General features: G+C 65.4%; 41 protein-coding genes, 1 tRNA gene and 4 pseudogenes. 23 read left to right on the top strand and 23 right to left on the bottom strand.

Features of this window, described 5'->3' with window-relative positions; translation table 11 throughout:
- On the top strand, nucleotides 1-300 hold a 300-nt coding region (locus BMW72_RS15825), incomplete at its 5' end, for an IS30 family transposase (RefSeq protein WP_139175920.1).
- 87 nt (nucleotides 301-387) lie between these two features.
- On the opposite strand, the gene BMW72_RS15820 is transcribed toward BMW72_RS15825, so the two are convergent.
- From BMW72_RS15820 to BMW72_RS15805, 4 genes are all read right to left on the bottom strand, one after another.
- On the bottom strand, nucleotides 388-1,983 hold the full coding sequence (locus BMW72_RS15820) for an ABC-F family ATP-binding cassette domain-containing protein (RefSeq protein WP_092112272.1): 1,596 nt from the start codon (nucleotides 1,981-1,983) through the stop codon (nucleotides 388-390).
- Nucleotides 1,984-2,139: 156 nt separating this feature from the next.
- Nucleotides 2,140-3,102 carry a hypothetical protein gene (locus tag BMW72_RS15815; RefSeq protein ID WP_092112270.1) on the bottom strand — a complete coding sequence of 321 codons (963 nt, stop codon included), beginning with the start codon at nucleotides 3,100-3,102 and terminating at the stop codon, nucleotides 2,140-2,142.
- Nucleotides 3,103-3,332: 230 nt separating this feature from the next.
- Nucleotides 3,333-3,408, bottom strand: a tRNA-Thr gene (locus BMW72_RS15810).
- A gap of 108 nt (nucleotides 3,409-3,516) precedes the next feature.
- On the bottom strand, nucleotides 3,517-4,425 hold the full coding sequence (locus BMW72_RS15805; RefSeq protein ID WP_092112268.1) for a DsbA family protein: 909 nt from the start codon (nucleotides 4,423-4,425) through the stop codon (nucleotides 3,517-3,519).
- A gap of 208 nt (nucleotides 4,426-4,633) precedes the next feature.
- On the opposite strand from BMW72_RS15805, the gene BMW72_RS15800 reads away from it, so the two are divergent.
- The gene (locus BMW72_RS15800; RefSeq protein WP_092112266.1) at nucleotides 4,634-5,731 is read left to right on the top strand and encodes an ABC transporter ATP-binding protein; all 1,098 of its coding nucleotides are present in this window, start codon (nucleotides 4,634-4,636) and stop codon (nucleotides 5,729-5,731) included.
- Nucleotides 5,732-5,793: 62 nt separating this feature from the next.
- Nucleotides 5,794-7,107, top strand: a complete 1,314-nt coding sequence (locus tag BMW72_RS15795; protein WP_092112265.1) for a DUF4032 domain-containing protein — start codon at nucleotides 5,794-5,796, stop codon at nucleotides 7,105-7,107.
- Between the two features lie 161 nt (nucleotides 7,108-7,268).
- Here BMW72_RS15795 and BMW72_RS15790 read toward each other — a convergent pair whose 3' ends face one another.
- From BMW72_RS15790 to BMW72_RS15770, 5 genes are all read right to left on the bottom strand, one after another.
- Nucleotides 7,269-8,255: a hypothetical protein gene (locus BMW72_RS15790; RefSeq protein ID WP_092112263.1), complete on the bottom strand. Its 987-nt coding sequence runs from the start codon at nucleotides 8,253-8,255 to the stop codon at nucleotides 7,269-7,271.
- 205 nt (nucleotides 8,256-8,460) lie between these two features.
- Nucleotides 8,461-9,603 (bottom strand): 23S rRNA (guanosine(2251)-2'-O)-methyltransferase RlmB, encoded by a 1,143-nt coding sequence (gene rlmB, locus BMW72_RS15785; RefSeq protein WP_092112262.1) that lies wholly within the window; start codon nucleotides 9,601-9,603, stop codon nucleotides 8,461-8,463.
- A complete protein-coding gene (gene cysS, locus BMW72_RS15780; protein ID WP_092112260.1) occupies nucleotides 9,603-11,018 on the bottom strand; it encodes a cysteine--tRNA ligase in 1,416 nt (471 codons plus the stop codon). Before cysS ends, rlmB begins: the two co-directional genes overlap by 1 nt.
- On the bottom strand, nucleotides 11,015-12,394 hold the full coding sequence (gene ispD, locus BMW72_RS15775) for a 2-C-methyl-D-erythritol 4-phosphate cytidylyltransferase (protein WP_092112257.1): 1,380 nt from the start codon (nucleotides 12,392-12,394) through the stop codon (nucleotides 11,015-11,017). Before ispD ends, cysS begins: the two co-directional genes overlap by 4 nt.
- A 92-nt stretch (nucleotides 12,395-12,486) precedes the next feature.
- A complete protein-coding gene (locus BMW72_RS15770) occupies nucleotides 12,487-12,969 on the bottom strand; it encodes a CarD family transcriptional regulator (protein WP_092112276.1) in 483 nt (160 codons plus the stop codon).
- 169 nt (nucleotides 12,970-13,138) lie between these two features.
- On the opposite strand from BMW72_RS15770, the gene BMW72_RS15765 reads away from it, so the two are divergent.
- The gene (locus BMW72_RS15765; protein WP_092112255.1) at nucleotides 13,139-13,666 is read left to right on the top strand and encodes a hypothetical protein; all 528 of its coding nucleotides are present in this window, start codon (nucleotides 13,139-13,141) and stop codon (nucleotides 13,664-13,666) included.
- A 110-nt stretch (nucleotides 13,667-13,776) separates the two neighbouring features.
- Here the strand turns inward: BMW72_RS15765 and BMW72_RS15760 are convergent, their stop codons facing one another.
- Both BMW72_RS15760 and BMW72_RS15755 read right to left on the bottom strand, forming a co-directional pair.
- Entirely contained in the window at nucleotides 13,777-14,460 is a 684-nt protein-coding gene (locus tag BMW72_RS15760) for a response regulator transcription factor (RefSeq protein WP_092112253.1), read from the bottom strand.
- Nucleotides 14,457-15,647, bottom strand: coding sequence for a sensor histidine kinase (locus BMW72_RS15755; RefSeq protein ID WP_092112251.1), 1,191 nt, complete (start codon nucleotides 15,645-15,647; stop codon nucleotides 14,457-14,459). The genes BMW72_RS15760 and BMW72_RS15755 overlap by 4 nt, the downstream gene beginning before the upstream one ends.
- 179 nt (nucleotides 15,648-15,826) lie before the next feature.
- Between BMW72_RS15755 and phoU the strand changes: the two genes are divergently transcribed.
- Nucleotides 15,827-16,483, top strand: coding sequence for a phosphate signaling complex protein PhoU (phoU, locus tag BMW72_RS15750; RefSeq protein WP_092112249.1), 657 nt, complete (start codon nucleotides 15,827-15,829; stop codon nucleotides 16,481-16,483).
- A gap of 630 nt (nucleotides 16,484-17,113) precedes the next feature.
- Here the strand turns inward: phoU and BMW72_RS15745 are convergent.
- The 5 genes and pseudogenes from BMW72_RS15745 to BMW72_RS15730 all read right to left on the bottom strand — a co-directional run bounded on the left by BMW72_RS15745 (nucleotide 17,114) and on the right by BMW72_RS15730 (nucleotide 21,239).
- Nucleotides 17,114-17,866 carry a phosphoglyceromutase gene (locus tag BMW72_RS15745; protein WP_092112247.1) on the bottom strand — a complete coding sequence of 251 codons (753 nt, stop codon included), beginning with the start codon at nucleotides 17,864-17,866 and terminating at the stop codon, nucleotides 17,114-17,116.
- A gap of 158 nt (nucleotides 17,867-18,024) precedes the next feature.
- Complete coding sequence (gene ygfZ, locus BMW72_RS15740) at nucleotides 18,025-19,530, bottom strand: CAF17-like 4Fe-4S cluster assembly/insertion protein YgfZ (RefSeq protein WP_092112245.1); 1,506 nt, start codon at nucleotides 19,528-19,530, stop codon at nucleotides 18,025-18,027.
- A 326-nt stretch (nucleotides 19,531-19,856) separates the two neighbouring features.
- Nucleotides 19,857-20,258 (bottom strand): annotated as a pseudogene (locus tag BMW72_RS19620) (heme-binding beta-barrel domain-containing protein); the annotation flags it as partial.
- 393 nt (nucleotides 20,259-20,651) lie between these two features.
- Nucleotides 20,652-20,843, bottom strand: a pseudogene (locus BMW72_RS19615) (heme-binding beta-barrel domain-containing protein); the annotation flags it as partial.
- A gap of 141 nt (nucleotides 20,844-20,984) precedes the next feature.
- Complete coding sequence (locus BMW72_RS15730; protein ID WP_092112241.1) at nucleotides 20,985-21,239, bottom strand: hypothetical protein; 255 nt, start codon at nucleotides 21,237-21,239, stop codon at nucleotides 20,985-20,987.
- Between the two features lie 72 nt (nucleotides 21,240-21,311).
- Between BMW72_RS15730 and BMW72_RS15725 the strand changes: the two genes are divergently transcribed.
- The 8 genes from BMW72_RS15725 to pstB all read left to right on the top strand — a co-directional run bounded on the left by BMW72_RS15725 (nucleotide 21,312) and on the right by pstB (nucleotide 30,849).
- Complete coding sequence (locus BMW72_RS15725) at nucleotides 21,312-22,004, top strand: response regulator transcription factor (protein ID WP_092112239.1); 693 nt, start codon at nucleotides 21,312-21,314, stop codon at nucleotides 22,002-22,004.
- Nucleotides 21,973-22,962, top strand: a complete 990-nt coding sequence (gene mshD / locus BMW72_RS15720) for a mycothiol synthase (protein ID WP_092112237.1) — start codon at nucleotides 21,973-21,975, stop codon at nucleotides 22,960-22,962. Before BMW72_RS15725 ends, mshD begins: the two co-directional genes overlap by 32 nt.
- A gap of 538 nt (nucleotides 22,963-23,500) precedes the next feature.
- The gene (locus BMW72_RS15715) at nucleotides 23,501-25,672 is read left to right on the top strand and encodes an RNA degradosome polyphosphate kinase (RefSeq protein ID WP_092112235.1); all 2,172 of its coding nucleotides are present in this window, start codon (nucleotides 23,501-23,503) and stop codon (nucleotides 25,670-25,672) included.
- A complete protein-coding gene (locus BMW72_RS15710; protein WP_092112233.1) occupies nucleotides 25,672-26,613 on the top strand; it encodes an NUDIX hydrolase in 942 nt (313 codons plus the stop codon). Before BMW72_RS15715 ends, BMW72_RS15710 begins: the two co-directional genes overlap by 1 nt.
- A gap of 148 nt (nucleotides 26,614-26,761) precedes the next feature.
- On the top strand, nucleotides 26,762-27,847 hold the full coding sequence (gene pstS, locus BMW72_RS15705) for a phosphate ABC transporter substrate-binding protein PstS (RefSeq protein ID WP_092112231.1): 1,086 nt from the start codon (nucleotides 26,762-26,764) through the stop codon (nucleotides 27,845-27,847).
- Between the two features lie 157 nt (nucleotides 27,848-28,004).
- Nucleotides 28,005-28,946, top strand: coding sequence for a phosphate ABC transporter permease subunit PstC (pstC, locus tag BMW72_RS15700; protein WP_092112229.1), 942 nt, complete (start codon nucleotides 28,005-28,007; stop codon nucleotides 28,944-28,946).
- Nucleotides 28,946-30,034 (top strand): phosphate ABC transporter permease PstA, encoded by a 1,089-nt coding sequence (gene pstA / locus BMW72_RS15695; protein ID WP_092112227.1) that lies wholly within the window; start codon nucleotides 28,946-28,948, stop codon nucleotides 30,032-30,034. Before pstC ends, pstA begins: the two co-directional genes overlap by 1 nt.
- A 35-nt stretch (nucleotides 30,035-30,069) precedes the next feature.
- Complete coding sequence (gene pstB, locus BMW72_RS15690) at nucleotides 30,070-30,849, top strand: phosphate ABC transporter ATP-binding protein PstB (RefSeq protein ID WP_092112225.1); 780 nt, start codon at nucleotides 30,070-30,072, stop codon at nucleotides 30,847-30,849.
- Nucleotides 30,850-30,856: 7 nt separating this feature from the next.
- Here pstB and BMW72_RS15685 read toward each other — a convergent pair whose 3' ends face one another.
- Nucleotides 30,857-32,308, bottom strand: a complete 1,452-nt coding sequence (locus BMW72_RS15685) for an amidohydrolase (protein ID WP_092112223.1) — start codon at nucleotides 32,306-32,308, stop codon at nucleotides 30,857-30,859.
- A gap of 445 nt (nucleotides 32,309-32,753) precedes the next feature.
- Here BMW72_RS15685 and BMW72_RS15680 point away from each other — a divergent pair, with 445 nt between their 5' ends.
- Entirely contained in the window at nucleotides 32,754-33,272 is a 519-nt protein-coding gene (locus tag BMW72_RS15680; protein WP_092112221.1) for a hypothetical protein, read from the top strand.
- Nucleotides 33,273-33,370: 98 nt separating this feature from the next.
- Here the strand turns inward: BMW72_RS15680 and BMW72_RS15675 are convergent, their stop codons facing one another.
- Together BMW72_RS15675 and BMW72_RS15670 are read right to left on the bottom strand one after the other, a co-directional pair.
- Nucleotides 33,371-34,432 (bottom strand): hypothetical protein, encoded by a 1,062-nt coding sequence (locus BMW72_RS15675; protein WP_092112220.1) that lies wholly within the window; start codon nucleotides 34,430-34,432, stop codon nucleotides 33,371-33,373.
- Between the two features lie 31 nt (nucleotides 34,433-34,463).
- Entirely contained in the window at nucleotides 34,464-35,921 is a 1,458-nt protein-coding gene (locus BMW72_RS15670) for a beta-propeller fold lactonase family protein (protein ID WP_166787809.1), read from the bottom strand.
- Nucleotides 35,922-36,144: 223 nt separating this feature from the next.
- Between BMW72_RS15670 and BMW72_RS15665 the strand changes: the two genes are divergently transcribed.
- A complete protein-coding gene (locus BMW72_RS15665) occupies nucleotides 36,145-37,428 on the top strand; it encodes a sensor histidine kinase (RefSeq protein WP_092112216.1) in 1,284 nt (427 codons plus the stop codon).
- Nucleotides 37,429-37,513: 85 nt separating this feature from the next.
- On the opposite strand, the gene BMW72_RS15660 is transcribed toward BMW72_RS15665, so the two are convergent.
- A complete protein-coding gene (locus BMW72_RS15660; RefSeq protein ID WP_092112214.1) occupies nucleotides 37,514-38,455 on the bottom strand; it encodes an HNH endonuclease signature motif containing protein in 942 nt (313 codons plus the stop codon).
- Nucleotides 38,456-38,521: 66 nt separating this feature from the next.
- Between BMW72_RS15660 and BMW72_RS15655 the strand changes: the two genes are divergently transcribed.
- The 5 genes from BMW72_RS15655 to BMW72_RS15635 all read left to right on the top strand — a co-directional run bounded on the left by BMW72_RS15655 (nucleotide 38,522) and on the right by BMW72_RS15635 (nucleotide 42,893).
- Nucleotides 38,522-39,289 carry a response regulator transcription factor gene (locus BMW72_RS15655; RefSeq protein WP_092112212.1) on the top strand — a complete coding sequence of 256 codons (768 nt, stop codon included), beginning with the start codon at nucleotides 38,522-38,524 and terminating at the stop codon, nucleotides 39,287-39,289.
- A gap of 317 nt (nucleotides 39,290-39,606) precedes the next feature.
- On the top strand, nucleotides 39,607-40,416 hold the full coding sequence (locus BMW72_RS15650) for an ABC transporter substrate-binding protein (protein WP_092112210.1): 810 nt from the start codon (nucleotides 39,607-39,609) through the stop codon (nucleotides 40,414-40,416).
- 91 nt (nucleotides 40,417-40,507) lie between these two features.
- On the top strand, nucleotides 40,508-41,161 hold the full coding sequence (locus tag BMW72_RS15645; protein ID WP_092112209.1) for an amino acid ABC transporter permease: 654 nt from the start codon (nucleotides 40,508-40,510) through the stop codon (nucleotides 41,159-41,161).
- Nucleotides 41,154-42,002: an amino acid ABC transporter ATP-binding protein gene (locus BMW72_RS15640; protein WP_277871567.1), complete on the top strand. Its 849-nt coding sequence runs from the start codon at nucleotides 41,154-41,156 to the stop codon at nucleotides 42,000-42,002. The genes BMW72_RS15645 and BMW72_RS15640 overlap by 8 nt, the downstream gene beginning before the upstream one ends.
- Nucleotides 42,003-42,005: 3 nt before the next feature.
- On the top strand, nucleotides 42,006-42,893 hold the full coding sequence (locus BMW72_RS15635) for an acetamidase/formamidase family protein (protein WP_092112207.1): 888 nt from the start codon (nucleotides 42,006-42,008) through the stop codon (nucleotides 42,891-42,893).
- 225 nt (nucleotides 42,894-43,118) lie between these two features.
- Here the strand turns inward: BMW72_RS15635 and BMW72_RS15630 are convergent, their stop codons facing one another.
- The 3 genes from BMW72_RS15630 to BMW72_RS15620 all read right to left on the bottom strand — a co-directional run bounded on the left by BMW72_RS15630 (nucleotide 43,119) and on the right by BMW72_RS15620 (nucleotide 46,710).
- A complete protein-coding gene (locus BMW72_RS15630) occupies nucleotides 43,119-43,829 on the bottom strand; it encodes a hypothetical protein (protein ID WP_092112205.1) in 711 nt (236 codons plus the stop codon).
- Nucleotides 43,830-44,067: 238 nt separating this feature from the next.
- The gene (locus tag BMW72_RS15625; RefSeq protein ID WP_092112203.1) at nucleotides 44,068-44,793 is read right to left on the bottom strand and encodes an HAD-IA family hydrolase; all 726 of its coding nucleotides are present in this window, start codon (nucleotides 44,791-44,793) and stop codon (nucleotides 44,068-44,070) included.
- 72 nt (nucleotides 44,794-44,865) lie between these two features.
- Nucleotides 44,866-46,710, bottom strand: a complete 1,845-nt coding sequence (locus BMW72_RS15620; protein WP_167361071.1) for a DUF4012 domain-containing protein — start codon at nucleotides 46,708-46,710, stop codon at nucleotides 44,866-44,868.
- A gap of 62 nt (nucleotides 46,711-46,772) precedes the next feature.
- On the opposite strand from BMW72_RS15620, the gene galE reads away from it, so the two are divergent.
- The 3 genes and pseudogenes from galE (at nucleotide 46,773) to BMW72_RS15605 (ending at nucleotide 50,973) form a co-directional block, all read left to right on the top strand.
- The gene (gene galE, locus BMW72_RS15615; protein WP_338419469.1) at nucleotides 46,773-47,861 is read left to right on the top strand and encodes a UDP-glucose 4-epimerase GalE; all 1,089 of its coding nucleotides are present in this window, start codon (nucleotides 46,773-46,775) and stop codon (nucleotides 47,859-47,861) included.
- 269 nt (nucleotides 47,862-48,130) lie between these two features.
- A pseudogene (gene istA / locus BMW72_RS15610) lies at nucleotides 48,131-49,369 on the top strand (IS21 family transposase); the annotation flags it as partial.
- A gap of 213 nt (nucleotides 49,370-49,582) precedes the next feature.
- Nucleotides 49,583-50,973 (top strand): annotated as a pseudogene (locus BMW72_RS15605) (integrase core domain-containing protein).
- Nucleotides 50,974-51,107: the final 134 nt, after the last annotated feature.

Raw genomic sequence — 51,107 nt, 5'->3', positions numbered from 1 at the left:
GCACATCTACGCGGCTCTCTGACCTGGGACCAAGGTGTCGAGATGGCGCATCACACTGCCATCCGCCTTGGCACAAACATGGACGTCTACTTCTGCGACGCAGCCAGCCCCTGGCAACGCGGATCCAACGAGAACACCAACGGCCTACTACGCCAGTACTTCCCCAAGGGCACCAACCTCTCCACCTACACCGCCGACGACTTACGCGCGGCAGCACACGAGCTCAACGAACGCCCACGGAAGACGCTCGACTGGGACACCCCCGCCGAGCGCTTCGCTAAACTGCTGACTACTGAATAGACCACCCGGTGTTGCAACGACCCCCAGAAACCGCCCTATCGTGGGCCCAGTTTCCGGGCCCGGGCCCGGTCGCTAGAGACAGGCGGGTCAGGCGGCGCGCACCTCGATCTCGCCGGGGGCGGCTCCGTCGCTGCCGAAGACGAGGCGGCGGTTGGCGATCTTGTCGGTGAAGAACCGGTCGTGGCTGACGACCACAACGGCACCGGGAAAGTGCACGAGGGCGCGTTCCATCACCTGGGTGCTCGACATGTCGAGGTGGTTGGTCGGTTCGTCGAGCAGCAGCACCGAGGCGCCGGAGAGCAGGCACTGGGCCATGGCAACGCGCGCGCGCTGACCGCCCGAGAGGTTGCCGATCTTCTGCTTGAGGTCGGCTTCGCTGAACTGGAACATGGTGAGAAAGCGGTTGACCGACTTCTTGGTGGCGGTCAGGGCGAGGCTGCCGGGCATGGCGTTGACGGCGTGACTGACCGTGTCGCTATCGTCGAGTTCGGCCAGGATCTGGTTGTACGAGACGACTCGGGCGCCGCTGGCCCAGGCGGCGTCACCACGGTCGGCGGTTTCCTCGCCGGTGAGAACCCGCAGCAGGGTGGTCTTGCCGCTGCCGTTGCTGCCGAGCACGACGATGCGGTTGCCGCGACGCACCTCGAAGCTGAGGTTCTCGAACAAGAGCTTGTCGCCGTAGCTCTTGGCCAGGCCGTCGACCCGGCAGAGCACGTCTTTCACGTGCAGGTTGCCGTAGATCTCAGTGATGATCTGGTCGACCGGGCGCGGCGTGCGCGACTTCTTGATGTGGGCGAGCTGGTTGCCGAGCTGGCGGCTCTCGGCTTTCGCGGCTTCGCGGCGGTCAGCGATGCCCTCGGCTTCGAAGGCGAGCAGCTCGGATTCGTGCACGAACTGGGCCTCGAGGCTCTTGAGCCGAAACTGCTTCTGCACGATGTATTCGCCGAAGTTGCCGGGGTACTCGTGCAGGTGAAAGTTCTCGACCTCGATGATGCGGGTGACGACGGCATCGAGAAATTTACGGTCGTGCGAGACCACGATGGCGGCGCCCTTGAAGCTCTTGAACCAGGCTTCGAGCCACTCCACGCCGGCCACGTCGAGGTAGTTGGTGGGCTCGTCGAGCAGCAGCACGTCGGGGGCTTCGAGCACGATCTTGGCCAGGGCGGCACGGTTGCGCCATCCGCCGGAGAGCTCGTCGATCGCGCAGACCCGGTGCGCCTCGTTGAATCCGAGGGTGGTGAGCGCGGTGTCGATGTGGCGTTTGTAGTCCCAGCCGTCCAGCCGGTCCATCTCTTCGAACAGTTCGCCCTGGCGGCTGATCAGCCGGTCGAGTTCGGCGCCGGCCGAGGAATCGAGGGCGATCGCCGCGTCGATCGCGGCGAGTTCGGTCTCGACGGCCTTCACAGCCACGAACAGCTCGTCGAGCACCTCGATGATGGTCTGCGCGCCGTTGAGCTCGGAGAACTGCGAGAAGTAGCCGACACGAATGCCGTCTTCGAGGGAGACCTCACCGGTATCGGGCGAAACCTGGTCGAGGATGAGCTTGAGAATGGTGGACTTGCCCGAGCCGTTCTTGCCGATCAGGCCGACCCGGTCGCCGGGTTCGAGGCGAAAGAACGCTTCGCGCAGAATCTGCGTGTTCTCAAAGCGGATGCTGACATCGTTCAGCCGAATCAGACTCATGCGTGTTTCCTCTCGGGGCGCGGGCATCCGCTCGTAAAAAACCCCAGCCCTCAGTGTACGTGGCGGGGCCTGCGCGGCCCGGTGGTGCAGCGCCCCGGGCACGCGATAAGCGGATGCCGCGGGCGCGCCGGCGGTCGCGCATCGCTGGGAGGATGTTTAGGGGCCAGTCTGTTCCGGGCCGGTGCCGCCGGATTGGAACGACCCGTCGGCTTTCCACACGGCGTCCCAGTTGATCGGGGTGGTGGAGGCGACGCCGGCGTCCGACCAGTAGTCAAGCGTGCTCAGCCAGTACAGGCGCAGGCCGGTCGTGGGAAAATTGCTGTCGGGAACGCAGGTGGCCAGGTGGCCGATCTCGCTGCCGAGCGCGACGAGACAGACCATGCCGGACGTGGTCCGGGCGGCGTAGATGGCGACCGATTCTGACGGGGCAAGGTAACCGGGCGGAGCGCCCAGCAGTCGAAAGGAGTCGACGACGAATCCCTCGGGCACCGGGTGGTTCGGCACGTCGGCCGTAGCCTGGGGCAGATCGAGGCGGGTGAGCGCGGGCGCGCGCGTTCCCGTCGTCGTCGGCTCGGCCGTGGCGGTCGGAATCGGGGCCGCGCTCGTGCCGGAATCCGTGACTTGCGCACCAGCCACCGCCCCGATCGCCACGGCCGCGATGAGACTGGCCGTGACGAGCAGGCGGCGGCGGTTGATCAACGGTTGCGGGTCGCCAACTTCGGCCTCCGCTTCGGTTGCGGTTGTGGTTTCGGTTTCGGTGTCGTCGAGCGTGACGCGTGGTTCGGCGCGTCTAGGCGCTGATTCGCCCCCGACGATCGCAAGCGCGCGCTCGAATGCCGCGCGCTCGAAGCGGATTTCGTCGTCCAGTTGCGCCAGCTGCTGCGCCGCCGCCGCATTGTTGACGGCGTCACCATCGACGGCGAAGATGCGGCGCTGAAGTTCGCGCCGGCGCGCGGCGGGAGCGGCTGTTCCGGAAGGCGATGCCTGGTCGGGGTGTGCCTGCCACCAGAGCACATCGAGCACATCATCGGTACCCGCATAGGCGGCGCGCACCGCCTCGAGGAATGACGGGTCGTTCGTTGCCCGCTCATAGTCACTGTCGAACTCCGCGTGCGCCACCGAATCCCCCGATCGTCGTGGGTGTCAGCTTGGCACAGACACTGCGGTTCGAGCCGATCGGCGTTCCCAGCGAAGTTGTCGCGCCGTCGAAAGCGGCTCGCTGCCGAATATCGCTCGCGCGCGCGACGACGCGGCCGCGTCAAAACGACGGGACACGGATGGGTCACGCGATCCAGGCAGCACCCCGGGCACAGAAAAGCCCCTGCGTCCCGGTGGGGAGTAGGGGCTCGTGGGGCCGGCCACGGGACTTGAACCCGTAACCCCCACTTTACAAGAGTGGTGCGCTACCAATTGCGCCAGGCCGGCATGAGACCGAGGGCCTCGAAAGACCATCCTAAATGATTTCGGAGCCACCTCGGGCAACGGCGAAGCGGATGCGCGCGACGCGAGCCGCCGCATCCGTTCTGCGGAGCCTTACCCGCCGGGGGTCGGGGTGGGCGTCGACGTGGAATAGGTCTCGCCGAGGGCCTGCTGCACGAAGGAAGCGAACTCCTTCGGGTCTTCAAGCGAACCGGTGTACGGCTTGCCGTTGACCAGAATGGTCGGGGTTCCGATGATGGACTTCATCGAGGAGTTGGGGATGGGGCCGTCGAGCGCGCGGTCGGTGGCGGCCTTGACCCACGATTCGTAGGTGCCGTCGTCGATGCAGGAATTGATGCTGGAGCGGGCCGTGCTGACGCCCGCTTCACTGACGACAGCTTTGATCTCGTCGTTACTGCGGCCGGGCGACGTCTCTTCCGGCTGGTCGACGAACAGGGCGGAGCTGAAGTCGAAGAAGTCGTCGGGCGAATAGTTGGCGACGCAGGCGGCCGCATTGGCTGCCCGCAGGGAGTATTTGGTGCCGGCGGACTTGCTCGTGAGGATGGCCACCGGGTGGATTTCTACCGTCGCCGCGCCGGAGTCGACCCATTGCGCGATCTGCTCGGTGTTGGCCTCTTCGAAGTCGCCGCAGAGGGGGCACAGGTAGTCGACATAGATGCGGATGTTCGCAACGGCACCGGTCGGATCGGGTTCGGATGGCCGCGGCTTGGCGTCGGGCTGCAGCGCCGGCGTGAGCACGGTGACCATGCCCTCACCGATCAGTGCGCCGTCGCTGGCCATGTTTTTTGGGCCCGGACCGGCCGGTTTGATTGAATTCACAATGATCACGGAGACCAGAACGATGATGGCGATGGCGGCGATGCCGATGCCGCCCTGCAGGAATACCTTGTTGCGGCGATCCTTCTTCTTCTGGCTGACTCGAAGCTGCTTCGCCTTGACCCGCGCGGCATCACGCCGGCGGTTCTTTGAGGGACTGCTGTCGCTTGGTCCGCCAATAGTCATGAAGAATCGCTTTCGAGAAGGAGGGGGGGGGTGCGTGAAGGCACCCTTGGAATAGTAGGTCCCCTGACTGGGAAACGACCAAACGGGGAGACCCACACCGGGGCATCCGTCATGCAATAATGGGAAGGTCGTGCGCTTACGCGCGCGACGCAAATCCTATTCACAACGGATCGTCCGGCACGTTCCTGCCGGTGAAGGAGAAATAATCATGGCTTCAGTGACCTTTGACAAAGCAACCCGGCTCTACCCCGGGTCCACTCGACCGGCTGTTGACAAGCTCGACCTGCAGGTCGCCGATGGCGAATTTCTGGTTCTGGTCGGCCCGTCCGGCTGCGGCAAGTCCACCTCGCTGCGAATGTTGGCCGGCCTCGAAGAGGTTAACGAGGGCGACATTTTCATTGGTGAGCGCAACGTCACCGACGTTCCGCCGAAGGACCGCGACATTGCGATGGTATTTCAGAACTACGCCCTGTACCCGCACATGACCGTGGCCGAGAACATGGGCTTCGCACTCAAGATCGCCGGCATCAACAAAGACGAGCGCGCCGCCCGCGTGCTCGAAGCCGCCAAGCTGCTCGACCTGGAACCCTACCTCAGCCGCAAGCCGAAGGCGCTCTCGGGTGGTCAGCGTCAGCGCGTGGCCATGGGTCGCGCCATCGTGCGCCAGCCGCAGGTGTTCCTGATGGACGAGCCGCTATCGAACCTCGACGCCAAGCTGCGCGTGCAGACGCGCACGCAGATCGCGTCGCTGCAGCGCCGCCTCGGCGTCACGACCGTCTATGTGACCCACGACCAGACCGAGGCACTCACCATGGGTGACCGGATTGCGGTACTGAAGGACGGCATCCTGCAGCAGGTCGGTTCGCCCCGCGACCTGTACGCGAAGCCGCAGAACGTGTTCGTGGCCGGTTTCATCGGTAGCCCCGCGATGAACCTGTTCCTCGCGGACACCGTCGATGGCGGCATCAAGTTCGGCACCGCGACCGTTCCCGTGCAGCGTGAGACCCTCGCCAGCTCGACCGGCAAGAAGGTCACCGTTGGTATTCGCCCGGAGGACATCCAGATGTCGTCCACCGCCGGCGATGGCCTGCAGATCGAGGTCGACCTGGTTGAAGAACTCGGCGCCGACGGCTACCTCTACGGTCACTCCACGATCGAGGGCAAGCGCACCGACATCGTCGCTCGCGTCGATGGCCGCTCGCACCCGAACGCCGGCGAGACGGTGTATCTCACGGCCACACCGAACCACCTGCACGTGTTCGACGCCGAAAGCGGACTGCGCCTCGGCGGCGCCGTCACCGACTAGCCTTCGACGCCTTTCGGCCGGCTGGATGGGGCTCACCTCCTCCAGCCGGTTAGGCTCACACCATGAGCGGTTCCCTCAACATCACGTCGGCCACGGCCGACCCTGCCCTCCTCGACCTGCCGTGGCAGCTGCCCCTCGACGCCTGGCCGAATGAGAACATCGCCTCGCTGCCCAAGGGTATCTCCCGCCACCTCGTGCGGTTCGCGCACCTGAGCGGGCGGGTGGTGGCCATTAAAGAAACCACGAGCGAGATGGCCAAGCGCGAGTACGACATGCTGCGCACCCTGGCTCACCTCGAGATTCCCTGCGTCGAGCCGGTTGCCGTCATCACGAACAGAACGGATGCCTCGGAGGAGCCGCTCAATTCGGTTCTGGTCACGCGTCACCTCAAGTTCTCCCTCCCCTACCGGGCCCTGTACTCGCACGCTTTGCGCCCGGATACCGCCACCCGGCTGGTCGACGCTCTCGCAGTGCTGCTCGTGCGGCTGCACATGATCGGCTTCTTCTGGGGCGATGTGTCGCTCTCGAACACCCTGTTCCGGCGCGATGCCGGGGCGTTTGCCGCCTACCTTGTCGATGCTGAGACCGGGCAGTTGTACTCGGGCGGGCTGTCGAACGGCCAGCGGGAGAACGACCTCGAAATTGCCCGGGTGAACATCGCCGGCGAGCTGATGGATCTCGAGGCCGGCGGCCGGGTTGCCGATGAGCTCGACCCGATTCGGGTCAGCAACGGGATCGTCGCCGCCTATCGCCTGCTCTGGAAGGAGCTCACCGGTTCGGAGTCGTTCTCCGCCTCCGAGCGTTGGCGCATCACCCAACGGGTGCAACGCCTCAACGACCTCGGTTTCGATATCGAGGAACTCGCCATCAAGACCGACAGCACCGGTTCGAGTGTGCGCATTCAGCCGAAGGTCGTCGACGCCGGGCACCATCAGCGCCGGTTGTTGCGCCTGACCGGCCTCGACGCCGAGGAGAACCAGGCCCGTCGCCTGCTGAACGACCTCGACTCCTATCGGGCCGCCTACGGCTCGCAGGGTGCCGATGAGGAAATGGTCGCGCACGAGTGGCTCGTGCGGGTATTCGAGCCGGTGGTGCGGGCCATTCCCGAGGAGCTGCGAGGCAAACTCGAGCGGGCCCAGGTATTCCACCAACTGCTCGATCACCGCTGGTATATGGCGCAGAACCAGTCGCGGGACATTCCGCTGGCCGAGGCCGTGACCTCGTACGTGCAGGATGTACTGCGGCACCGCCGCGACGAGGCCACCGTCATCGATCCGCTCACCGGAGCCATCACGCTGCCCATTCGCACGCAGCTCGAGGATGACACCACGTCCGCAGACCCGGACGACGCCGACGACTGGACGCTGAAGGTCTAAGTTCCGTTCAGTGCGCTTCCCGAGCGTCCGGAGGCGTCCATTTCGGACTGGGCCCGGGCCCCGTCCACGGGCCCAGTTAATAAACTGGGCCCCGGGTCACAAGGTGGGCCCAGACGGTGTGAGGCTCGCCCGGTCGGTGGGCGCGGGTATCCACTGCCAGTTCAGGCGCGAGGAACGTCGTGCTGAATCATGAATTCGTAGAAAAGTCGGGGAGAAAAGGCCGTGTCCCAGTCCCAGCGGTCAAAACTGAGCACTTCCGGACGCAGGAGATTTTCTCGATTTTTCTCGGCGATGACAACGTCGCCCGGGTGTCGGTCTCCCAATGTTGCGCCCCGGGTGTACTTGATCTTGCCGTCGAATTCACCGATTTTACGCACGCCGGGCCAGTAGAAGTCGACCCAGTAGTCCCGGCCCTGAACGACGAAGCGCACCTGGAGCTCGGGTATCTCGAAGCCCAACTCGTGCATGCGCACTCGGCTCATCGACTCGCCGGGATTGGCAGAAAGCAAAGTCGAGAAGTCTATGACCCGACGCACCTTCGGGCCTCCCCGTCTCGGATGCACAATCGCTAGTTCCGCGTAGAGGTCCTCCTTCGAGAGGGCCGGTGCACCGGCGACACCCTTCCGGCGTTCGTTCTCGGCGCGCTCCCCCTCGAGGCGCAGGGCGTGGTCCATCATGGTTACACCGACGAGAAAGCTCGAGGTTGCCGCCACATCGATGAGGGTGCGCGCGAGTGTGGTGGCGGCGCATCCGTTGATCGTGACCGGCTCCGGCTCGACCACGCTCCTATGGCTCGTGGTGAAGCGGGCGCTGCTGCCCCCGGCCGTGTCGTTATTGATCGCGTGGACGACTTTAGGCCACGGTCCGATGATGGGCAAATTGTGCAGCGCTGCCGCGGAGAGATGCGAAAGAAGAAGCGGCTGCTCGGCCGTGACCACGGTCGCCCGAACGAACAGCCGGTACTGATCGTCGCTATTGGCGCCACGCCAGGTCGCTCCGAGTGAGTACACCCCACGACGGATGCGCACCAGCTCACCATTTGCAAGCAACGCGCGCACGGCACGGGTATTCAGGCCCGCTGCCCACAGGGACTCAGCGAGAATCAGGCCGTCGTTGTGAGCGTTGGGAACATCCAGAATCTCAAGCATGGCCAATTGTCACCGTGCCCGAACAAGGGATGGCGTGACGTCTACTGATCTGTGGAAAGCGGGCCGGAGCATCCGCTGTGGAGGAGGGGAACCGGTTTGAACGTTCACGCAAACGCGATGGATACCGGGCTCACCTTATAGCCCCGGGCCCAGTTTATAAACTGGGCCCGTGGACGGGGCCCGGGCCCCGTCCGTAATGCGGGGGCTAGGAGAGCTTGGCGGCGGCCTTGGCCTGCTTGATCTGGGCTCGGAGACGGGCCACCTCGTAGAGAGTGACGCCGGCGGCGATTCCAGCGTTGAGCGACTCGGTCGCCGCGCTGATCGGAATCGAAACGATCGCGTCGCACGTCTCGGTAACGAGGCGGGACAGGCCCTTGCCCTCGCTGCCGACGACGATCACGATGGGGCGCTCGGCGAAGCCGATGCCGAGGTCGGGCAGCGACACGTCACCACCGCCGTCGAGACCGAGCACGAACACGCCCTGCGCTTTGAGCGCCTTCAAGGTCTGGGTGAGGTTGCTCGCCATGGCGACGGGTGTGCGAGCCGCGGCGCCGGCGCTGGTCTTCCAGGCCGAAGCTGTGACGCCGACCGAGCGACGCTGCGGCACGATGATTCCGTGGCCGCCGAACGCAGCGGTCGAGCGGATGATCGCGCCCAGGTTGCGCGGGTCGGTGATGCCGTCGAGGGCTACGAACAACGGCTTGTGGCCGCGGCTGATGGTGAGTTCGAGCAGCTCCATGGGGTGTGCGTACTCGTAGGCGGGAACCTTGAGCGCGAGACCCTGGTGCACGGCATCGCGACCGGCGAGACGGTCGAGTTCGGGGCGCATGACCTCGAGAATGGGGATGTTGCGGCTCGTCGCCATGAGCAACACCTCTTTAACGCGCTCATCCATTTCGATGCGCGCGGCAATGTAGAGGGTCAGCGCGGGAATCTTCGCGCGCAGCGCCTCGAGCACCGAGTTACGACCGGTGACGATCTCGTGCTCGTCGATCTGCTTGGCGCGACGCGTCGAGGATCCGCCGCCGCCGGTGTTGCCGGTGCCGCGCTGGGGGGCCTGCGAGGCTCCGCGGGCGCCACCGCGAGGCGTGCCGCCGCGACCGCCGGCCGAGCCGCCGCGGTTGGCGGAGGCATCCGCTGCCGGACGGGAGTTGAAGCCGCCGGCCGCGGTGAACCGTTCGGCCGCCGCCTTGCGCTTGCCGGCGGGGTGGTACGGACGGTCTTCAGCCTTGGGGGTGGGCTTTTTGCCCTCGAGTGCCTGACGGCCCTGGCCGCCGGAGCCGACCTGGGCTCCGCGGCTGCCCTTGCGCACCGCTCCGGTACGCGATTTGCGGTCTAGATTCTTCATCAGTCAAAGCTCCAATGGGCACCCGACGGGGTGTCTTCGATGGTGATTCCGGCGGCGACGAGTTCGTCCCGGATTCGGTCTGCGGCCGCATAGTCGCGGTTTTCCCTGGCGAGGGTGCGGTCGCCGAGCAGTCGCTCGACCAACGCGCTCAGGGCCACCATGGCCGGTTCGTCTGTTGCCACGGCCCAGCCGGGCGACAAAGGGTTGATTCCCAGCACTTCGCTCATCGCGAGTACTTCACTGCGAGCGGATGCCGCAGCGTGAAGGTCTTCGGCATCCAGCGCGGCGTTGCCGGCGCGCACGGTGTCGTGCAGCACGCCGAGCGCCTGCGGAACGGCAAGGTCGTCGTCCATGGCCGTGGCGAAATCTTCGGGCACGACCTCGACGCCGCTCCCGGCGAACCGGGTGCCGGCCAGCCGGCGGTCGGCGCGGTCGAGAAAACTCTCGACCCGCTCGAGGGCTGCTTCAGCCTCGGCGAGCGATCCGTCGTTGTAGTCGATGGTGGAGCGGTAGTGGGCGGCGCCGAGAAAATAGCGCACGACGATGGCGCGGGCCTGATCGAGCAGTTCGGCCGCGAAGACCGAGTTGCCGAGCGACTTGCTCATCTTCTGACCGTTCACGTTGACCAGCCCGTTGTGCACCCAGTAGTTCGCGAAGTCGCTGCCGGCCGCGTTCGACTGCGCCAGCTCGTTCTCGTGGTGCGGAAACCGCAGGTCGAGGCCGCCGCCGTGAATGTCGAAGTGGTCGCCGAGGTAGCGGGCGGCCATGGCTGAGCACTCGATGTGCCAGCCGGGGCGGCCTCGGCCCCACGGCGAGGTCCACGCGGCCGAGGCCGGCTCGCCCTTTTTCGAGCCCTTCCACAGGGCGAAGTCGCGGGGGTCGCGTTTGGCGCGGGGGGAGGAATCCGTTGCCGCCTCCATATTGCCGGGCGACTGGTGGGTGAGGGCGCCGTAGGCCGCCCAGCTGGCGCTGTCGAAGTAGACGTCACCGGACGCGTCGGGGGCGGCGTAGGCGTGGCCCCGCTCGATGAGGGTGGCGATGATGGCCTGCATCTCGGAGATGCTCGCCGTGGCGCGCGGCTCGTAGGTGGGCGCGAGAATGCCCAGGCGCTGGTAGCCCGCGGTGAATTCGAGCTCGTAGCGGTAGGCGAGGGCCCACCACTGCTCGCTCGAACCATTCGCGTTGATCAGGATCTTGTCGTCGATGTCGGTGACGTTGCGCACGAAGGTGACGTTGAGCCCGCGGTAGCTGAGCCAGCGGCGCAGCTGGTCGTAGACCAGGGCGCTGCGCAGGTGACCGATGTGCGGGCTGGACTGCACGGTGGGTCCACACACGTACATCGAGACCTGACCCGCTTCGAGGGGGACAAAATCGCGCAAGGCCTGGGCCTTCGAATCGTACAGTTGCATGGTCACGCCTCCCAGTTTAGGTGAGGGGTCTGACCCGGCCCGGGCGCAGCAGAGGCCGCAGCAGAGGGCGCAGCGGTCGGCGCAGCAGAGGGCGCAGTAGTCGGCGCCGGGTAGAGCAGCGCGGTCGCCGTCGCGGCAATGCCTTCGCCGCGACCCGTGAAGCCGAGCGCATCCGTTGTCGTCGCGGCGAGATTGACCGATGCCGAGAGGATACCGGCGAGTCGCGCTTCGGCCTCAGCCCGACGGGGCGAGAACTTGGGCCGGTTGCCGATGATCTGCACCGAGACGTTACCCACGAGGTAGCCGGCGGCACGCACCAGGCGCACGGTCTCGGTGAGGAAGACATCGCCGTGGGCGCCGCTGAATCGGGGGTCGGCCGTGCCGAAGACGCTGCCGATATCGCCGAGGCCGGCCGCACCGAGCAGGGCATCACAGATGGCGTGGGCGGCGACATCGCCGTCGCTGTGTCCGCTCAGGCCCCGCTCCCCCGGCCAGTACAGGCCCGCCAGCCAGAGTTCGGTCGCAGCGTCGGGCTCAGTGTCGTCGGCGAAGGCGTGCACGTCGAGGCCGGTGCCGACGCGGGGAAGAAGCGGCGCCGCTGCCGCGTGCAGTAGCAGATCGGCCCGTTCGAGGTCTTCGGGCGTCGTGATCTTGAAGGCGAGCGGATGCCCGGCAATGACCGTCACCGGATGCCCGGCATCGGCGACGAGCGCTGCGTCGTCGGTGAGCGCCTCGAACCGGCCGTTCGCCGCAGCCCAGGTGCGGGCGGCCTCGAGCATGGCGCGCGGGAACCCCTGCGGGGTCTGCACTGCGGAGAGTTCGGAACGGTCGACGGTGCCCAGGATGGCTCCGGAGGCGGCGACGCGCTTGATGGTGTCGACCACGGGCAGGCCCGGGATGATGCCGTGCCCGGTGGCGCGCACGGCGGCGACGACCTGGTCGCAGAGCGCTGCGGGTGTGAGGGCGCGGGCGGCGTCGTGCACGAGCACGACCTCGATGCTCGGTAGCAGGGCGCTCAGGCCGTGGTCCACCGATTCCTGGCGGGTACGTCCGCCGGCGACGATGGTGATGGTCCCGGCCGGGTCGGGCGTGACGCTGGCCGCTGCGGGGCCGGGCCCGGCCGACGCGGGGGCCCCGTTGCGGGCGGCGGCGCGGGCGGCGAGAGCGTGGGCATCCGCTACCCGATCGCCGGGGACGACGACGACGACCTGCACCGATTCGTTCATGCCGAAAATGGAATCCAGGGCGTGGTCGAGCAGGGGGCGCATATGCAGCAAAACGAATGCTTTGGGTTCGGCGTGGCCGAGGCGGGTTCCGCTGCCGGCAGCGACGACGATGACGGCGACCGTGGGCGCTGCGGGTGATGCCGGGGAAACAGTCATGACTTGAGGGTATCTATCTGGGGATCAGGCAATGGGAGACGAACATGCAAAAGGCGGCACCTTGCGGCGCCGCCCCTCACGAAAAGAAGTGGTTAGGAAGCGAGGACCTCGTCGAGAACAGTGGATGCCTTCTCTTCGTCGGTTTTCTCGGCGAGGGCCAGCTCGCTGATCAGAATTTGACGAGCCTTGGCCAGCATGCGCTTCTCGCCGGCCGACAGTCCGCGGTCTTGGTCGCGGCGCCACAGGTCGCGCACGACCTCGGACACCTTGATCACATCACCGCTGGCGAGTTTCTCAAGATTGGCCTTATACCGGCGAGACCAGTTGGTGGGCTCTTCGGTGAACGGTGCGCGCAACACTTCGAAGACCTTGTCGAGGCCTTCTTTGCCGATCACATCGCGCACGCCGACCAGGTCGATGTTTTCGGCGGGAACCTCGATGGTGAGATCGCCCTGGGTGACATTCAGCTTGAGGTACAGCTTCTCTTCACCCTTGATGATGCGAGTTTTCACCTCGGTGATCATCGCAGCGCCGTGATGGGGATATACGACGGTTTCGCCAACCTCAAACAGCATGGATGTCATCCCTTCAGCAACGTCTAGGATACCACAGCGTAGAGGTGGTACAGTACGCGCGCCCCCGCGAGGCCCGCCGCCGACATTCGCGCGCCCAAACACGCCGCTAAGCTAGTGACAAAGCGAATTTCTGCAGCGCGCCGAGCGCTGCTTCAGTAGTGGAGGTCTTGTGAGAGCGCGCATCGCTGCATCCGTTGTATTGGCGGCTGGCATTCTGTTGGGCACAAGCGCGTGCGGGTTTTTCGCACCGCAGGCCACCCTGATTCAGTACAACGCGAGTGACGGTGTCAGCGGCGACGTGGGTGACATTCACATTCGCAACGCCCTGCTGCTCTCGGCCGACGGCGAGCTGGCCAACCTGGTCGTCTCCGTCGTGAACCCGACCGACACCCTGCAGAGCTTGCGCGTGCAGTACGAGTCGAGCACCGGCAAGGTGTCGCAAGACGTTCCGGTCGAGGCCAACACCACGGTGACCTTCGGAACCGACGGCGCGGCCTCGGTGGTTCTGGAGAACATGGACAGCCAGCCGGGTTCGCTGTTCCCGGTGTACTTCCAGTACGGCGAGGAGACCGGCGTCGAGCTGCTGCTGCCCGTGCTCGCCGGAACGCAGGATGAGTATTCGAGCCTGCTGCCGACGATCGCGCCGACAGAGACACCTTCCGAGACTCCTACCCCGACGGCCACGCCCGCCGCGTAACCGTTCTCGCAGAGTTCAGGCCGCCATCCCCTCGGGGACGGCGGCCTGAACTGTGTCTGCGTCGCGAGCTACTTGAAACGGATGCCGCCCCTCGCGCCCGGCAGCCCGGCTCAGGCTTCGAAGCGGTAGCCGAGGCCGCGCACGGTGACGAGCATGACCGGCTCGGATGGCGCAGCTTCAATGCGTGAGCGGATGCGTTTAATGTGCACGTCGAGAGTTTTGGTGTCGCCGAAGTAGTCGGTGCCCCAGACCCGGTCGATGAGCTGGCCGCGGGTGAGCACCCGCCCGGCGTTGCGCAGCAGAAACTCGAGCAGTTCGAATTCTTTCAACGGCATGTTCACGAGCTCGCCGGACACCGTCACGGCGTGGCGCTCCACGTCCATGCGCACCGTACCGGCCGCCAGCATGCTGTCGGCCTCGGTCGCGCTTTGATCCTCGTGACGGCGCAACACCGCGCGAATGCGGGCGACCAGCTCGCGGGTGGAATACGGCTTGGTGACGTAGTCGTCGGCGCCGAGTTCGAGGCCCACGACGATGTCGATCTCGGAATCCTTCGCGGTGAGCATGATGATGGGAACGGTCGAGCGGGTACGAATCTCCCGGCACACCTCGGTGCCCGGAATGCCGGGCAGCATCAGGTCGAGCAGGATCAGGTCGGTGCCGTTCTGGTCGAATTCGCTGATCGCGCTCGGTCCGTCTTCGGCAACGACGACCTCATAGCCCTCACGTTCGAGCAGAAAGCTCAGCGGCTCGCTCAAAGCGCTCTCGTCTTCAACCAAGAGGATGCGTGTCATAGTGTGTCTCCTGCGGCCGCACGGGCGACCGGTCGCGGTTTGTTCGGGCGTGGTTCGATGACGGGCGCTGCCGCCTCGGGGAGGCGGACGGTGAAGGTGGATCCGCTGCCGGGCTGCGACCAGACGCGGATGTCGCCGCCGTGGTTCTGCACGACGTGCTTGACGATGGAGAGGCCGAGGCCGGTGCCGCCGGTGTGCCGGGAGCGCGCCTGATCGACGCGGAAGAACCGCTCGAACACCCGGTCGAGGTCGGCTTCGGCGATGCCGACGCCCTGGTCGGTCACGGTGATCTCGACGATGCCCTTCTGCAGGCGCACGCCGACGCCGACCCGCGACCCCTCGGCCGAGTAGTTCACCGCGTTGGCGACGAGGTTGTGCACGGCCACGGTGAGCAGGGCTTCGTCACCGAAGACGCGAGCGCCGCTCTTCTTTCCGATGACGATGGTGATGCGTTCCGCCTCGGCGACAACCCGGCTCTGATCCACCGCGGCGGCGACGATGTCGTCGACACTGAGATTCTCCGGCTCGGCGAGGGCATCCTGCGCCTGCAGCCGGGACAGCTCGATGATCTCCTGGGTGAGGCGGCCGAGTCTGGCCGACTCTGTCGTCAACCGGTTGGCGAAGCGGCGAACCTGCTCCGGCTCATCCGCTGCCTTGTCGAGCGCTTCGGCGAGCAGCCCGACGGACGCGATGGGGGTTTTGAGTTCGTGGCTGATATTGGCCACGAAGTCGCGGCGCACCTCGTCGAGGCGAAAAGCCTCGGTGCGGTCCTCGGCCAGCAGCAGCACGTAACGCGTGCCGAGCCGGGCCAGGCGCACCCGAAAGCGCATGCTGGCGTCGCCGAACGGGCCGCGGGAGAGCACGAGATCTTCGCTGATCGGTTCGCCGGTCTGCCGCACCCGGCGGGCGAGTTCGAGAAGTTCCGGGTGCACGAGCTGCTGGTTCCAGACCAGGCCGAGGGTGAGCGCGCCCGGACTGGTCTTGATCACATTGTTCGACGGGTCGAGCACGACACCGGCGGTCTCGAGGGCGTCCAGCACCTGATCGATACCGTCGGGCACGGCCGGATTGACGACCTCGGAGGCGCGTCGCCCGTGTCGCTCGGCGACGTGCAGCAGCAGCACGAACCCGGCGCCGACACCGAGCCCCAGTGCCAACGACAGCAACACCAGCCACGTCGATTCCATAATTACAGATTACTGACAGTCTGCGCTCGTCGTTCACAGCGCGCCCGTCCGACGCCCTGTACTTTAGTAAGTGTTCAAGTGTGCGGCACCTGCCGTTAACCTGAATTCGACATCATAAACCGGGGTCATGCTGGCCTCACCGATCGTGCGTGTTCGCGCGGCGAGGAAGGATCACCCCCATGCGCGATGTATTCCAACAGGAACTTGCCGAAGTTCAACAGCGCATCGTTGACATTTCGCGCCTCGTCGCGATCTCGATCGACAAGGCCACCCGCGCGTTCAACGAGAGCGATGTGAGCCTCGCCGAAGAGGCCATCACCGAAGACGAGAAGATCGACGAACTGTCGGTGCAGCTCGACGAACTCGCCATCACAATTCTTGCTCGCCAGCAGCCGGTCGCGCGCGACCTGCGCATCGTGGTCAGTGCGCTGCGCATCAGCGCCTCCCTCGAGCGGATGGGCGACCTCGCCACCCACATCGCCCAGCTGGCCCGCTACCGTTTTCCCGACAAGGTCATTCCCAAGAGCCTGCGCGGCACCTTCGCCGAGATGGGCGCGCTCGACGTGGTCATCGCGAATATGCTCACCGAGCTGCTTACCACCCAGGACCTGCAGCTCGCCGAGACCATTCGCAATGAAGACGACAAGGTCGACGCCCTGCACGTGAGCGTGTTCGAGGCCGTGCTCGGTGAAACCTGGAAGGGTCTCGCGGCCGACACCGTCGACGCGACCCTGGCGAGCCGGTACCACGAGCGTTTCGCCGACCACGCGGTCTCGATCGCCAAGAAGGTGCAGTACCTCGGTACCGGAGCCTGGCACCCGGACGACAACGCCTGATTGCTCACGGCGGATGCAGGTTTGGCGCATCCGCTTGGTGTGGGCGCATGCGCTGTGGTCGCCGCAGCGGATGGCCGCGCCCGGCTTGGTTGGGCGCGCCCGGTCTGGGTGGCCGCGCCCGGTCTGGGTGGCCGCGCCCGGTCTGGGTGGCCGCGACGGTAACGGGCGTAGCGGCTACCCGTTTCGGGCGCGGCCATGACGTGAGTGGTGCGCGAGAGACTCCCGGGCATCCGCTCTGGGCACATTTCACGTGGGGTACGCGACTATCTGGTGCTTAAAGCAGGAAATCCGGATGCCGCGGCTCGACCAATCCCCGTATTTGCGGTCCGACGAGCCGCGCAGCCGGCGGATTTCCTGAACTGGCCACGGCGGCCCGCGCATAACTCCTGCAATATGCATCTGGACAATTGTTCAGCCCCGGAATGACGCGGGACCTGCTGCCGCGGCCGGGAACTTGCGGGAGTTATGCGCGAGCAGCGGCCTGTACGAGCCTGGGGGCAGCTGAGCCGGCGAACCGGGTGGGACGGCTGAGCCGGCGAGGCGGCTGAGCCGACCGACCCCGGTGGGCCGGGTGGGCGGGTGTTCCGGGTGAGATGAGATGGGTGGGGCGGCCGGGCCCGGGTGGGACGGCTACTTCTTGTTACCCTGGGCGGCGACGGCGGCCGCGCCGGCTGCTGCGGCTTCGGGGTCGAGGTACTGGCCGGGGCCGAGCGGCATGAGGTCCTCGCCGAGCTGGTAGACGAGCGGAATGCCGGTGGGGATGTTCAGCTCGGCGATGTCGGCGTCGCTGATGCCGTCGAGGTGCTTGACCAGGGCGCGCAGGGAGTTACCGTGCGCCGTCACCAGCACCGTCTTGCCGGCGCGGAGGTCGGGTGCGATGTCGGACTGCCAGTAGGGCAGCATCCGCTCGACGACGTCCTTGAGGCATTCGGTGCGGGGAAGATCGGGGCCGAGGTCGGCGTAGCGCGGGTCGTGCGCCTGCGAAAACTCGCTCGAGTCGTCGAGCACGGGCGGCGGGGTGTCGTAGGAGCGGCGCCACAGCATGAACTGTTCCTGGCCGAATTTGGCCTGAGTGGCCGCCTTGTCGAGGCCCTGAAGCCCGCCGTAGTGGCGTTCGTTGAGACGCCAGGAGCGCTTCACCGGAATCCACATGCGGTCGGCCTCTTCGAGCGCGAGGTTCGCGGTTTGGATTGCGCGGGACAGCAGGCTGGTGTGCAGCACGTCCGGCAGCAGGTCGGCATCCTTGAGGAGAACGCCGGCGCGGGCGGCTTCGGTCGTGCCCTGTTCGCTGAGGCGAACGTCCACCCAGCCGGTGAACAGGTTCTGCTGGTTCCAGGTGCTTTGGCCGTGGCGGAGAAGGACGAGTGTGTAGGGGGCAGACATGTGCCCACTCTATCGAGGGTGTTCTGCACGCACGGGCACGCCCGGGGGCGAATTCAGGAAAACCCACCGAAACGGATGCCGCCACCCGCGAAAACCACCCCCGAACCGGCAGATCACCTGAATTAGCCACCGAAGACGGGCGCGATCATGGCCGCGAGCTAGTGACCCGGGGTGCGGATGCCGAGGCGGGGCAGGCGGGGGATGTCGGCGACGGATCCGGCCGATTGCGGCACGATGATCTCCTGCGCGGCCGAGATGAAAATGCCCTCGGACTGCACGAAGAGCGTCGACGCGGCCGGAATGGTGCGCTTGATGACCGCGAGCGCGATCGGGCCGAGCTCGTAGTGGATGGCGCTCGACGTGATGGTGCCGACCGTCACGCGCTCGGCTTCTGACTCGGGCCTCTGCCGGTCGGCCTGCACCGGGTCCCCCGGGGCGGGGAGCACACCCTCGGATCCGTCGAGGTGCAGCATGACCAGGCGGCGCGGCGGGTGGCCGAGGTTGTGCACCTTGGCGACGGTTTCCTGCCCGCGGTAGCAGCCCTTGTTGAGGTGCACGGCGGTGCGCAGCCAGTCCAGCTCGTGTGGGATGCTCTTTTCGTCGACCTCGCGAGCCCGACGCGGACGCCAGGCGGCGATGCGCAGGGCTTCGAGGGCGAGGAGTCCGGCGGGGGTTATTTTCGCGGGCGAAGCGGATGCCGCGGCGGGGGGTGAGGCCGGGGTTTTGGCGGCGCGGGCGGGCGTGGTTTCGTCGGCCAGGGTCGGCCAGGGTGCTTCGGCACCGGTTAGAGCGGGCGCGGGGGCGCCGGCGTCAGCCAGGGTCGGCGCGGGCGCGTTGGCATTAACTAGACCGGCTTCGGCCTCGGCTTCGGCTTCGGGCACGGTTTCGGCTTCGGGCACGGTTTCGGCTTCGGGCACGGTTTCGGCTTCGGCTTCGGCTTCGGCTTCGGCTTCGGCTTCGGCTTCGGCTTCGGCTTCGGCTTCGGCTTCGGGCGCGATGCTACCGGCTGGCAGTGCGCCCTCGGCGAGAGCGTCACGCAAAGCGGGCAGGCTCGAGCGCGGAATGAGGGTCTCGGTGTAGGTCCACAGGGTTCCGGGGTGCACCGGGGTTTCGGCGTACTGGTAGCCACCGCGAGCGACGGCTGCCCAGGGGTCCAACCAGGTGAGCGGCACGCCGTTCGGGGCGGCGGCGGCGAGGCCGACGGTGGCGGGGGCATCCGTCATGGCGCCGATCGTGGCATAGGCGAGGGTGTGGTCGACGACCTGGACGCGCAACATGAACTTCATGCGGTCGAGGAACTTGTGGAGGCCGGGCAGCTCGGCGGCTTCGACCAGGAGCCAGGTTTCGACGCCGTCGTCGAGCACGCGGATGGCGTATTCGAGGCGTCCGGTGGGGTCGAGCAGCAGCATCTCGGTGGATTCGCCGGGTTTCACGCTTTTCAGCTCCTGGCTGGCGATGGAGTTGAGCCAGGTGAGACGGTCGGGGCCGGAGACGGAGAGCACGCCGCGGTGGGACAGGTCGACGATGGCGCGTGCGGCGGCGAGGGTGCGCTGCTCGATCATGGGGTTGCCGTAGTGGGCGGCGACGCCGGCGTCGATTCCTTCAGCCTGAACCGCACCGGGCAGGGTCAGAAGCGGGGAGACGGTTGGTGCCTGGTCAGTCATGGCGCTCAATTCTGCCGGCCCGGGTTGAGGGGCGGCTGCGGGGTTCTTCGGTATCAACAGTACGTCTGCACAATTTATTCGGGGGCGGGCAGGGCTGGGTGAGGTGAGGTCGCTGGGCGCACTTTTGGCAACCGGGCCCAGCTTCTATCATGGTCCCGGTTGCCGGGCCCGGGCCCGGAAAGAAGGGGCAGGAACTCCGGGATTCGGGGCGGGCGGCGGGCGGGCGGCGGGCCCCGGGGGCGGGCCCACCTTATAGCCGCGGGGCCAGTTTATAAACTGGGCCCCGGGACGGGGCCCGGGCCCCGTCCAAAAAAGAAAGGCGGGGGCTACTGCACCCGGGCCAGGCGGCCGGAGGCGTGGGTGCGCAGGTCCTGGCCGAGGGCGGCGATGTCCCAGGCCCAGAGCAGGTGATTGTCGACGAGGCCGTAGAGGCGCGTCGCGGCCGCATAGGGCTTGGCACCCGCGGTGCGCAGCACGGCATCCGTTGCGAGGTCTATGCGAGGACCCTTGACCTGCCCGAGATACAACTCAGCGACGCCGCCGGGGTGTACGAGCGTGACCTCAATGTCGAACCCGCCATCACGATTGCGCAACGTTTCCACGGCTGCAGCGGAGGTGAACGGCCGCTCGCCGCTTCCAGGCAGCATGCCGGGCCCCGGGTCGCCATCACCCTGGTGACGGCTCAGCCGCCAATAACCGGTTTCCGTGACCAGCGGGATCCGCTCGTCCGAGAACATCTCGGGCGGCAGCACCGACGCGCTCTCTTCAGCGGATGCCGCGGCGTCCGCTCCGGAAGCGGCGTCCGCTCCGGAAGCGGCGTCGGCGTCCGCTCCGGAAGCGGCGTCCGCTCCGGAAGCGGCGTCGGCGTCGGCTTCGGCGGCGTTCGTTTCGGAGGCAGCGCCCGATCCCGAAGCGGCGTGCGTATCGGCGGAGTTCGCGGAGGAGGTGGCATCTGCTGCTACGGCAGCCTGCGCTCCGGAGGCGTCTGTTCCGGCAGCGTCTGTTCCGGCAGCGTCTGTTCCAGGGGCGGCGCTCCCGACGGCGGCCGAACCGGAGGCATCCGCTTCGGCGGCGTTCGTACCGGAGGCGGACCCGGCGGCGGCATCCGCTGCAGAAGCGGGTTCAAGCCAGGTGTAGGAACTGTAGTTCAGGTGCGGCAGACCGTCGTGGCTGAAGCTAATGCGGTGGCCGAAGGTGCGGCTGACCGATTCATCGCCGATCTTGTATTCGAGTACGCCGGAGCCTTCCCAGACTCCGATCAGCCAGGAGAGTGGAACAAGTTCGGACGGCAAACCGACCGGGAGGTCAAACATGCGGACTTACCGCTGCCCCCGGAACAGCTTGAAAACGACGATGCCGGAAACCCAGGCGATCGACAGGCTGGCGAGCCCCAACAGGCCGAGGAAGAAAAGTTCTAGCGCTAACAGATCCATGCTGCGAGTCTAGTGGGACTGTCAGACCAGGGCGACGATGACGGTCGCCACCACGAGAATGACCAGGGCCCCGGTGACGCTCATCGTGACCCGTTTGACGTAACCCTCTTTGCTGCGGGTAGCGATCTGCAGGCCGAGGGTTACTAGGGTGCAGACGGCCAGGGTAAGACTGATCCAGCCGATCGCGGAGGCCGGAGTGGCCAAAATCGCGGTGAGAACGGCGCCCACAATCGCCAGTACCCACACGGTTGCAATCGTTTTCCAGTGCCAGTTCACGTCTCTATTGTGCCTGACCGCCCGCATTCCATGGCACGCTAGTATGAAATTCGAGATACTTGGAGGGCGCCCGTGGCGCAGTTGTTGATCTTGACCTCGGCGGCCAACAATGACGTACTCCCCGCCCTGGCACTGTTGTCGCACAGCGCGCGGCTCATTCCTGCCCAAGCTGATCAGCTCATCAACGCCCCCGATTCGGACCTCATTCTGGTCGACGCGCGCAGCAATCTTGCCGCGGCCAAGTCGCTCTGCCAGATTTTGCACACCATGGGCAGTTCCACTCCCCTGCTGCTCGTGATCACCGAGGGCGGCCTCGCGGCGGTCAGCCCCGATTGGGGCGTCGACGATGTCATCCTCGACACGGCCGGGCCCGCCGAAGTGGATGCGCGCATCCGCTTGACCGCTGGCCGCCTCGCCCAAACCTCGCCGTCGAACACGATTCGCGCGGCCGGAGTCGTCATCGACGAGGCGAGCTATTCGGCGAAGGTGCACGGCAAGCCGCTCGACCTCACCTATAAGGAGTTCGAGCTGCTGCGCTTTCTGGCGGCGCATCCGTCGCGCGTGTTCACCCGCGAACAGCTGCTGAGCGAGGTCTGGGGCTACGACTACTTCGGCGGCACCCGCACGGTCGACGTGCACGTGCGGCGCCTGCGGGCCAAGCTCGGCGATCAGGAGTCGCTCATCGGCACCGTTCGCAACGTGGGTTACCGGTTCAATGTGCACGACGAGAACGATGAACGAGTTCCGAATTCTTTCCGCGCTTAGTGCAGCGGATGCCGCGGGGCTGGCTTCCTTCCACCGCGTCGCCGCCGCCGCGCTCGCGTTCGACGGGTACGCGCCGTTCAATGAGCAGGCGCTGTATGACCTGCAAGCCGGCCTGCGTACCGCCTATTTGGTGACGGTTCCCGGAATTGCGGTCTCGGCAGGCTCGACCAACGACATTGGGGACGGCGTCGCAGAAAGCGGCGGCGTCGCAGAAAGCGGCGGCGTCGCAGAAAGCGGCGGCGTGGCGGACATGCTCGTCGTCGGGGCTGCGCTCGGCGGACGCGGGGAGATCGACCTCGTGATCCGCCCGGAATATCGGCGCCGCGGCTACGGCCGCGAGGCTGTTCGCGAACTGGCCGCGACCGAACCGAACGGCCTGACCGCCTGGTCGCACGGTGATCACCCGGCGGCCCGGGCCCTCGCGACCGAGCTTCGATTCGTCGCCGCCCGCACTTTGCTGGAGCTGCGGAAGCCGTTGGTTGCCGGCGCAGCGGGGGCGGGGGCATCCGCTCTGGCGGGGGGCGAGACGATCACGGCGTTTCGCGCGGGAATCGACGACGCCGAATGGGTGGCGCTTAACGCGCTGGTGTTTGCGACGCACCCGGAACAGGGCGCGATGACCGAAGCCGACCTCACGGCGCGGCAGGCCGAATCGTGGTTCAACCCCGAGGACTTTCTACTGCTGCGCGATGCCGGCGGCCGCCTGATCGGCTACAACTGGCTCAAAGTTGACGGGGCGATCGGTGAGATTTATGTGGTCGGGGTGCATCCGGATGCCGCTGGCCGCGGACTCGGGCGCGCGCTCATGCAGGCCGGACTGCAGCGTCTGACCGACGCCGGCTGCACCATTGCTGCCCTCTATGTCGAGGCCGACAGCTTCGGCCCGGTGCACCTGTATCGGGACCTCGGGTTCGTCGACCACACGGTGGACGTACAGTACCGGCGCCTGACGGCCTGAGAGCACGGGTCGGCGAGCCGACTGCCCCGCCCGGGTCTGCGAGCTACCCGGCTGCAGCACCTGGGCATAACTCCTGCAGATTCTCAAGGGCCGCCGCAAGTTCCGCGTGATTCCGCGGGCGCAAAACTCTCAGGACGCAAATTGCAGGAGTTATGCGCAAAGAAGAGGGGCTAATTCAGGAGATAGGCCGGCTGCCCGGCCCGTCGGGCCCGAAATCATTGGCACTGCGGGCACCCGCGCCCCGGAATTCCTGAATTAGCCACCAGAAGCCCCGCACCCGCGCCCCGGAATTCCTGAATTAGCCACCAGAAGCCCCGCACTGACGCCTGGAATTCCTGAATTGGCCACCGGCAGCCCCGCACCGGCGCCGGGAGTTTCCTGAATTAGCCACCAGCAGAACCCGCCGGCGACCCCGGCGGCGTAACACGGAGCAAAATACCGAGCCGGCACGCCGAAAAAGCAAGACCTCTGAGAATATTTCGCCTGACGTTCACCCGGTTCGTCGCGGTGACATGACCAAGGATGTCAGGATGGACAGATGGACGGCGAAACTACCCAAGCAGACTCGGGTCTCACAGACTTCGACGACGATTTTGAACCCCTGATCGAAAAACTCGACCCAACTCTGCCCGACGACCGTTACCTCGACCGCGAGCTGAGCTGGCTCGCCTTTAACCAGCGGGTGCTCGAACTGGCCGAGGACGAGTCGCTGCCTGTGCTTGAACGCACCAACTTTCTCGCCATCTTCGCCAGCAACCTCGACGAATTCTTCATGGTGCGGGTCGCCGGCCTCAAGCGTCGCATCCTCACCGGCCTGGCCGTGCCGACCAACGTGGGCCGCGCCCCACAAGACGTTCTGAGCGACATCTCGGCGGCCGCCCACGCCCTGCAGGACCGCCACGCGCTCGCCTTCCAGAGCCTCGTGCGGCCCGCCCTCGCCGCGGCCGGCGTCGACGTCGTCGACTGGCAGAGCCTCGGCGACTCCGACCGCCGCTCGCTGCGCACCTACTTCTCGAACCAGATCTTTCCGGTGCTGATGCCCCTCGCGGTCGACCCAGCACATCCGTTCCCCTATATCTCCGGCCTCTCGCTCAACCTGGCCGTGCGAGTGCGCAACACCAAGACCGGCAAGCAGGAGTTCGCCCGGCTCAAGGTGCCGCCGATGCTGCCGCGCTTTGTGCGGGTGGACCGCAGCGAATCGGTGGAGCGCATCCGCTATATCGCGCTGGAAGATCTCATCGCCAACCAGCTCGGCGACCTGTTCCCCGGCATGGAGATTCTGGAACACCACGTGTTTCGGGTCACCCGCAACGAAGACGTCGAGATTGACGAAGACGAGACCGAGAACCTGATCAAAGCGCTCGAGAAGGAGCTGCTGCGTCGCCGGTTCGGACCGCCCATTCGCCTCGAAATCACCGAGGACATGGACGAGGTCACCCTCGGCCTGCTCGTGCGTGAGCTCGACGTGACCGAGCAGGAGGTCTACCACCTGCCCGCTCCGCTCGACCTCGGCGGGCTGTTCGACCTGCGCATCGACCGCCCTGACCTGCACTTCGTCAAGCACGTTCCCACGACGGCGGCCCAGCTGCTGCCGAGCGAGCCGAACGCCGAACAGGACATCTTCGCTGCGGTCGCGCGGCGCGACGTGCTGCTGCACCACCCGTACGAGTCGTTCGCCACGAGCGTGCAGGCGTTTCTGGAGCAGGCCGCGGCCGACCCGAACGTGCTCGCCATCAAGCAGACGCTGTACCGCACGAGCGGCGACAGCCCCATCGTTGAGGCGCTCATCGCGGCCGCCGACAGCGGCAAGCAGGTGCTGGCCCTGGTCGAGATCAAGGCCCGCTTCGATGAGCAGGCGAACATCACCTGGGCGCGCAAGCTCGAGAAGGCCGGCGTGCACGTGGTCTACGGGCTGGTCGGCCTGAAGACGCACTGCAAGCTCGCCCTCGTGGTGCGCTACGAGAAGGGTGTGCTGCGGCACTACAGCCACATCGGCACCGGCAATTACAACCCGAAAACCAGTCGCATCTACGAAGACCTCGGGCTACTGACAGCGGATGCCCAGGTCGGCAAAGACCTCACCCGCCTGTTCAACGAATTGTCGGGTTACGCGATTGAGAAGAAGTTCAAGCGGTTGCTGGTGGCTCCGCTGCACCTGCGCAAAGCCCTGCTCAAGCAGATCGCGATGGAAACGGCCAACGCGCTCGAGGGCAAGACCAGCGGCATCCGCATCAAGGTGAACTCGATGGTCGACGAGGACATCATCGACGCCCTGTACCGGGCCAGCCAGGCCGGCGTGCACGTCGACGTCTGGGTGCGTGGCATCTGCAGCCTCAAGCCGGGCGTCACGGGCATGAGCGAGAACATCAGGGTGCGGTCGATTCTCGGCCGTTACCTCGAGCACTCCCGCCTGTTCTCCTTTCACAACCTCGGCGAGACGCAGGTGTATATCGGCAGCGCCGACATGATGCACCGCAACCTCGACCGCCGGGTGGAGGCGCTCGTGCGTCTGGTCGACCCGGAACACCTGGTGGAGATTGAGGCGCTGTTCGAACGGGCGATGGACGCCCGCACGTCGAGCTGGTGGCTTGACGAGACCGGCCACTGGACCCGGCACGACGTCGATGAGCACGGCGTGCACCTCAGCGACATGCAGAACAAGCTGATGCAGCAGATCAGTGCGCGCAAACGGCCGGCCGGGCGTCGTTGATGGCTGTTAAATCGACCGATGTGTATGCCGCCGGCGCTGTCTGCTGGCGATTGATCGACGGCCGAATGCACGTGCTGCTGATCCACCGCACGGTGCACGGCGACGTCACCATTCCCAAGGGCAAGGTGGATCCGGGCGAGTCACGGCCCCGCACCGCCGTGCGCGAGGTCGAGGAAGAGACCGGGCTGGCCGTGGCCCTCGGGGTTCCGCTCGGGGTGTCGCACTATGCCATGCCCGACGGGCGCACCAAGATCGTGCACTACTGGGCCGCCGAGATCACGCCGGAAGCGATCGCCAAGTCGACCTTCGTGCCGAACGGCGAGGTCGCCGCCATCGAATGGGTCACCATTAAGAAGGCCCGCACCTATCTGAGCTACCCGGCGGATGTCGAGATTCTCGAGACGTTCTCGTCGTTGGTCGATGCCGGGGTGACCCGCACGTTCGCGGTCATCGCGCTGCGGCACGGTAAGGCCGCCCCGCGCACCGGTAGCGGCCCCGACGCGCGTCGCCCACTCACCGCCCGCGGGGTGTCGCAGGCGGCAAGCCTGGTCGACACGGTCACCGCGTGGCGCCCGCTGCGCATCATCTCGAGCACGGCAACGCGGTGCGTCACGACGGTGGCTCCGCTGGCTGCTGCCACGGGCATCCCGATCAAGCAGACCGATCTGATCAGCCAGGACGCCCTCGAAAGCGGCGAAGCGGATGTTCGCAGCATCGTCGGCAAACGGGTGCGGGCCCGCAAAACGGCCGTGCTGTGCAGCCACGGACCGGTGCTGCCGGAGATCATGCGCGAGATCGCGCTGGCGACGGGCTCGCAGACGTCGACCGCGTTGTTCGACGCGGCCGACCTCGACACCGGCGGGTTCTCGATCGTGCACCTCTCTGCGGAGAACCCGGCCGCGGGCATCCTGGCCATCGAGACGTACCCCGCGACCGCCTGATTTTGCGGCAAGCGTTATCTTGCGTTTACCTTCCGTTTACCAACAGGACGGTGGCGCGTTACTTCGTTTGCTTAACCTCTTTCATGGGCCAGCACCTGGCTTGCATCAGCAAAACACAGTCTTGTCAAACCCTCGAAAGGGATTACACGTGAACTTCAAGCGTTTCGGCCGCCCCGCGGTCATCGCCATTGCCGCAGGCCTCGCACTCTCGTCCTGTGCAGCAAACGAAGCCGCCCCCGCGGACGACGCACCGGCCAGCACGCTCACCGGCACGCTCAACGGCGCAGGCGCGTCTTCGATGGATGCCGCCCAGCAGGCCTGGATCGCCGGCTTCCAGACCGCCAACACCGGCGTCACCATCAACTATGAGCCCTCCGGCTCGGGTGGCGGCCGAAAGGCCTTCATCGAAGGCGGCACCGACTTCGCCGGTAGCGACTCCTACATGAGCACCGAAGAGCTCGCCGGCGAATTCGCCTCCTGCGTTCCCGGCACCAAGGCTGTCGACCTTCCGGTCTACATCTCCCCCATCGCCGTGATCTTCAACGTTGACGGCGTTGACGAACTGAACATCGATGCTGACACGCTCGCCAAGATCTTCTCCGGCGCTATCACGACCTGGGATGACGCTGCCATCGTTGCGCTGAACCCCGACGCAACGTTGCCCTCTGCAACGATCAACGCCGTGCACCGCTCGGATGACTCGGGAACCACCAAGAACTTCACCGACTACCTCGGCCAGGCTGCCGAGACCGTGTGGACCGAGAAGGCCTCTGACACCTTCCCGTTCCCCGGTGAAGGCGCCAAGGGCACCTCGGGCGTTGTTGACGCTGTCACCAACGGCACGAACATGATCGGCTACGCCGACGCTTCGCAAGCCGGCGACCTCAGCACCGCCAAGCTCCAGGTCGGCGAGGACTTCGTCGCTTACACCCCCGAAGCTGCCGCTGAGGTTGTCGCCGGATCGCCGCTCGTGGCCGACCGCGCAGCCGATGACCTCGCGCTCGACCTGAACCGCAAGACCACCAACCCGGCGGAATACCCGCTGGTTCTGGTGAGCTACGCGATCGTGTGCAACGAGTACGCCGATGCCGCCCAGGGCGAGCTCGTCAAGGCGTACATCGAGTACATCGCCAGCGCCGCCGGACAGACCGTTGCTAAAGACGCCGCCGGCGTTGCACCGCTGACGGCCGAACTCGAAGCCAACGTCGCCGCGGTTCTCGCGACCGTCAAGTAGCACCCGAACACACCTGCCCGGTCCGTTCTCGCACATCTGCGGGGGCGGATCGGGCAGACTGGGGTCTACGGCCATTTGCGTCCAGCCGCCACACACCCCGTTTTCGCACATTTTCACGAGTTCAACGCTTCAGTTTGACGCTATTTAGGAGACCGGCATGACCACAGTTGCCGCCACGACCATCAAGGCCAGGCAACGCCCGGGCGACCGCATCTTCTCCTCGGCCACCCTCATTGCCGGCAGCCTGATTCTGGCCGTTCTCGCCGCCGTCGCGATCTTTCTGCTGGTGGAAAGCCTTCCGGCGTTCGTCGCCGACCCGGCCGAATTCAGCGGAGACACGACGAACTTCTGGTCCTATGTCGGCCCGCTCATCTTCGGTACCATCTACGCGGCTATCCTGGCGTTGATCATGGCCGTGCCGGTCGCCATCGGCATCGCCCTGTTCATCTCGCACTTCGCCCCGCGCCGGCTCGCGCAGGGCCTTGGGTACCTCATCGACCTGCTTGCCGCCGTTCCGTCGGTCGTGTTCGGCCTCTGGGGCATCGGCGTGCTGGCTCCGCTCGTGCAGCCCTTCTACACCAACCTCGTGGACTGGTTCGGCTGGTTCGCTCCCTTCGCCGGCCCGGTTTCGGGCACGGGGCGCACCATCTTCACGGTGGCCATCGTGCTCGCCGTCATGATTTTGCCGATCATCACCGCCATCTGCCGTGAGATCTTTCTGCAGACACCGCTGCTGCACGAGGAAGCTGCCCTGGCCCTCGGCGCCACCCGCTGGGAGATGATCCGCATGGCCGTGCTGCCGTTCGGGCTGCCCGGCATCATCTCGGCATCGATGCTGGGCCTCGGCCGCGCCCTCGGCGAGACGATGGCCGTGGCCATGGTGCTCTCCCCCAGTCGCGAGGTCATCTTTCAACTGCTCACCTCCCAGAACTCCAATACGATCGCCTCGAACATCGCGCTGAACTTTCCCGAGGCTAACGGCGTCGGCGTCAACATTCTGCTCGCGACCGGTCTCATGCTCTTCGTGGTCACCCTCATCGTGAACATGCTGGCCCGCGCCATCATCAACAGCCGTAAGGCATTTTCGGGAGCCAACTGATGACATCCGTTCTGGACGCCACGCCGCTCACCAATTCGCTCACCGCCGGCAAACTGCCCCGACGTTCGTCGCTGTGGATTCTGCTGGCCAGCTGGGCCGTGTCAGCCGCCTTCTTCGCGATGCTCTTTCTGTCGGGCAACGTCGACGGGTTCAACATCGTCGGCACGGTCGTCTTCGGCACGGTGCTGTACTGCGTCGCCATCTACGTGTTGTCCCGTCTGGTGGAGGGCTCACGCAAGGCCAAGGACCGGCTGATGACGGCGCTCGTGACCGCCGCGTTCGTCATTGCGCTGCTGCCGCTCGTGTCGATCGTCTACACCACAGTGGTCAACGGGCTGCCCGCGTTTCTGACGCCGACGTTCTTCACCTCTTCGCAGCGCAACGTGGTGGGCGCGGGCGGCGGCGTGCTGCACGCTATTATCGGCACGCTCATGGTAACCGGCATGGCCACGCTCATCTCGGTGCCGATCGGGCTGCTCGCGTCGATCTACCTCGTAGAATACGGTCGCGGCCGGCTGGCCCGCGCCATCACCTTCTTTGTCGACGTGATGACCGGAATCCCCTCGATCGTTGCGGGACTGTTCGCCTTCGCGCTGTTCGCGCTGCTGTTTGACGACCCGGGCATCCGCTTTGGATTCGGTGGATCGATCGCGCTGTCAGTGCTGATGATTCCGGTGGTGGTGCGCTCGAGCGAAGAGATGCTCAAACTGGTGCCGAACGAACTGCGCGAGGCGGCGTTTGCCCTGGGGGTGCCGAAGTGGCTGACCATCCTTAAGGTGGTGCTGCCGACATCCATTGCCGGAATCGTCACCGGTGTGATGCTGTCGATCGCCCGCGTGATCGGCGAGACCGCGCCGCTGCTGATCATCGCCGGCTTCACGTCGAGCATGAATTACGACCTGTTCGGAGAGCGCATGATGACGCTGCCGGTGTTCGTGTACACGCAGTACGCCAACCAGGGCGCGGATTCGCAGGCGTTCATCGATCGGGCCTGGGCCGGAGCGCTCACCCTGATCGTGATCGTCATGGTGCTCAACGGACTCGCTCGTCTGATCGCCCACTGGTTCTCGCCCAAGCTGGGCCGCTAACACTCCCGCTTTAGAAAGATCGTAGAAAGGGACTTATGTCCAAGCGCATCGAAGTTAACGACCTCAACGTGTATTACAGCAATTTTCTGGCCGTCGAAGGCGTCTCGATCGTCATTGAGCCGCGCACGGTGACCGCGTTCATCGGGCCCAGTGGATGCGGAAAGTCCACCTTCATTCGCACGCTCAACCGCATGCATGAGGTCATCCCCGGCGCGCGCGTTGAGGGTGAAGTGCTCATCGATGGCAACAACCTGTACGGTCCGGGCGTCGACCCGGTGCTCGTGCGCCGCCAGGTGGGCATGGTCTTTCAGCGGCCCAACCCGTTTCCGACGATGTCGATTCAGGACAACGTGCTGGCCGGCCTGAAGCTCAACAACCGTCGCATGAGCAAAACGGATGCCGACGACCTCACCGAAAAAGCCCTCCGCGGTGCAAACCTGTGGAACGAGGTCAAGGATCGCCTGGCGCGTCCCGGATCGGGGCTCTCGGGTGGACAGCAGCAGCGCCTGTGCATCGCCCGCGCGATTGCGGTCGAGCCCGACGTGATTCTGATGGACGAGCCGTGCTCGGCGCTCGACCCGATCTCGACGCTGGCCATTGAGGACCTCATCGAGGAGATGAAGAGCGAGTACACGATCGTGATCGTGACGCACAACATGCAGCAGGCCTCGCGCGTGTCGGATCGCACCGCATTCTTCAACATCGCGGGCACCGGCAAGCCGGGCAAGCTCATCGAGTACGACGACACCACCACGATCTTCTCGAACCCGAGCGTGCAGGCCACCGAAGACTACGTGTCGGGGCGGTTCGGGTAGGTCTTTCCTAGGCCAGAAGGGCCGCGCCGTGGGTGGGGCGACCGGCTAGCAGGGTGGCGGCCACCGGCATCCGCTCGAAGAGGGCGTCGGAGACCGTGAGCGGATCGCCGTCGAGGATGGCGATGTCGGCCACATCGCCGACGTGCAGGCGGGTGCGCCCCCGAGCTGAGGCGGCGAGAGCCTGACTGCGGGAGATAATCTGCTCGGGGCGCCAGGGGGCGCGGGCGTCGCTGCGGGCGCGGGAGGTCGCGGCGCTCATGGCGGTGAACGGGTCGAGGGGGGCGACGGGGGCGTCGGATCCGAAGGCGAGGGTGGCGTCCGCGTCGAGCAGGGAGCGCAGGGCGAAGACACGGTCGGCGCCGGCTGGCCAGTTGAGTTCGACCGTGTCGCGGTCGTCGAGGGCATGTTCCGGTTGCACGCTCGCGATGACGCCGAGGCGGGCGAAGCGGGCGAAATCGGCGGACTGCAGAAACTGGGCGTGTTCGATGCGGCCGGTGACGCCGGCGCGCTCGAAGGCGTTCAGGGCAACCGTGTTGGCGGCGTCGCCGATGGCGTGCACGGCGGGCAGCAGCCCGGTGCCCTGCGCTTGCAGCAGAATCTCGGTGAGCTCATTTTCGGTGACGGCGAGCACGCCGTGCCCGCCGACGGGGTATTCCTCGACGCAGAATGCCGTGCGGGTGTTCAGGGATCCGTCGATGAGCAGCTTGAGCGGCCCCACGGTGAGCAGGCCATGGGTGTCTGCGATCGGCTGGCCGGTGTGCATCCGCTCGGCTAGTGCGCGGTCGAGATCGGCGAGGTAGATGCCGGCGTCGACTCGCAGCGTGTCGAATCCGGCGGCGATGCGGCGCTGCCAGACGCCTGGGTTCCAGGTCATCTCGAAGTCGACGACGCCGACCACGCCGCGGGCGGCCGCGCGGGTTGCTGCTTGGGCGGCGAGCGAGTCGACCTCGGCGTCGGGCAGCTGGCCGAGCGCGATCGTGAGGTCGAACGCGGCCTGTTCGCGCAGCAGTCCGGACGCGTCGACGTGCACGTTGAAGCGCTCCGCCGCCGCGCTGTTCAGCCAGACGCAGTGCAGGTCGTGGCTGATCAAGGCGGTCGGATGCCCCTGCGTCACCTCATCGAGACCGCGCAACGTGGGCTGGTCGGCCCAGATGGCATCGCGGAACCGCACACCGACGATCGTTGATGTGTTCCTGGGGATCTGGGCGCGCACGGTCTCGAGGGCCTCGCGCGCCGAGGCGGCAGCGGAAAGGTCGAAGCGCGCGCCGGCGAGTGCCCACTGGGTCATGTGCACGTGCTCGTCCCAGAGGCCGGGGATGATGGTGCGGCCGTCGAGGGTGGGGGCATCCGTTTGGGTGTTGTGCGGCACGATCTGGGTGATGACCCCCTTGGCGATGTGCACGTCGGAGGGCGTGGTGTCGCCGGGCTGCAGGACAGAGCGCAGAACGAGGTCGGGCATGGCGCGGCTTTCGGTCGAGGGTTCTTGCCACCCTACAGGCGGGTGGGTGCGGGGCTGCTCGGGGCCAGCAGGCGGCTCCAGGCGGGTTGCACTCTGGACGGGGCCTGGGCCCCGTCCACGGGCCCAGTTTAGAAACTGGGCCCGTGTCCATAAGGTGGGCCCGGGACGGCGGCGGAGGTGCCCAGGCAGGTGCGCGGGCGGGCGGCGGCGTTCGTCGGCCTCCACGACCAACATTTTCACCCCGCGCGGGACCTGCGCCGCTGCGCGGGCGGCGCAACTCCAGCGCAGCGGGGTCGAGCCGCGGCCCGGAAGCCTAACAGGGATTACGAGAAGGTGACAATTTGTCAATTAAGCGTAGATATCTACGGTGAGGCTCGCTACGGTATGGCCCTTGGTGCCGAAACGCGGCACCAGCACGATCGACCATGCTGACAGGAATTCGCAAATGCCCAAGAAGTTCATCGCCATCACCGCCCTCGCCGCTCTCGCCATTTTTGCGGTGCCGGCCGCGGCATCCGCTGTCGTGTACGTTCCCGGCGGCGGGGTGACCGTGACGGTAACGGGAGAACCCACCCCCGGCGGAACCGTGACGGTCACGGCCGAACCAGGCTCCTTTCCCGACGACTCGAGCGCCAAAATCACCCTCTCCGGCGCCCCCAAGTTGAGCATGGGCGCCGTGAAGGCACCGACCGCAACCGTGAATGACGCGGGCGCGGTGAGCTTCACAGTGGTATTGCCCGCCACGGCCGTCGGCTCGCAGACCGCCACCGTCACGGGCGCCCAGACCGCTCGCGCCGGCTCGGCCGCCATCACCCTGATCGGCGCCGACTCGAGCACCGCTCGCCTCGCCTCGGCGGGGTACGCGGCACCGTCCGCGCTGATCTGGGGCGGAGCCGCCGCCCTGCTGCTCGGGCTCGCCCTGGCCACCGCGAGCGTGGTGAAGCGCCGGCGCGTCACGGCCTAGCCGTTCGTCCGGCCCCGGCACCCTCGCGGCACTCGTTGCAGAAGCGGGCACTCCTACGTAGGGGTGCCGCCAGCGCTAACGGGTGCCGCGAGCGCGGTTCAGCTGACGGGCTGCACCACGACGCGGGCCCGGTGCCGCAGCACCAGGCGGCGCACGCCCAGGGTGCCGACCGCGAGCAGGCCGAGCACTCCGGCCACGATCAGCCCAATCAGCAGCGGCGTGAACACCGGCGGCACCAGCCCCGTGATTGGCGCAAACAGCTGCGTGCCCTGCTCGAACAGGTCGGGCACGGCAACAGACAACGGCACATCAAGAACGGATGCCGCGACCCCGGTCAGCGGGTCCGTCAGCGTGAGCGACATCGTGTAGTCGCCCGGTGCCAGTTGACTGCCGAGCGTGACGGCGACCTGTGTGGACATGCCAGCGTACAAGGAGCCCATCGTGATCGGGTGCGTGCTGATGACCTCCCCGTGAGACGACACCGTCATCGTGCCCTCGGGCGCAAGATGCTGGTTGCCGTCGTTCGACGTGTTCACCGAAACCACGGACAAGCCGGCGGTCTCGCCCAGCGACGCCCGCCCGAGCGAGAACGCCGGCTGCAAGGCGCCCGGCACGCGAATCGAGATGGCCACGGCCTGCCGGGTGATGCGAGCGAGCGCCAGCTGCCCCGTGCCGGCGTCAGCGACCGCATTTTCGAGCACAATGCTGCTCACATACTGTCCCGGCGCTGTGTTGGCCGGAACCGCCACCGTGAACGTGCCGGCGTTGTGCTGCTGCGGCTGCAGCGTGAGCGTCTCGGCGGGGTAGTCCACCCAGGTCGACGCCCCGCTGGCGACGGCCGTGGAGTCGGCGGCGCCGAATCCCCCGTTGACGATCGTCGACACGACCCCCACATAGGTGCGCGCGTCGACGACCGAATCGTTCGGGTTGATTCGGTCGACGTCGAATGTCTGTGCAGAGCCCGCCGCAATTGTGGCTTCGAAAAACGAGCCGTGCTGCTCGAGCGCGACCAGGCCGAGCGGTGGGGCATCCGCTTGCAGAATCATGGGCACAACGGATACCGCGGCGCACGCCCCGAGCACCGGCCCGGCCGCGACGAGGGTCGCGACGGCGACGGCGGTGATGAGGCCGCGGTATAGCGGGCGAATGAAAGTGCGCATGGAAGGCTTTCGTGTGGAGGGGGCGAGACGGCTACGGCGCCGCGGCAAACGTCGTGGTCAGGGTTCCCGCGTAGCTACCGGTGGGAGCGTTCGCCGGAATGGCGAGGCTGAAGGCCAGCGCGAGCTCATATGAGCCGCTTCCCGCGCCGGCCGGAGCCGACAGCACACTCACAGCCGAATCGAGGGCCGCGCTACCGCCCAGCGACGCACCGCTGAAGGGCTCCCCCGCGACGTTCGAAACCTCGTTCGCCGGAGCCACCGTGAGGTTTCCCGCCGGGATATCACGGGCAGCGTTTACGGATGCACTCGGGCTCGTCCACACCAAAGCGGATGACTGCAGCGTCACGTTCCAGCCGGCCAGCAGCCCGGTCTGGTCATCGACGACCAGCAGGGCCCCCGAAGTGGTCGTCTGCTCGGCGTGCGAGAACGGGACAGCCTCAAAATTCACGTCTGATAGCCAGGTCGTGAAGATTCCCGGCGTCACAGCCGATGACACCGACGCCGTGGCGTTCGACGAGAATGTTCGCGTGAGCGGCGTCACCGTGTAGTCGGAGATGTTCACGACGTACGCAACGGTGCCGGTGGGGCTGAAGGCGACTGCGAGCGGCTCGAAGCCGACGCCGACGGTCTCGGTGACCGAGTTGCTGGCGACGTCGAACACCGACACCGTGTTGTCGCTGCGATTGGTCACGTAGACGCTGTTGCCGTCGGGGCTCACCGCAACCGCTGAGGGGCTCCCGCCCGCCGCGAAGCCAGCGCCGGAGTAGGTGGCCGTGGCGACGTCGATGATCGATACGCCACCCATTTCATGCGAGACGTAGGCCGTCTCACCGTTCGGGGCGAAGGCGACAGCGCTCGTGCGGCTGCTTTCCAGGTCGATGGTTTTGCTCACCGCTGCGCCCTGGGTATCGATGACCGACACGGTGGCCGCCCCGTAGTTTGCTACGTAGGCCACGGCTCCGTCGGGGCTGAACGCCACGTCACGTGGTTCCAGGCCCACAGGGATGGTGTCGACGACTCGGCCTTCGGCCACGTCGATCACAGCGACGGTGGAGTCGAACTCGTTGGTCACATAGGCAACGTTTCCCAGGGGACTGAACGCCACCGACGTGGGGTTGCCAAAGACCTTCAGCGTGCCCACCGCCCCGGTGTCCAGGGCGATGATCGCTACCCCCTCAGCAGCCGGCATCGTGACGTAGGCGGTGCCGCCATCGGGGCTGATCGCGATCGATCGCGGTGATCCGGGCAGTTCGAGGGAGTCATACACTTCGTCATTGCCGGCGTTGATGAACGAAATGGTGTTGGAATCGTAGTTCGTCACGTAGGCGTGGGTGCCGTCGGGACTGAACGCCACATCGATGGGCGCTGAACCCACCGAGATGGCCGTGCCCGCGGTCACCACCCCGGGTGCCGCCCAGGCGGCCGGCACAATCAAGACGGATGCCGCCAGGGTCGCCGCGGCCGTGGTGACCAGAATGCGCTTCTTCATGGGTTCTGCTTTCATTGGAGGTCGAACAATTTTTTGCGCGGCGCAGCATCGAAGATGATCAGCGGCAGGTGGTGCGTTAGGAGTGCATACCCCAGCATTCCGAAGCAGGCTCAGGATTGTCAGCAGATTCCGCCCGACAAGGCACAGCATTGTCCCAAGTTTTCTTGACCCCTGATCGGGGTATTTAGCCAAGTTTGGCCGCTCAGAACCATAGGCTGGGGCCATGCTCTTCCCTCGACCAGGTCACCACAGTGGTCGCTCGCTCTGGGAATTTCAGGGCGTGGTGTTCGGCGCCCTGATCATCGTGGGTACCGCGGTATTGCTCAGCCAACCGGATGCCCTCAACCCGCGTCTCTACGCCGCCGGCGCCGGCCTTATTGCCCTGGTCACCCTGGTCACCGCAATCTGGCGCAACCACCCCACCCTGCAGCGGTTTTCGGTGCTGCTGCCGTTCGCCGACATGATCGGAATCAGGGTGACCGCACACGCGGAGGGCGCCACGCTGTCGGGCGGGGCCCTGCTGCTGATTCTGCCGATGATCTGGATCGCCTACTCCCACGGACTGCGCGGTGTGTTGGCCGCCATTGCCCTCATTCTCGTCACGAGTCCCACGGGCCTTGTTTCCCAATACAGCGGCGGCGTCGATCCCGACAACTTCACCCGCATCGTGGCCTACCCGCTGACGCTGCTTATTCTGGCGGGGGCTGCGGGGGTATCGGGGGCGCGCATCCGTCGTAAGAAGGTGCAGCTGGCCGCTCAGACTGTGCTCACCGAGCAGGCCGTGCGGGCCCGCGACGACTTGATCGAGGCCGTCACCCACGAGCTGCGCACCCCGCTCACCTCTATTCTGGGCAACGCCGAGCTCGTGCTGGGCACTCATGATGAGCAGACGATTGCGCGGCGGGCCGGGGTGATCGTGCGCAACGCCGAGCAGATGGAGACAATCCTCGCCGATCTGCTGCACGCGCGCAGCACCGGCACGGCCCTGCTCGGGCTCACCTTTGCGACGAGTGACCTGCGCGCACTGATCGAGAATTGCCTGGCGGCGAGCCGGGCTGCGGCCGACGCGCGCGGCGTGACGATTGACGTGATCGCCTCCGACACGTTGCTCGCCGAGGTCGACCCCAACCGCATTCGGCAGGTGCTCGACAATCTGCTGACCAATGCCATTAAATACAACCGGGTCGGCGGCACGGTGGTGGTGAGCGAGACCCGCACGCTCGACACGGTGACCTTCGCCGTCACCGACAGCGGATGCGGGATGGCTCCGCACGAACGCACGCTCGTGTTCGAGCCCTACTATCGCACCGCATCGGCACGGCGGTTGGCGCAGCAAGGCTCGGGGCTCGGCCTCGGCATCAGCCGCGACATCGCCCGGCGGCACGGCGGCGACCTGCGCCTGGTCGAATCGTCGTCGGCCGGCAGCCGGTTTGAACTGACCCTGCCGCTCGTGCAGGTTCCGGTGCCCGCACTGTTGTCTGGGATGAACAGCGCCACGCTCGGCTAGCCGTTGCACCGCGGGAATGCGCATCGTCAGCACAGACGGGCAATCCTGAACAGCAACCGGCGGCAGATGGAGCGCTTGCATGATCTCAGGTGCGCCAGGGCGGATCGGCGGCCGGGGCGTTGGCGCGGTGGCTTTGAGCGGGGCGCCAGGTTTGGGTCGGGTCCCAGAGCAGTGGGCCACGCACCTGCGGCCGGCCGTTGATCATGCGAATCTGCCAGCCGTTGGTGTCGATGGTGTGGTGGTGGAACCAACAGAGGAGGCATCCGTTGTCAACGTTGGTCGGCCCACCCTTGCCGGCGGGGATGACGTGGTGCACTTCGGTCCAGCGGGCGGGGATGGTGCAGCCGGGGATGATGCACCCTCCGTCGCGGGCGGCGATGGCGGCTCGTTGTTTGGGGGTGAAGCAGCGTACTTTGTCGCCGAGGTAGAGCACGGCACCGTTATCGCCGAAGATGACCTTTTGGGAGCCGCCGGTGCAGATGGTTTCCTTGACTCGGCGCATCGAGATGGGCGCTTCGATGCCGTCGATCCAGCCGACCCCGCGTTCGTTGTCGAGGTCAGTGGCGTTCACATGGATCATCACGGTGGGGGCCGCGCCGCCCATGGTCGAAGTCTTCGGGTCGCGGGCGGCCGCTTCGAACACCGAGAGGAGAACGTCGGCCCGTTTCTCGCCGGCGGTGCGGTCGTCGCCGTCGTAGCGGGTGTCGCCGGCGAAGGGGTCGGCACTAAAACGCTCACCGTCAGCACTCAGGCCGTCGCTGTCAAGTCCCTCCAGGGCGGTGGCGGTTCCGTCGGCCGGTTCGGCCGGGTCGGTGGGTTCAAACCGTGGTGTGCGCGACCTCGCCGACAGATGGCTGTCGAAGAGGGTGTCCATGATGCCGCGAAGTTCGGGGGTGACGTTGGCCCGGAGCGGGTAGAGCCCGTTGCGCAGCAGCCCGAACGTCAGCGTGCTCTTCGTCTCCGCCTCCTCCTCGTTGGGGGCGATGCCGTCGGGATCGAGCCGGGCCTGCCATTCCAGCGGACGCACGCGAGGGCGCGTCCGGCGAGCGCGGCCGGGTCGATAGAGTTACCGGTAGTGAAATCGGGGGGCACCGTGAATACTGACCGCATCGCGGTGGTCATCGAAGACGATGCGGATGTGCGCGAGGTGATCGCAGCCATCCTCATCGAGGCCGGTTTCGAGGTGTTGCTCGCCGGCACCGGCGCCGAGGGCGTCGAACTCGTGCGCCTCCACGCTCCGACCCTGACGACCCTCGACGTGAACATGCCCGGCATGGACGGCTTCGAAACCCTCAAACGCATTCGCCTGCTCAGCACGCGCAGCATCATCATGATCTCGGCGCGCTTCGACGAGGTCGACGTCGTGCGCGGCCTCAGCGCCGGCGCCGACGACTTCGTGGCCAAACCGTTTCGCACCGGCGAGCTGCGCGCCCGCATCGACGCGGTGCTGCGGCGAGCGCCGAACGAGGTTGAGCCCCTGGCGGCCGCGCCCGGGCTCCAGGCCGCGCCCGGGCTCCAGCCGAACTCGGCGCCGAACGACTCCAGCGGATGGCTGCACCACGACGGCGTGCGCCTCGATTCGGCGCGGCGCGTGGTGGAGGTGGCGGGGGCATCCGTTCTGCTGACGCGCAGTGAATTCGATCTGCTCGCCCGCCTGCTGCAGCCCGTTGACCGGGTGCACAGCAAGAGCGAACTGATTCTCGAGCTGCGCGGCGAAAGGTACGCCACCGCGCTGGTGACGGAGGCCGACAAGCGCTCCCTCGAGGTGCACGTGGCCAACCTGCGCCGCAAGATCGGGCCCGCCGAGCGCATCGAAACGGTGCGCGGCGTGGGCTACCGACTGGCGTCGACGACCGCCTAACCCGGTCGGGGCCCGGGCCCCGTCCATGGGCCCAGTTTATAACCTGGGCCCGGGGACGGGGCCCAGGCCCCGTCCGCAGTGGGGTGGACGACCTGCCTCAGGATTGACGGCAGAAAGGGGCCGACGATACGCAGGATTGGCCCCAATTTTTCACTGGGCTTCGCACCGCCTGGGCTCAATATAGCCCTAACCTATGGATAAGATCGCTCTATCCTGAGTTGTGCGATGAAGCGGCATAACTTAGATTTCGACTAGACAAATTTCTGCCCAGTGCATGCCGAACACCGGCATTCACACCCAGCACTAGATGGAGAAACATGAACACGTCATCCCGATTCGCCAAACGTCTCAAGGTTCTGGTGCCGCTGGCGCTCGTTGGCGCCCTGGCTCTGTCGGGCTGCAGCGCCGATGCCTCCACCGGCTCTAACGCCGACGCGAAAAAGACCATCACGATCGCCACGTCGAATGACGCCCCCTTCTCGTTCACCGATGCCGCCACGGGCGAGCTCTCGGGCATCGATGGAGAAATGATTCTTGCCATCGCCGAGGCGAAGGGCTGGAACGTCGAGGTCTTCGTCACCGACTTCAACACCCTCATTCCGGCGCTGATGGCTAAGAAGGCCGACGTGATCGTCGACGCCATGTACATCACCGACGCGCGCAAGAAAGAAATCAACTTCACCGACACCTGGTACATGCAGGGCGAAGGCCTGCTCGTACCGGCCGGCTCCACCGTGAAGAACCGCGACGACGTAAAGGGCAAGGTGCTCGGCGCCCAGACCGGAACGGTCTTCACCGACCTCATCGGAACCCTGGAAGGCAGCGAGACCCAGTTCTTCGACTCGCAGGCTGCGCTGATCGCCGCCGTGGAAAACGGCCAGATTGACGCCGCCTTCACCGACAGCGCCGTGCTGGCCTACAGCCTCGTGCAGAAGCCCAACCCGAAGATCGAACTGGTCACCCCGTACACGCCGTACTTTCCCGGCCAGATTGGCGCCGGCGTGCGCATGGAAGACACCGAGCTGCTCGACGACCTCAACTCGGGCCTCGCCGACCTCAAGCAGACCCCCCAGTACCTGGAGATTCTGCAGAAGTACGGACTCGGCGAAGACAACGTCACGGAGTAGCTAACGCACGGCTCGCACCGGCCGTTCCCCACCTCGCGGTGGGGAACGGCCGTGTGCGCATGTTTATCCCCCCTAAGTTAGGCGCTCCACCATGGATTTCATCACTGACACCCTTGCAGTGTTCCCTTCGCTGATCGGCGCCGTGCCGATCGTGCTTCAACTCGCTGCCGGCGCCATGATTCTGGCCCTCGTGCTCGGTCTGCTCGTTGCCCTCGCCCGCATCTCCCAGTTCAAGGTGCTGCGGGCCATCGCGGTTTTCTACGTGGAGGTCATTCGCGGCACCCCGCTGCTGGTGCAGCTGGTCTACATCTTCTTCGTGCTGCCCAGCATCGGTATTGCCATCGACCCGATTCCGGCCGGCATTCTGGGCCTCGGGCTCAACTACGCCGCCTACCTGTCTGAGGTCTTTCGTTCGGCCATTCTCTCCGTCGAATCCGGGCAGACCGAAGCGGCACTCTCTCTGGGCTACACCCCCACCAAGGCGCTCTGGAAGGTGGTGATTCCGCAATCGTTCGTCGTCTCGCTCGGACCGATCGGTAACTACTTCATTGCCATGGTCAAAGACACGGCGCTCACCTCGGTCATTGCCGTCACCGAGATTTTGAAGACCGCGAACATTTTGAACAGCCAGACTTTTCAGACCACGGAAATTTACACGGCAGCAGCCATCCTTTACCTGATGCTCAGCCTTCCGCTCTCTCGAATTGTTGTACTTCTCGAACGAAAGGCGCGGTCTCGTGGCTGATAACACCATCATCAATGTCAAGGATGTACACAAGACCTTTGTGTCCGAGGCCAAGCAGTCCTTGTGGGACCGGTTTCGCGGCAAAACCCACGAGGTGAAGCGGGTTGAGGTGCTCAAGGGTGTCAACCTCGAGGTGGCCCAGAGCGAGACGGTGGTCATTCTCGGCTCCAGCGGCTCGGGCAAGAGCACCCTGCTGCGCTGCATCAACAAGCTCGAGACCATCGACGCCGGCCGCATCTATGTGCACGGCCACATGATCGGCTATCGGGAGCAGAACGGCGCGCTCGTCGCGGAGCGGGCATCCGTTACGGCGAAGAAGCGCACCGACGTGGGGATGGTGTTTCAACACTTCAACCTGTTTCTGAACAAGACCGCGCTGGGCAACGTCATGGCCCCGCTGCGCGACATCAAGAACCTCTCGGCCGCTGACGCCCGCATCAAGGCCGTGCACCACCTCGAGATGGTGGGCCTCGGCGACAAGCTCGACAACTACCCGAGCAAGCTCTCGGGCGGCCAGAAGCAGCGCGTGGCCATCGCCCGCGCGCTGGCCATGGAGCCGGCTGTCATGCTCTTCGACGAGCCCACCTCGGCGCTCGACCCCGAGTTGGTCGGTGAGGTTCTCGCCGTCATCAAGCGCATCGCCCAGGCGGGCACCACCATGGTGATCGTCACGCACGAGATGCAGTTCGCCCGCGAGATCGCCACCCGCATCGTGGTCATGGACCAGGGACTGATCGTGGAGGAAGGCCCGCCGGAGACCATCTTCACCAACCCCCAGCACGACAAGACCCGGGCCCTGCTCAGCCGGTCGCAAACGTCGCCGCAGGCTTCCGAGAGCTGAGCCGTGCGGGAGTTCGACGAGCAGATCTACCGACTCTCCCCCGGGCTGGCGCCTTCGTTCACCGTTGAACCCGGCGAGGTGTTCGCGTGTCTCACCCAGGACGCGTCGGGCAACCAGATCGGTGAGGGCGTCAGGCACGCCGACCTCGACCCGAGCCGGGTGTTTGCGGTGAACGGCCCCATCAAGATCGCCGGGGTGAAGGCGGGCGATGCCGTCGGGGTGGAGATTCGCGCCATCGACCCGGCCGAGTGGGGCCACACCTGGACCCGGCCGGGGCTCGGCGTGGGCGCACCGCCCGAGTCGCACGTGCGACGGTTGGCGGCGCGGCATCCGCTCATCGAGTGGGGCACCGGCGCACCCATTGCCGTCACGCCCCGGCTGCACATTGGCACCCTCGGCCTGCTCCCCCGCGTCGAAACCGAACCGCGACACCTCGGCGGCTACGGCGGCAACCTCGACTCCGTGCTGTGCGCGGTGGGCTCGACGGTCTGGATCACCGCCCAGGTCGACGGCGGCGGCCTGTTTGTGGGCGACGTGCACGCGGCCATGGGCGACGCCGAGGTCTGCGGCACCGGCATTGAGGTGGCGGCACGACTCGAGCTCTGCGTGCGCACCCGCACCGACTGGGCGCCCACCTTTGCCACCATCCGGCGCGAGGAGAAGACCTGGATTGTCGTAGACGGCGATGATTTCGACGAGGCGTTGGCCCGCGGGGTCGCCGAGTGCACGCGGCTGCTCGCCGCGCACTTCGGCATGCCCCACAACGATGCCTACCTCGCCGTGGGGTTGCTGCTCGAGGTGCGGGTGTGCCAGGTCGTCAACTCCCGCCGCAGCCTGGCCCTGTCGCTCACCGGCGGCGCTGACGCCGCCCTGGCCCCGGCTTTGCTCTAACAGAGCGGATGAGGGTGGCCGCGCCCCGCAGGCAGCTCGTCCGTTCGCGGGCGGCGCGGTGCGCGGGCGGTACGCCAAGGGGATGCGGGGTTCTCACGAAAGCGGATGCGGCATGGCCGGCCCGCCGGCCCATGCGAGTGCGGCTCGACCAACGAATGTGTGCGGCCTCCCCAACCAACCGGCCCCAGGAACAAGTTGGGGGCGCATGTGCTGCACCACCTCCGCCTACCCCGCCCGGTGCAGCAGAGACAAGTCGATGATCACCACGGCGTCGCAGGCTTCGCGAGACAGCCGATCCTGCGCCTTCTGGTACCGGGCATCGGCGGCCGCCTTCTGCTCTGCGGTCATCGATCCAGTGTTTTCCAGGGGCGCCTGGCTCAGGTACAGCGCGGCACGCGCGCACAGGTACCGGGCGTTGCCGCGGTCGAGAACCAGCTCGATAGAGTCTTTCGCCGCCCCCGTTGCCGACGGCCCCGTCTCTTCCCAATAGACGGAGCGCCCCGCAGCACCCTCAACGTGTTTGCTGACCAGTGAATCGCGGCACCAGTCCAGCGTCGTGCCGCCCGCGCCCGCGTCGACGGTCTTCACGTCGAGCAGCATCTTCTCGTTCGCCTTCAATGACGTTCTGGAGGCGTCGGCCGAGACCTGCACACTTCCGTCGGCGGCAATCGTGGCGGTGAGATTGACGACCGGCTGGTCCCGCAGCGCCAGGCTCTCCGCCCCGATCCAGACCATCCAGGAGACACCGATCAGCAGCAGCAGCAGCGCACCCAGTGCCGCTCCGATGCGGGTCAATAGGGTGCGTTTCCAGACAGCGCCGATGAACGGCAGCGCCCCGCCCAGCAGCACAACCACAATCGCCCACGGAAACAGCTGGGATTGGTTGCGAATGAGCCGGCCCAGCACGTCACCCTGAATGCCGATCGCCGCCAGCACGGCGAGACGGGCAGGTCGCCCTCGGTCGGCTTCGCGGTCGCCTTCGTCAGCTCGTCATCCAGCACGGTCGGTTCATCCGCGGCTCTCTGCGGCACCGTCACTGCCAACTTGCGCGAAAAACGATTCATCAGATCGCCGTTCTGTTGAGTAGAAAAAGAACCCTATCTCTAGACCGCTGCCCCCACTGAGTAGCCACGAGAGCGGATGCGACGGGCCGCGTTGTGCACGCCGCCACAGCTCAGCGACTCCCCCACGCCGCATCAACCGCGTCGGCGAAGGCTGCCATCGAAGTGAACTCCCATGCGGGAGAGACCTCACCCGTGGTCTCGGGCGTGGCTCCCCACCCGGGCACGTCGTGGCGCCGGTTGATCCACACCGAGCTCAGCCCCGCCACCCGCGCGGGCACATGGTCGTGAAACAGCGACTGGGCCACGTGCAGCAGCCGCCCCTCGCCCACGCCGACCACCCCGACGCGCTCGAGCAGCACCGCGAAGTTACGCGGGTTCGGCTTGTACGAGCCAACCGTCTCGGCGGTGAACACCAGATCAAACGGATGCCCCAACCGCCCGTCACTCGCCGCAAACGATTCGTCGTCGACGTTGGAGAGCACGATGAGCCGGTAGTGCTTCTTCAGCCGGGCCAGCGCGTCGACCGAGTCGGCGAACGCCGGCCACTCCGCGACCGAGGAGCCGAGTGCTGTCGCCTCCTCGTCACCGACAACAAACCCCAGCGCAACGCCGGTGCACCGAAACGCCTCGGCCAGCACCAACGGGTAGAGCAAACCCGGCTTCTCTGCTTCGACCGCGGCTTCGTGCACCGAGTAGGCCACAAGCACCTGCTCGTCGGTCCAACTCGCGTCGAAGCGCCGCGCCCACGGCCCCAGGACCGCGGCGATGCCCGCCTCCCAGTCAATGAGCGTGCCGTACACGTCAAAGCTGAGGCCGTCAAAGTCGGTGAGGTTCACGTTCTCGCAAATGTCGACAGGCCGCTGGTCCGTCCTACGCAGATACCAGCGACCGAGCCTGGTTGATCTGGCTTACTGCCCCACCTCATCACACCCCACCTCTATCTCCTGCCCCTCCAGCAGATTCAGCACCGGCGTGTGAACGGCCTCAAGCACCCCGTGCTCTGCATCAGCGCCAAGGAAATAGAACCGAGTGGTCGAGGACTCCCCCGGCGCCAGTTCCACCCCGAGTTGGCTCACGGGATACCCCTCATGCCTCGCCGGATGGTACGGAACGGCCTCTCCTGCGCGGGAAACACCGAGATTCTGCGAATCCGGCGGCCCATAAACCAAAATCAGTGTCTTGATATTGCCCTGTACTACCCCGTAGGTGCCCGGCCCGGTCACCGACTCTGGCAGTGACGTCGCCGCGTCGAGCGGCGCCGTGTTCGTCAGGGTCACATCCACAGCGTAGTACGGCCGTTCATCATTGCGACAGGTCACTTCGCCCAGGTCAATGCGCGTATCAAGATGGGTGTTCATCTTCGCACCGGTGGCGTCATTGAAATAGACCCCAATCTTCTCAGCGGATCCGTCACTCACCGGTAAATCGCCGGTGAGCGTCGTGCCTTCCAGCAGTTTCTGGTCTTCTTCATGCGCACTCCAGATGAGAATGCGACGCTCGTCGCCGGCCTGCGCGAGTGCAGAGATGAGCGCCGCCGGGTCAGCGTTGCCGCCCGCCAGGGCAGCAAAGACTGCAGCGGCCGCGGAAGAAAAGACTGCGTCTTGATCGGCCGGATCGTCGTAGTTCGCGTAGACATCGCTGAGCAATAGCTGCACGGCGTTGCCGCTTGTGAGGACCTCGCCGGTCGCTAGCGTGATCGGCCCTGTGGCACGCAACAGGTAGCTCAACGCCACCGGGTCGAGCGAGATAACCCCGTCAACCTCCGTGCCATAGGTGCGCTTCCACATCTCGCGCGTGAGCGCTCCGGTGATGGGAAACTGTGGAGTGAGCGTGACGTCACCCATGAAGGTGCTGACGAGGTCGGTGTAGATGCCTCGGGTTTCAAGTTGTAGGTCAAGAACCGGTTGATCGAAGACCATTCCCGCGGCTGACGCCTGCCGCGTGATTTGAATCTGACCATTCTCCGTCGCGACCTCTGCGAAAGCGCCGGGCAACCCTCCGGTCGCCCGCACCTCCGCATTGTTCTGAAACAGTAAGAGATAGCTGCGCTTTTCGTCTGCCCCCAACATGGCGGGCAGCAGCTGAACCGCACGATTCACCCCGCTCACACTGTCCGCCGTCGAATCAACGGCCGCCGCCAGCTGTTCCGTGGCGGCGCGCACCTGCTTCAGAACGTGGGACGTATCGATCGCGGCCACATCGACGGATGCCTGCGCCAGGGTCGCGTTGATGTCAGCTGTGCCAGGCTGAGCTTGCACTAGCGGGTCAAGATCGAGAGCCCCGCCGACAGGGCTGAACCCGGCAAGGTCGAGATTCTCGGTAAGCGACACCAACGGCATCACGGCATTTCTGCTGATCTCATCAACTACTTGGGCTAGCTGGCGAACAGCCGCGAGGTTTGGCCCTAAAAACGGAACCACTTCAAACGCACGCCACAGCGGATCGCCCACGTGATTCGCAGCGGAACGGGAGTGTTCCCCAAGCTTCTTTGCAACCCTCGGCGCAGATGAAACCTCCCCCGAGGTCACGGCCTGCTGAACAGCGAACGCGAGCGGCACAGCCTGTTCCAACTCCGACTTGGCCATGAGCGCTTGGACGCCGACCCAGACAGTGGCCCCACCAATGATCACGATGACGCTAGCCGATACACCAACCCAAGACCGGTTAATGCTCTTTCGTTTGAACTTTCGGCCCTTTTCCGCGCTGCGATACTTGCCCATCCAGCAATTCAACCAGTACTTACGCAGAGTCATTACATCAGACTCTGACGGTTGCTCGATATGAAGCGGTACCATTCAGAAGGTCGACTTCGGTCTTGGAAGAAACGACCATTGCTGCGATCACTGCGCCAAAAATACAACACAAACTTGGGGACGGTTTTAGAATCATGCGCATACTTTTAACAGGCGGCGCAGGATACATCGGCTCTCACACCTGCGTAGAACTGCTTATGCGCGGCCATGACGTTGTTGTCATTGACAATTTGTCGAATAGCAGTCAAGAATCGCTGCGACGAGTGCAGGAAATTACCGGACGTGACGTTGAGCTGCACGTTGGGGATCTCACCAGTCCTTCAGCAGCGAAGGAGCCTTTTCTAGCCGGACAAATCGACGCAGTCGTGCATTTCGCCGGTTTGAAGGCTGTCGGTGAGTCTGTCAGTAATCCACTTGCGTACTATCAAGCGAACCTAGGGTCTACCCTCGTTCTACTGGAGACGATGGCCGAGTTTGGCGTTAAGAAATTTGTTTTTAGCTCCTCAGCAACGGTGTATGGCGATCCAGATACCTTGCCTTCGAAAGAGGACAGCCCTTCGGGTCTAAACTTATCTAATCCGTATGGGCGGACTAAAGCGATGATCGAACAAATTCTCGCTGACGCGTCTCAAGCTGATCCGTCGTTGCAAATAGTCGTTTTGCGGTACTTCAATCCAATTGGTGCCCACATAAGCGGTCGTATTGGCGAAGATCCGCGACAGGTGCCGAATAATCTCCTCCCCTTCGTTAGCCAAGTCGCTATTGGCATCCGAAAGAGCGTGGCGGTGTTCGGCAACGCTTATCCGACTCCGGACGGCACTGGTGTGCGCGACTACATTCACGTGATGGATCTCGCGGAGGGTCATGCGGCAGCCCTCGAACACCTAGAACCCGGGATCGAAACTTACAATCTGGGCACCGGGCGAGGAGCGAGCGTACTCGAAATCATTGCCGCCTTCACGCGAGTATCTGGTCGGGAGATACCGTATGAAATCGTTCCCGCCCGGGCCGGAGATATTGCATCCTCGTATGCTGATGTAACCAAAGCCGCTAGGAGACTTAACTGGGTGGCTTCAAGATCACTTGACGTGGCCTGTCGAGATGCCTGGGCCTGGCAAGCAGCAAATCCGACAGGCTTTGCTCAGCGCTGAAAGCGAAACACGACAATGGCGTGGAAGGAAACGTCCCTCCCATTCGCGCACCATGTCGGGACCCGCGTATTGCCCGCCGAGGACCAGAACTGGTTCAGTCGAGAACCATTGTGAATATTGGCTTCGATGGGCACCGCCTGTGGTGCGGTTGAGCCCCACTATTCAGATGCGTGACTTGCATCGTTCAGCCCCACGACCGGCGTGGTTGAGCCCCACCTGAAAAGCTCCTCCCACCATGTGAGCGCCACATGTTGGAAGGAGTACCGGCAATGGTACGGAAGATCAAAGCGAAGCAGATCCTGCAGCTGCGTAATCAGGGCTTGTCGCGACGAGCGATCGAGTCCGCCCAGGGGATGTCTCGGCACAGCATTCGAGCTGTGCTCGATGCAGCAGAGCGGCTCGGGCTCGGCTGGGACGACGTCGCCGAGTTGTCGGAGGCCACGGTGTATTTGACGTTGTTCCCCGGCCGCGGCGTCCACGAGTCGGTCTTCGCGCAGCCGGACTGGGGCCGGGTCCATGCCGAGCTCGCGCGGGTGGGAGTGACGTTGAAGCTGTTGCACCAGGAGTATGTCGCCGCGGCAGCGATGGCGCAGGCGACGATGAGTTACGACCGGTTCTGCCCGTTCTATGCCGAGCATGCCGCTGTCTCGGGTGCGACGTCGCGGGTCGGCCACAAAGCCGGCCGCAGTATCGAGGTCGATTGGTCCGGGCCCACGATGCAACTGCTGGATCCAACGTCGGGTGAGATGTCGAAGGTGTATTTGTTTGTCGCCTGCCTGCCGTTCAGCCGCTACGCGTTCGTGGAAGCGTGCCTGGATATGCGGCAGGAGGCGTGGCTGCGCGCCCACACGGCAATGTTCGCCTTCTTCGGTGGTAGCGTCCCACGCCTGGTTCCGGACAACCTGAAGACCGGAGTGATCTCCCACCCCAAGGAGGGCGAAGTCGTTCTCAACGATGCTTATCGGGAGATGGCGGCGCATTATTCGGCCGCGGTGCTCCCCGGCAGAGTGCGGCACCCGCGCGATAAAAGTAGCACTGAGAACACGGTGGCCCATGTCGCGACCTGGGTCATCGCCGGTTTGAGGAAGGAGACGTTCACCTCGCTGGCGCAGTTGCGCCTGCGAATCCGGGAACAGATGGATGCCTACAACCGGGAGCCCTTTCAGAAACGTGTGGGGTCCCGCCTCAGCGTGTTCACCGCCGAGGAGAAGCCTCTGTTGCAGGCGCTGCCGGCGACGCCGTTCGAGATCAGCACGTGGTCCTATAAACGCAAGGTCAACGCCGACGCCCACGTGGTCTGGGCCAAGAATTTCTACTCCGTCCCCTTCAGCCACATCGGCGCGCTGGTGGACCTTCGTCTCACCGAGACGATGCTGGAGGTTTATCGGCGCGATGAGCGTCTAGCCAGCCATTTCCTGCTGCCGGCAACGACCAGCAACCAGTACCGGACCAACGAGGCGGACTTGCCCGAGGGACGCAGCTTCCAGGCCTGGGACCGAACCCGGATCGAGGTGGCGAGTAGCGCCTGATGGTAGCGCACGTCCAGACACTTGGTGTGTAACCTCGTGACATCGTGGACAGTGGATCTCAGAACTTCGTGGACGCTGGGTCTCATGGCTTCGTGTGTCCTGTCTCACCGCATCGTGGACACACGATCTCATGACATCGTGGACGCCGTGTCTCACAGCATCGGAGACACTTGCGCCGATGATAGTTAGGGAATGACGAATTCTCTTTCACCCCAGACTCGTGCCGCGATCATGAATTACGACCCGACCCAGCCTCACGCGCTGTCGATTATCGCGTTCTGTCGCTCTCTGAAGATCTCTCGGAGCGTGTTCTATAAGATCCGCGGACGAGCTGTCCACGAGGCTGCTGCTGCGCTGCACCCACGCTCCCGCGCCCCAAACGTCCCGGCCCGGCGTTATGGGCAGGGCGTCGTGAATGAGGTGGTGAAGATCCGCAAACAGCTCAAGACTGATGGCTGGGATTAGGCTCCTCGCTCGATCTACTACGAAGCGGCCATGGACAGCGGGTTCCCCGGACAGAAGGTCCCGTCGGTGGCGACGATCGCACGTATTCTGGCCAGCGTCGGGCAGATGGACGCGTCACCGAGGAAGCGACCGAAGTCGTCCTACATCCCGTTCGTGCGCGCGACGGCGATGTCGCTGTGGCAACTGGACGCGTTCGAGTACCGGCTGGCGAACGGGCAGACCGTCACTGTCTATCAACTGCTCGACGACGCAAGCCGATACGACGTGGACACCGACGCGTATTCGCGTCATGAGAACAGTGCTGATGCCAAGGACGTGCTCGAACGGGCAATCGCCGCATGCGGGGCACCCCGGGAAGTGTTATCGGATAACTCGCTGGCGTTCAACCAGCTGCGCGCAGGCACGATCGGCTCCGTGGAGATCTTTCTGGCATCGAAAGGCACCATGCCGATCAGCGGGCTGCCGGGCAAACCCACCACACAGGGCAAGAACGAGCGCTCCCACCAAACGTTGATCCGTTTCCTCGACGCCGACCGGCCGGCCACTCTCAAGCATCTCCGTGTCCGGATCCAGCGTTTCCGGAGCACTACAACAACCGCCGACCGCATCAAGCCCTCGAACAAGCTACGCCGCGGGCGGCGTGGGACTTGCTCGAGCACACGCCAGCGACCGAGCCGATCCCGCTGTCGGTGCTGGAGGCGAAAGCCTCGGAGTACCGGCGGGCTCGCTCGCGACGACAGTCAGACCTTCACCGGGCGCCGTTGACGATCTCCAAGACCGGGCAGGTCATGCCCGACGACGACGCGCGGCCGCAAACCGCGGATCAGTCACTCGTGGAGGTCACCAAAGCGAACCGGCAGGTCTACTTTCAGGGTTACCAGATCTCCCTGCCTACGACGTACGCTGACCGCTCGTTCTACCGGACGATCACCGACGACGCGTTCTTCCTAACCGATCCCGTCACCGCTGAGATCGTGTTCTCTTTCCCGCTGCCGATGGTCGCGCTGAACGTCCGAGGCCGATACGTTGCCTCTTACTCCATCCAGGGCGTTGGCGTGACCCACCCGACGAAACCCTGGGAACGCAAGAACGCGGAATATCAGACACAGTTCGCCTAGCGCCAGACTGATCTCCCCGCAGTGCTCGGTGAGCCAGAGCGGTAGCTGTGCACGAAGCCATGAGACCCAGCGTCCACGAAGTTCTGAGATCCACTGTCCACGATGTCACGAGGTTACACACCAAGTCGCCGGAC

It is taken from the genome of Cryobacterium luteum (assembly GCF_900110125.1).
GTDB classification, from domain to species: domain Bacteria; phylum Actinomycetota; class Actinomycetes; order Actinomycetales; family Microbacteriaceae; genus Cryobacterium; species Cryobacterium luteum.
Note: the sequence above shows the minus strand (reverse complement) of the source record. Positions and strands in the feature narration are given on the sequence as shown.

What these genes read in the sequence shown, in the direction of transcription:
- rlmB (WP_092112262.1), bottom strand. Translation starts at nt 9,603, where the DNA reads ATGAAGAATCTAGACCGCAAATCGCGTACCGGAGCGGTGCGCAAGGGC.
- BMW72_RS15805 (WP_092112268.1), bottom strand. Translation starts at nt 4,425, where the DNA reads ATGACTATTGGCGGACCAAGCGACAGCAGTCCCTCAAAGAACCGCCGG.
- BMW72_RS15715 (WP_092112235.1), top strand. Translation starts at nt 23,501, where the DNA reads ATGGACGGCGAAACTACCCAAGCAGACTCGGGTCTCACAGACTTCGAC.
- BMW72_RS15790 (WP_092112263.1), bottom strand. Translation starts at nt 8,255, where the DNA reads ATGCTTGAGATTCTGGATGTTCCCAACGCTCACAACGACGGCCTGATT.
- pstC (WP_092112229.1), top strand. Translation starts at nt 28,005, where the DNA reads ATGACCACAGTTGCCGCCACGACCATCAAGGCCAGGCAACGCCCGGGC.
- BMW72_RS15820 (WP_092112272.1), bottom strand. Translation starts at nt 1,983, where the DNA reads ATGAGTCTGATTCGGCTGAACGATGTCAGCATCCGCTTTGAGAACACG.
- BMW72_RS15685 (WP_092112223.1), bottom strand. Translation starts at nt 32,308, where the DNA reads ATGCCCGACCTCGTTCTGCGCTCTGTCCTGCAGCCCGGCGACACCACG.
- BMW72_RS15620 (WP_167361071.1), bottom strand. Translation starts at nt 46,710, where the DNA reads ATGACTCTGCGTAAGTACTGGTTGAATTGCTGGATGGGCAAGTATCGC.
- BMW72_RS15795 (WP_092112265.1), top strand. Translation starts at nt 5,794, where the DNA reads ATGAGCGGTTCCCTCAACATCACGTCGGCCACGGCCGACCCTGCCCTC.
- ispD (WP_092112257.1), bottom strand. Translation starts at nt 12,394, where the DNA reads ATGACTGTTTCCCCGGCATCACCCGCAGCGCCCACGGTCGCCGTCATC.
- BMW72_RS15710 (WP_092112233.1), top strand. Translation starts at nt 25,672, where the DNA reads ATGGCTGTTAAATCGACCGATGTGTATGCCGCCGGCGCTGTCTGCTGG.
- mshD (WP_092112237.1), top strand. Translation starts at nt 21,973, where the DNA reads ATGAACGAGTTCCGAATTCTTTCCGCGCTTAGTGCAGCGGATGCCGCG.
- BMW72_RS15645 (WP_092112209.1), top strand. Translation starts at nt 40,508, where the DNA reads ATGGATTTCATCACTGACACCCTTGCAGTGTTCCCTTCGCTGATCGGC.
- BMW72_RS15745 (WP_092112247.1), bottom strand. Translation starts at nt 17,866, where the DNA reads ATGTCTGCCCCCTACACACTCGTCCTTCTCCGCCACGGCCAAAGCACC.
- BMW72_RS15755 (WP_092112251.1), bottom strand. Translation starts at nt 15,647, where the DNA reads ATGGAATCGACGTGGCTGGTGTTGCTGTCGTTGGCACTGGGGCTCGGT.
- pstB (WP_092112225.1), top strand. Translation starts at nt 30,070, where the DNA reads ATGTCCAAGCGCATCGAAGTTAACGACCTCAACGTGTATTACAGCAAT.
- pstA (WP_092112227.1), top strand. Translation starts at nt 28,946, where the DNA reads ATGACATCCGTTCTGGACGCCACGCCGCTCACCAATTCGCTCACCGCC.
- BMW72_RS15675 (WP_092112220.1), bottom strand. Translation starts at nt 34,432, where the DNA reads ATGCGCACTTTCATTCGCCCGCTATACCGCGGCCTCATCACCGCCGTC.
- BMW72_RS15665 (WP_092112216.1), top strand. Translation starts at nt 36,145, where the DNA reads ATGCTCTTCCCTCGACCAGGTCACCACAGTGGTCGCTCGCTCTGGGAA.
- BMW72_RS15800 (WP_092112266.1), top strand. Translation starts at nt 4,634, where the DNA reads ATGGCTTCAGTGACCTTTGACAAAGCAACCCGGCTCTACCCCGGGTCC.
- ygfZ (WP_092112245.1), bottom strand. Translation starts at nt 19,530, where the DNA reads ATGACTGACCAGGCACCAACCGTCTCCCCGCTTCTGACCCTGCCCGGT.
- BMW72_RS15670 (WP_166787809.1), bottom strand. Translation starts at nt 35,921, where the DNA reads ATGAAGAAGCGCATTCTGGTCACCACGGCCGCGGCGACCCTGGCGGCA.
- phoU (WP_092112249.1), top strand. Translation starts at nt 15,827, where the DNA reads ATGCGCGATGTATTCCAACAGGAACTTGCCGAAGTTCAACAGCGCATC.
- BMW72_RS15760 (WP_092112253.1), bottom strand. Translation starts at nt 14,460, where the DNA reads ATGACACGCATCCTCTTGGTTGAAGACGAGAGCGCTTTGAGCGAGCCG.
- BMW72_RS15770 (WP_092112276.1), bottom strand. Translation starts at nt 12,969, where the DNA reads ATGCTGTTTGAGGTTGGCGAAACCGTCGTATATCCCCATCACGGCGCT.
- BMW72_RS15650 (WP_092112210.1), top strand. Translation starts at nt 39,607, where the DNA reads ATGAACACGTCATCCCGATTCGCCAAACGTCTCAAGGTTCTGGTGCCG.
- BMW72_RS15680 (WP_092112221.1), top strand. Translation starts at nt 32,754, where the DNA reads ATGCCCAAGAAGTTCATCGCCATCACCGCCCTCGCCGCTCTCGCCATT.